We start from the raw sequence: 56,727 nt of genomic DNA on the forward strand, positions 1-56,727 counted from the left end.
CTTGGCACCATTACCGACGCGAGTTCTGCGGGGGATTTCAATGCGGCGCAGATCACCCCGATCAGTTGGGACAACAGCAACCTCAAGCTGACCCTGGTCACCGCCGATGTTGGCGGCAATGGCGGCACACCAACGTGGACGGTGGTCTCCGATTGCCGTAACAGCGCCACGGCCTATACCGGGCTGCGGGCCGCAGCGAGCGGGCAGGTCGCCTTTCCAATCCGCCGTTTGATCTACAGCTTCAGCAACAACCAGATCCTCATGGGCACCGGCAGCGGCACCCCGGCCCAACAAGTGTTGGTGAACAACGTCAGTACGTTCACCGTCATGTTCGGTCTGGCCACGTCCGCCACCGATGTCGCGGCGTCCTCTTACAGCAGCAACCCCAGCGATCCGGCGCGTATCCGCAGTGTGCGTTTGAGCCTGACCCTCACCGACCCGAACAACCGGGTGGCCAATCAAACCTTCAACGTGGTTGCCGCTTTGCGCAACCGCTTGCAGTGAGGGCCGAGACGATGAGGATTTCTTTGCACCAGAGGCAAGCGCAACGCGGCATGGTGCTGCTGGTCAGTCTGGTGTTCCTGTTATTGCTGACACTGGTCGGGCTGTCTTCGATGCAGAGCGCCAACCTGCAGGAAAAAATGGCCGGCAGTGTCAGTTTGCGCAATCAGTCGTTCCAGACTGCCGAGGCCGCGCTGCGTATCGGGGAAAGTGCGGTGCAGCTCGACAGTTATTCGCTGGCGGTGTGCGCCAACGCCACACAGTGTGCGCCGCCGGCCGAGTCTTCGCTGGTCAGCGCAGCAGGGCTGAACTCGACCTCGGGGGTGACGTGGATCGCCGCCGGCAACGGCTTCTACGGTGTACAGAACATCGGCACTACCCTGACGGCGGTGAACGTGCCGAGCAACACCTCGGCCACGCTGTATCGGGTCACCGCGGTCGGTATCGCCGGCACTTCGCGCAGTGTGGTGGAGAGTGTCTATGCGAAGTATTGAGCGCTGCTGGACTCTGTTGACGGGCCTGCTGCTGGGGTTGTATCTGGCGGCGCCGGCGTATGCGTTCACCCCGTCTGATTCGCCACTCCTGAGTGCGGCGGCGGTTCCGCCCAACGTGATGTTGTTGATTGATGATTCCGGCAGTATGAACAGCATCATTTACGCGACGGGATTCGATCCGAACGTCACTCGCACACCAGCCCGGCAATGTAACGCCTTGCTCGGGCTGTGCCTGAGTTCGACGGCCATCACCGGGGACCCGGTGTTTCTCTCGAATCTGCCGACCGCTGGTTGCTCCGGCGGCGCCTTTGCCTTCTACAACAACAGCCTGGTGCCGCAGTGCCTGAAGCTGCCGGACCCGGTCGGCAGCGGCAACACGCGCTACACCGGGGACTACATCGCCTATCTGGTCGGGTTGGCGAATGGCAGCAACCGCGACTTCACCACGGGCTCGATCCCCAATGACTACCGGATCAACGTCGCGCGCAATGTGTCCAACGCCCTGGTCGCCAGTAACCGTACCTTGCGCATCGGTCTGTCGACCTTCAATCCGGTGACCAGCAACAACCCCGGCAATGGCGGTTATATCGCCCGTGCCATCAGCGACCTGTCGCCGGTCTCCGGCAGCGTGACCCAGGCGCAGGCCGACGCCAACTACAACGCACTGATTTCTTCGATCAACGCGCTGGGTGCCGTGGCCAACACGCCGCTGGCGGAAACCTATTATGAAATCACCCGCTACATGCGCGGCATGGCGCCCTACTACAACAGCACACCAACCACTTACACCAGTCCGATCCAGTACCGCTGCCAGAAAAACTACGGCGTGGTGATCACCGATGGCCTGCCGACCTACGACCGCACCTTTCCGAGTAACGACCCGCTGGGCGGCAGTCGTCTGCCGAACTGGGATGGCATCAACAATGACGGCAACAACCTCAATGGCGACAACGAAGGGGACACGTTGTACCTGGATGACATCGCCAAGTTCGCGTTCGACATCGACATGCGTTCGACAGGCACTGACCTCGCCGGCAAGAGCTGGAGCTCGGCGGATTTTCCCAAACAGAACATGAACACCTACACCGTCGGGTTCACGGCCGACAACGACATGCTCTCGGATGCCGCCAGCTATGGGCAAGGCAAGTATTACCAGGCGACCGACAGCACTGGCCTCAATACCGCACTGTCCTCGGCGCTGAGCGACATCACCTCCAAGGCCGGCTCAGGTGGTAGTGGCGTTACCAGCGGCACCACGCTGGCCAGTGGCACCAGTTATTTCCAGACCAGCTACGACCCCAAGGACTGGCGTGGCACGATCAAATCCTTCGGTTTCACCGCGGCCGGCGTGGTGAATACTTCGGTAGCCTTGTGGACCACCGACACCACCATCGTTCCGGGCGCCACTGCGCCGATCTATCAAGCGTGGAACACCACCACCAACACCGCCATAACCCTGGCCTACGGCAATTTTTCTGCTGCCCAGCAGACCTCGCTCAGTCAGAGCCTGCCCACCGGCATCAGCGGCAGTGATCTGGTGGAGTGGAGCAAGGGCACCAACAAGAGCGGCCTGAGGGTGCGCAGCGTATTGCTCGGAGACATCATCAACTCGCCGCTGGTGCTGGCTTCGCCCAGCGACAAAACCGCTTCCGACCTGTCGGGTGACACCACCTACACCACTTACCTGACCACCAAAGCGGCAAACATGAACCCCAGCCTGGTGGTGAATGCCAATGACGGCTTCGTCAACGTGATCAACTCGGCCAACGGCACCCGGCGCTATGCCTACATGCCTTCCAGTGTGCTGCCGTCGCTGCGGCTGATTGCCGACCCTGCTTACATCAACGGCGTCAGCCACAAGTTTCTGGTGGACGGTCAGGTCGCTGTGTATGACGCGCAACTCAATAACGCTTGGAAAACCCTGGCCATTGGTGGCTCCGGTGCCGGCGGCAAGACCTTCTATGCATTGCAGCTGTTCGACGCCTCGGCCGGCAATGTGCTCAGTGCCCTGTGGGAGGTCAGCGCACCCGCCACCGCCAACATTGCCAATGCCTTTAATGATCTGGGTTACGCCTATGCACGGCCGGAAGTGGCACGCTTGGCCGACGGCCGCTGGGCAGCGTTCATCGCCAATGGTTATGGCAGCAACTCGGGTGTGGCGGCGTTGTATGTGCTGGATGTGCGTGACGGTTCGCTGATCAAGAAAATCGTGATCGACAGCACCGAAACCACCAATGGCCTGTCGTCGGTCAAGCTCAAGGTCAACTCCTCGAACGTGGTGCAGGCTGCCTACGGTGGAGATTTGAAAGGGCGCTTGTGGAAATTCGACCTCAGCGCGACCACGACCGACAGCTGGGGTGTGGCATTTTCCGGCAAGCCGTTGTTCACCACGGCCGGCGGGGCGACTCAGCCGATCACGGCGCAGCCGCTGTTGGCGGACAATGCGCTGGGGGGCAAACAGGTATTCGTCGGCACCGGAAAATTCAACGAAACAGCCGATAAGACCAACAAGGATCTGCAGGCGTTTTATTCGGTGTGGGACGCCGACGGCGGTTCCGGCCAACTGACCGTCAGCAGTCTGCAGGCGCAGGCGGTGACCGGGGTGTTCACCGGTAGTTCAGGACAATATGCCACGACCACTCAGAACGACACGACCTATCCGGCAGAGAAGGGGTGGTATCTGCCGCTCGTGTATAACAACGCGTTGGTCGGTGAGCGGGTGATCAATCAGGCCAGCCTGGTGCTCGGACGCATTTTGTTTACGACTGCGGGAGTTGACACCACCGACCCGTGTGCCAGTTTCGGTACGGGCAAACTGGTCGAACTCGATGCGTTCGGCGGTAAGATGCTCAACTACGCGGTGCTCGATACTAACGGGGATGGTGTGGTCGACAGTAACGACACGATTTCCAGTGGTGTGATATTTACGGGCGGCATTCCAACCCTGAATGCCATCGTCAATGGCGCGACGCGCAAGATAGTCAACGATTCCAGCGGCAACATCACCACTCTGGTGGAAAAGGGTGGCGGTGGCAGCCGTCGTATCATGTGGCGACAAATACAGTAAGTGAGAGTTTGAGGCATGCGCAGATTCAACCGAGGCTTCACCTTGATCGAAATCATGATCGTGATTGCGATCATCGGGATCATCATCACCATCGCTGCACCGAGCTACACCGAGTACCTGAAAAAGGGCCGTCGCGCCGAGGTGGTCTCGCTGCTCTCGGAGCAGGCGCAGATCCTTGAACGCTTCTATACCAAGAGCAACGTCTACACCGGCATTACCGGTTTGAGCACGGGCAATGACTTCTACACCATCACCCCGACGATCGCTGACCAGACCTTCCTGCTGACCGCCACCCGCAAGGCTGGCACGACCATGGCGACCGACAAGTGTGGGGACTTCACCCTGACCAACACCGGCGTCAGAAGCATGAACAACGCTACCACCGGGCTGACCACCAAGGATTGCTGGGGCCGCTGAGGTACTTTCTTTCAGGCGCCTTTTGCGCCCACTGTCTTTTTTACGGTTGGATCAAACATGACCAGGCAACAGCAAGTGGTGATTGTCGGTGGCGGGGTGATTGGCCTGCTGACCGCCTACAACCTCGCCTCCGAAGTGCGCAGCGTGGTGCTGCTGGATCGCTCGAGCGTCGGCCAGGAATCGTCCTGGGCCGGAGGTGGCATCGTTTCCCCGCTGTACCCGTGGCGCTACAGCCCGGCGGTCACCGCGCTGGCGCATTGGTCTCAGGACTTTTATCCACAGCTCGGCGAGCGATTGTTTGCTGATACCGGCGTTGATCCTGAAGTGCACACCACGGGCCTGTACTGGCTGGACCTGGACGATGAAGCCGACGCACTGGCCTGGGCCGAACGGGAGCAGCGTCCGCTGCGGGCTGTGGATATCTCGGCGGCACATGACGCCGTCCCGGTGCTGGGCGGCGGGTTCTCACGGGCGATCTACATGGCTGATGTGGCCAACGTCAGAAACCCACGGCTGGTGAAGTCGCTGAAAGCGGCATTGCAGGCACTGCCTAACGTGACCCTTCACGAGCAATGCGAGGTCAGCGGGTTTGTCCGTGAAGGCGGGCGCGTGGTTGGCGTTGAGACGTCCAAGGGCCTGATCAACGGCGATCAGGTTGTACTGACTGCTGGTGCGTGGAGCGGCGATCTGCTCAAGACGCTCGGCCTGACGCTGCCGGTCGAACCGGTCAAAGGCCAGATGATTCTCTACAAATGTGCGGCGGATTTTCTGCCGAGCATGGTTCTGGCCAAGGGGCGTTATGCAATTCCGCGCCGAGACGGGCACATCCTGATCGGCAGTACGCTGGAGCATGAAGGCTTCGACAAGACGCCGACCGATGTGGCGCTGGAGAGTCTCAAGGCTTCGGCGGTCGAGTTGCTGCCAGCGCTGGCGGATGCCGAGGTGGTGGGGCATTGGGCCGGTTTGCGCCCGGGTTCGCCGGAGGGGATTCCTTACATCGGGCGAGTGCCGGGCTTTGATGGCCTGTGGCTGAACTGCGGGCATTACCGCAACGGGCTGGTGCTGGCGCCGGCGTCGTGCCAGTTGTTCGCCGATGTGATGCTGGGGCGCGCGCCGATTATTGATCCTGCGCCGTATGCGCCAGAGGGCCGCATGTAGTCAGGTATTTCTGTTGAGCCTGGCAGACCGCTTTCGCGAGCAGGCTCGCTCCCACATTGGATTTTGTGAACGACAAAGATCAAATGTGGGAGCGGGCTTGCTCGCGAAGGGGCCCTCAATCCAGACCGAGTTTCTTCAGCCGATAACGCATCGACCGAAATGAAAGACTCAACCGCTGCGCCGCCGCCGTGCGGTTCCAGCGAGTCTCCTCCAGCGCCTGCAGAATCAGCTTGCGCTCGACGTTCTCCAGATAATCCTCAAGGTTGTCGATCTGTGTCAGGTCGGCAATGCCGCCCTCTACCGCGCAACTGCCTTCGCTCAGGCGCAAGTCTTCGGCCTCGATTATTTGGTTTTCGCACAGCGTGTGCGCACGTTCGAGGACGTTCTCCAGTTCCCGCACATTCCCCGGAAAGCGGTAACTCTTTAGCGCTTCAAGTGCTTGTGGGTGCAGGCGTGCTGCCAGTTGGCCGCTACCGCTGGCCAGACGCTGGAGCATATGCGCGGCCAGTACCTCGATGTCGTCGCGCCGTTCGCGCAAGGAAGGCACGCGCAGTTCGATCACGTTCAACCGGTAGTACAGGTCCTGGCGAAAGCGTTCGGCGGCGACTTCCGCGTCCAGATCCTTGTGGGTTGCGCAAAGAATGCGCACATCGACCACTATTTCCTGCTGGCCGCCAACGCTGCGCACGGCTTTTTCCTGAATCGCCCGCAGCAGTTTGACTTGCATCGACAGCGGCAGATCCGCCACTTCGTCGAGAAACAGGGTGCCGCCCTGTGCGGCTTGAAACAGGCCCGGTTTGTCTTCCATGGCGCCGGTGAAGCTGCCTTTGCGATGGCCGAAAAACTCGCTTTCCATCAGCTCCGACGGAATCGCCCCACAGTTGACCGGCACGAACGGCTGATTGTTGCGCGGTCCCTGTTCGTGGATCAGCCGCGCGACCAGCTCTTTGCCGCTGCCGGATTCGCCGCTGATGTACACCGGTGCCTGGCTACGGGCGAGCTTGTCGATCTGTTTACGCAGGTTGCGCATCGGTTGCGAGTCACCCAGCAGCCGTCGGTCGATCGAGGTGACATTGCCGCCGGCGACAGGCATGCGCAGCGCGGTGTTGACCAACTCGCGCAGGCGGGTGAGATCAACCGGTTTGGTGAGGAAGTCGAAGGCTCCGGCCTTCAAGGCGTTGATCGCGGTTTCCAGGCTGCCGTATGCAGTGATCATCGCCACCGGCACTTGCGGATAGCGTTGCTGGATGTGCTGCACCAGTTCCAGCCCCGTGCCGTCCGGCAGGCGCATGTCGGTCAGGCACAGGTCAAACGCATTGCGCTGCAACAGCGCCTGCGCTTCGCCGAGATTGCGTGCACTGAAGGTGTCGAGTTTCATCCGTCCCAGGGTGATTTCCAGGAGTTCGCGGATATCCGGCTCGTCGTCGACGATAAGGATTTTTTGCCGTGGGCTCGTGTTCAACTTTGTTTCCGTCCGTGAGCAAAGGTGATGCGAAAGCAGCCGCCGCCTTGGCGTGGTTTGAAGTCTAGGCGCGCCTGGTTGCTTTCGCACAGCTCACGGGACAGATAAAGCCCAAGGCCGGTGCCTTGGCTGCTGGTGGTGAAGAACGGTTCGAACAGATGCGGTTGCTGATCCAATGGTACGCCGGGGCCATTGTCCTGGACTTCGAGCACTGCCAGCTGGCTGTCAGGATCGATGAACAGCGCCAGCCAGACTTCGGCCGGATCGTGCAGCAGGGCGCTGTGGCGCCAGCCATTGCGTAACAGATTGTCGAGAATTTGCGTGAGCTGGCCAGGGTCCATCAGCGTGACGAAGTCCCCGGAATTGATCCGCAAATGAATCAACTGCCGATCAGTCGCCTGTTCGTGGCTCTCGGCGACGAACTGTTCCAGCCACGGCTTGAGATCCAGCCGTTGCGGGGCACTCTGCTGGCGACGTGACAGTTGCAGAACGTTTTCGATGACTCGGTTCATGCGCTGGGAGTGGTCTTGAATGATCTGCGTCAGACGCCGATCCGCGCTGTCGAGTTCCTCGGACTCAGCCAATAGCTGCGCGGCGTGGCTGATAGCGCCCAGCGGATTGCGGATTTCATGGGAGATGCCGGCGGTCAGGCGCCCGAGGGCGGCGAGCTTGAGCTGCTGGGCTTGCTGCGCGACCTGCGCCAGATCTTCGAGGAACACCAGGGTTTGCTGGTTGGGGCTCTGGTCGAGGGCGATGAAGTTCGGTTGCAGCTCCAGGCCGTTGCCGGGAATTTTCAGGCTCTGTGGGCGCAGGGTCGGATTGTTCATCCACAACTGCAGGCGATCGACCAGCGCGCTGGAGTAGTCGTCGATCAGATGGCCTTCAAGGTGCGACTGGGACAGCAGGCTTTTGGCGCTGTGGTTGGCCAGTTGCACCCGGCGTTGTTCGTCGAGCACCAGAATGCCGGTGCGCATGCGTTGCAGGATCAGGGCGTTGAGGGCTTCGAGGCTGATGACTTCGCTGGCGCGCTGTTCGGCGAGGTGCTCGCTGACTTCCAGACGCCGAACCAGGCCCTGGACCAGCAACGACGCCGCAAAGCACAAGGCACCAAGAGTGCCGGCTTGCAGGTAGTCATTGGCGCTCAGGGGATGGCTGAAACTCAGCAGGAAGCTTGAACCGACAATTCCGAGCGCGCCGATGGCGGCAATCAACAGGCCGATGCGCCGGCGTAGCAGGGTGTTGGCAATCGCTACCGAAACAATCAGCAGGTTGCCGATCGCGCTGGCCACCCCACCCGCCGCGTAGAACAAGCCGCACAGCAGCAGGACATCCACCAGCGCCAGGCTGAACAGTTGCGCCGGACGCCGGGTGTTCTCCAGAAACACTACCAGCAGGATGTTCAACACCAGATACAACCAGCTGCCGCTGCGCAGCAGATCGTCGTCGGCCGACGTCAGCAGGCGGTTGTCCATATTGCTGGAGATCAGCAGCACCAGTGTGATGCCGACGCTTAAACGGTAGAGATGATAAAGGCGCAGCAGGCGCTGGGCCTGTTTGCTGTCGGCGTTGGCGGCCTCAGCGATCACTGGCACCCGGGCCTTGCTCAAGGTGAGCCTGGCTGCAATACCACTGTTGCTGAAGGTTCAGGGCGCGGTCGCGGGGCAGGTGCACGCCGCAATGAGCGCAACGCACCATCGGCGCCGCGTCTTGCTCGCGCGGCGGTTGTGCAGACGAGGCGGGCGCCTTGAATTTGCGCCACAGCCAGACCGCAGCGAAAATCAGGACAATCCAGAACAGTAAACGAAGCATGATGAGCGGCTTTTCGGCTAATGATTCGGCAGTTTAGCCAAGGAGCCGGCAGGCGCACAGACTATTAACGCGCAGCCATAAAAAAGGGAGATCCGCAGATCTCCCTTTTTGTGCTGCCGGTGTGATCAGTCGAACACGCCGAAGGTCATGTAGCTGAACCACGAACGGTCGTCGTTGTTGCCGGCCGCTTGGTGTTCTTCTTCGATCACTTCGCCATTGTCGTCTTTAGGCTTGAGCTCGTTCGGGATCGCGTCTTTGGCGTCCTGGAACTGCTTCTGCACGTCCTGGTTGGCGCGGGTTTCGCCCGGCGGCAGCGGTGGACGCGATTCGATCAGGCCCAGAGTGGCCTTGCTCAGCCACGAGCGGTTGTCGGCTTCGGCAACCGAAGGCACGAACTGACCGTCTTTCAGGCTTGGATGGTTCGGGTAGTTGAGCTTCAGGGTTTCCAGACTGGTGGCAGCCAGTTCGTCCAGGTGCAGACGCTGATAAGCCTCGGTCATTACTGCCAGGCCGTCGCCGACCGATGGCGTTTCCTGGAAGTTTTCTACTACGTAACGGCCACGGTTGGCGGCAGCCACGTACGCCTGACGGGTCAGGTAGTAGTCCGCTACGTGGATTTCGTAGGCCGCCAGCAGGTTGCGCAGGTAAATCATGCGCTGCTTGGCGTCCGGCGCGTAGCGGCTGTTCGGGTAGCGGCTGGTCAGCTGGGCGAACTCGTTGTACGAGTCGCGAGCGGCGCCCGGGTCACGCTTGGTCATGTCCAGCGGCAGGAAGCGCGCCAGCAGGCCGACGTCCTGGTCGAACGAGGTCAGGCCCTTGAGGTAGTAGGCGTAGTCCACGTTCGGGTGCTGTGGGTGCAAACGGATAAAACGCTCGGCGGCGGACTTGGCAGCTTCCGGCTCGGAGTTTTTATAGTTGGCATAAATCAGTTCAAGCTGTGCCTGATCCGCGTAGCGACCGAACGGATAGCGCGACTCCAGAGCCTTCAGCTTGGCTGTGGCGCTGGTATAGCTGTTGTTGTCCAGATCGGTCTGAGCCTGCTGGTACAGCTCGGCTTCGCTCAGGTTTTCGTCTACGACTTCCTTCGATGAGCAAGCAGCGGTCAATGCGAGGATGGCGATCAGCAGCAGGTGTTTCACTTGCATGGCGGCTTGCGTCCCTATGACGGCCGCTGTCTTGGGCGGGGCCGTCCTGTTATGATGAGCGCCCCGTTGAAAAGCCTCGGGGCAAAAGACGCCGTATTTAACCACAAGCGCGCAGCCGAAACCAAAGGCTGTGCCGACGCCCAGTCAGAGCATGTCCGATAAAATTGAACTTCGCGCAGAGGTGCCGTCCGATTTGGGCGGCCAACGCCTCGATCAAGTCGCCGCCCAACTCTTCGCTGAGCACTCACGCTCGCGCCTTTCCGCCTGGATCAAAGAAGGTCGCCTGACTGTGGACGGGGCGGTCATCCGCCCGCGCGACATTGTGCATGGCGGTGCCATCCTTGAGCTGACTGCCGAGCAGGAAGCCCAGGGCGAGTGGATCGCCCAGGACATCGAACTCGACATCGTCTATGAAGACGTCGACATCCTGGTCATCAACAAGCCTGCGGGCCTGGTGGTGCACCCGGCTGCTGGCCACGCTGATGGCACCTTGCTCAACGCCTTGTTGCACCACGTGCCGGACATTATCAATGTCCCGCGCGCCGGTATCGTGCATCGTCTGGACAAGGACACCACCGGTCTGATGGTGGTAGCCAAGACCATTCAGGCGCAGACCAAGCTGGTTACTCAATTGCAGAGTCGCAGCGTGAGCCGGATCTACGAGTGCATCGTGATCGGTGTGGTGACGGCCGGTGGCAAGATCAACGCCCCGATCGGTCGTCACGGCCAGCAGCGCCAGCGCATGGCGGTGATGGAAGGCGGCAAGCCTGCCGTCAGCCACTACCGCGTGCTGGAGCGTTTCCGTTCGCACACCCATGTGCGGGTGAAACTGGAAACCGGTCGCACCCACCAGATCCGTGTGCACATGTCGCACATCAACTTCCCGTTGGTCGGCGATCCGGCGTACGGCGGTCGTTTCCGCATTCCGCCGGCGGCGAACCCGACGATGGTCGAATCGCTCAAGCATTTCCCGCGTCAGGCCCTGCACGCGCGCTTCCTCGAACTGGATCATCCGACGACCGGTGAGCGCATGAGCTGGGAATCGCCGCTGCCGGAAGACTTCGTCTGGCTGCTGACCCTGCTCAAGCAGGATCGCGAGGCATTCATCGGATGAACTGGCTGACGCCGGACTGGCCCGCGCCGGCCAGCGTCAAGGCCTGTGTCACCACCCGCGAGGGCGGTGTCAGCGAGGCGCCGTTCGACAGCCTCAATCTGGGCGATCATGTTGATGATCGTCCAGAGGCTGTGGCCGAGAATCGCCGGCGTCTGACCGATTACTTCTCTATACAGCCTGCCTGGTTGCAGCAAGTGCACGGGATTGCCGTGGCCCATGCTGATCCGGGCGTGGTAGCTACCGCCGACGCCAGTTGGACGGACACCCCGGGCGTTGCCTGCGCAGCGATGACGGCAGATTGCTTGCCGGCATTGTTCTGCGATCGTGCAGGCACTCGCGTGGCGGCGGCTCATGCCGGTTGGCGCGGGTTGGCGGCCGGCGTGCTCGAAGCCACGCTCGACACATTGGATGTTCCCGCTGCAGAAGTACTGGTCTGGCTCGGTCCGGCCATCGGCCCGAAAGCCTTTGAAGTCGGCCCGGAAGTACGGGAAGTCTTCGTCAATCAACTCGCTGAAGCGGCATCCGCCTTCGTCCCAAGCCACAATGCTGGCAAGTTCATGGCCGACATCTACCTGCTGGCGCGCCTGCGTCTGGCTGCACGGGGTGTCACTGCTGTTTATGGCGGTGGTTTCTGCACCGTGACCGATCCACGCTTCTTCTCTTATCGCCGTGCGTCGCGCACCGGCCGTTTCGCCTCCCTGATCTGGCTCACCCTCTAGACTTGCCTGACCTGAATCAACTCTCCGACGCTTGAATCTTCCAGAATCGACCGCATCTATAGCGGTATCTGGCAGGTTTCTTTATTCAGGATGGTTTTTTAGGTCCGGCCTGCTCAAAAGGAAGGTGACCCATGCGTATAGACCGTTTAACCAGTAAATTACAGTTAGCCTTGTCCGACGCCCAATCCTTGGCCGTCGGCCACGATCATCCGGCCATCGAGCCGGCGCATTTGATGCAAGCCATGCTTGAACAGCAGGGTGGTTCGATCAAACCCCTGTTGATGCAGGTGGGCTTCGACGTCAACAGCCTGCGCAAAGAGCTGACCAAAGAGCTCGATCAATTACCGAAAATCCAGAACCCGACCGGCGACGTCAACATGTCGCAGGATCTGGCGCGCCTGCTCAATCAGGCCGACCGACTGGCCCAGCAGAAGGGCGACCAGTTCATTTCCAGTGAGCTGGTGTTGCTCGCGGCGATGGACGAGACCAGCAAACTCGGCAAGTTGCTGCTCGGTCAGGGTGTGAGCAAAAAGGCCCTGGAGAACGCGATCAACAATCTGCGTGGCGGCGAAGCGGTTAATGACGCCAACCACGAAGAGTCGCGTCAGGCGCTGGATAAATACACCGTTGACCTGACCAAGCGCGCCGAAGACGGCAAGCTCGATCCGGTGATCGGCCGTGACGACGAAATTCGCCGCACGATTCAGGTTCTGCAACGCCGCACCAAGAACAACCCGGTACTGATTGGCGAGCCTGGCGTGGGTAAAACCGCGATTGCCGAGGGGCTGGCTCAGCGCATCATCAACGGCGAAGTGCCGGACGGCCTCAAGGGCAAGCGTCTGCTGTCGCTGGACATGGGCGCGTTGATTGCCGGTGCCAAGTATCGCGGTGAGTTCGAAGAACGCCTCAAGGCGCTGCTCAACGAGCTGTCGAAGCAGGAAGGGCAGATCATTCTGTTCATCGACGAACTGCACACCATGGTCGGCGCCGGTAAAGGCGAAGGCTCGATGGATGCCGGCAACATGCTCAAACCGGCACTGGCGCGCGGCGAGCTGCACTGTGTCGGCGCGACCACGCTCAACGAGTACCGCCAATATATAGAGAAGGACGCGGCCCTCGAGCGACGCTTCCAGAAAGTCCTGGTGGACGAGCCGAGCGAAGAAGACACCATCGCCATTCTGCGTGGCCTCAAAGAGCGTTACGAGGTTCACCACAAGGTGGCGATCACTGACGGCGCGATCATCGCAGCGGCCAAGCTCAGCCATCGCTACATCACTGACCGGCAGTTGCCGGACAAGGCCATCGACCTGATCGACGAGGCCGCCAGCCGTATCCGCATGGAGATCGACTCCAAGCCGGAAGTGCTGGATCGTCTGGAGCGCCGCCTGATTCAGTTGAAGGTGGAATCCCAGGCGCTGAAGAAAGAAAGCGATGAAGCGGCAATGAAGCGCCTGGAAAAACTTCAGGAAGAAATTGTCCGCCTCGAGCGTGAATACTCGGATCTGGAAGAAATCTGGAACTCGGAAAAAGCCGAGGTGCAGGGTTCTGCACAGATTCAGCAGAAGATCGAACAGTCGCGTCAGGAATTGGAAGCCGCACGCCGTAAAGGTGACCTCAACCGCATGGCTGAATTGCAGTACGGGGTGATCCCGGACCTGGAGCGCAGCCTGCAAATGGTCGACCAGCACGGCAAGAGCGAAAACCAGTTGTTGCGCAGCAAGGTGACCGAAGAGGAAATCGCCGAAGTCGTTTCGAAGTGGACCGGCATTCCGGTATCGAAAATGCTCGAAGGCGAGCGCGACAAGCTGATGAAGATGGAAAGCCTGTTGCACCAGCGCGTGATCGGCCAGGACGAAGCGGTAGTGGCCGTGGCCAACGCCGTACGGCGTTCCCGTGCCGGGTTGGCGGACCCGAATCGTCCGAGCGGTTCGTTCATGTTCCTCGGCCCGACCGGTGTCGGTAAAACCGAGCTGTGCAAGGCGCTGGCCGAATTCCTCTTTGATACTGAAGAGGCGATGGTGCGGATCGACATGTCCGAGTTCATGGAGAAACATTCCGTGGCGCGGCTGATCGGTGCACCACCAGGCTACGTGGGCTACGAGGAGGGTGGTTATCTGACCGAAGCGGTACGCCGCAAGCCGTACTCGGTGATCCTGCTGGACGAGGTCGAGAAGGCGCACCCGGATGTATTCAACATTCTGCTACAAGTGCTCGAGGATGGTCGTCTGACTGACAGTCACGGACGTACGGTGGACTTTCGCAACACCGTGATCGTCATGACCTCGAACCTCGGATCGTCGCAAATCCAGGAATTGGTCGGTGACCGTGAGGCGCAGCGTGCAGCGGTGATGGATGCGCTGACCAGTCACTTCCGCCCCGAGTTCATCAACCGGGTCGACGAGGTGGTGATCTTCGAGCCTTTGGCGCGGGATCAGATCGCAGGCATTACCGAGATCCAGCTGGGCCGTCTGCGCAGCCGTCTGGCCGAGCGCGAGCTGAAGCTGGAGCTGAGCCCGGAAGCGATGGACAAGTTGATTGCTGTGGGTTACGACCCGGTTTATGGCGCACGTCCACTCAAGCGTGCGATCCAGCGCTGGATCGAAAACCCGTTGGCGCAGTTGATCCTGTCAGGGCACTTCATGCCTGGCGACACGGCAACCGGCAAAGTGGTGAACGACGAAATCGTTTTCGGCTGAGCGGCAAAGCCAATGAAATAAGGAAGGCCTCGCTTTGCGAGGCCTTTTTTTCGTTAGGCTGTTGAACTCTAAGGAAAAGGCTTGTAAAGTGCGCCCCGCAGTCAGTCACCGGCAGCGTTTCAACTCACTGGGTTGAAAACTGAAATAAGTTGCAAATCATTAACTTGAAAGCAATTTAGGGGGTTGACAGAGGTGTTCTAGGTTGTAGAATAGCGCGCCTCAGACACACGAACGCAGCGATGCGAACGAGTGGCTAGATGCAGTAAGTTTCACCGTTGTAAATTGAAATATGTAGTTCCGTGATAGCTCAGTCGGTAGAGCAAATGACTGTTAATCATTGGGTCCCAGGTTCGAGTCCTGGTCACGGAGCCAATTTCAAGCCGGGGTATAGCGCAGTCCGGTAGCGCGCCTGCTTTGGGAGCAGGATGTCAGGAGTTCGAATCCCCTTACCCCGACCATTTTTGGGTCGTTAGCTCAGTTGGTAGAGCAGTTGGCTTTTAACCAATTGGTCGTAGGTTCGAATCCCACACGACCCACCATTTTTGAAACCAGTTAGCGCTGGGATCGAATCTTAAGATCAGAGGCCAAAAGCGCTGATCGAAGAAGGCGATCTTTGAAAGGTCGCCTTTTTTTTACCGGGGTATAGCGCAGTCCGGTAGCGCGCCTGCTTTGGGAGCAGGATGTCAGGAGTTCGAATCCCCTTACCCCGACCATATTAAAAATCCTCGTATCGAAAGATACGGGGATTTTTTTTGCCTGCGAAATATTGAACTGCACCGCAGAAACAAATGTGGGAGCGGGCTTGCTCGCGAAAGCGGTGTATCAGTCATGAATGAATTGACTGACCCACCGCAATCGCGAGCAGGCTCACTCCTACAGGGTTTACGCCAATCAGTGCAGCTTCAGGCGTGGCTCGGTCCCGCGACCGATCTTGCTGCCCAGCATCAGCATCGCCGTGCGGAATGGCCCGTACAGCGCCATCTGGTGCATGCGGTACAGCGACACATAGAACATCCGCGCCAGCCAGCCCTCAAGCATCACGCTGCCGGTCAGGTTGCCCATCAAGTTACCCACAGCCGAAAAACGTGACAGCGAAATCAGCGATCCGTAGTCGGTGTACTTGTACTCCGGCAGGGATTTGCCCTCGATGCGCAGTTTCAGCGATTTGGCGAGCAGAGAAGCCTGCTGGTGCGCGGCTTGCGCACGTGGCGGGACGTTTCGGTCCGAATCCGGTTGCGGGCACGCGGCGCAGTCGCCGAAGGCGAAGATGTTTTCGTCGCGGGTGGTCTGCAGCGTCGGCAGCACCTGTAGCTGATTGATGCGGTTGGTTTCCAGGCCGTCGATGTCCTTGAGGAAACCTGGCGCACGAATACCCGCTGCCCAGACTTTCAGGCTGGCCTTGATCTCGTTGCCATCGGCGGTGATCAGGCTGTCGGCGGTGACTTCGCTGACCGACGCGTTGGTCATCACATTGACCCCGAGTTTCTCCAGCGTCTTGTGCACCGGGCCGCTGATGCGCTCCGGCAGGGCTGGCAGCACCCGTGGACCGGCTTCGATCAGGGTGATGTGCATGTTTTCCGGTTTGATTCGGTCCAGACCGTAGGCCGCCAGCTCGTGCGCGGCGTTGTGCAGTTCTGCCGCCAGTTCGACGCCAGTGGCGCCGGCACCGACGATGGCCACGCTGATCTGCTCGACCACATCGGTCTGCCCGGCGTGGGCGCGCAGGTAGTGGTTGAGCAGTTGCTGGTGGAAACGCTCGGCCTGTTTGCGGGTGTCGAGGAACAGGCAGTGTTGCGCTGCACCCTGGGTGCCAAAGTCGTTGGTGGTGCTGCCGACGCTGATGACCAGCGTGTCGTACGGCACTTCACGGGCCGGGACCAGTTCTATGCCGTTCTCGTCGTAGGTGGCCGCCAACTGGATTTTTTTCTGCGCGCGATCAAGCCCGCTCATGCGCCCCAACTGGAACTCGAAGTGGTTCCATTTCGCTTGGGCAACATAGTTGAGTTCGTCTTCGGAAGAGTTCAGCGATCCGGCGGCCACTTCGTGCAGCAGTGGTTTCCAGATGTGCGTCAGGTTCGCGTCAACCAGCATCACACTGGCGGTGCCGCGTTTGCCCAGGGTCTTACCCAGACGGGTAGCCAACTCCAGACCGCCGGCGCCGCCGCCGACAATAACAATACGATGGGACATGGGGATAACTCGCAAGGTTTTTAAAGGAAATCGGTGCGGTTACCCGAGCGAGCGCAAGGCAGCTCATAGCGTCAGGTAACTGATAAGTCGGCTCAGCAGGCCCAGACCAATGGTCACTGCCAGCACCAGCACCAGGAGCATCCACGGCCGGAAAGGCCGGCGCTCGACACGGTGTTGGGACAACTGCAGGTACTCTTCGACATGTTTCTGGTCTTCGGGGTTCAGGCGGCTGGTCATAAAGGCCTCGTCAGGTAGACGTTGCTGAAGGTTGGGAAGCTACAGCGGTTTTTATCCCGGGTTGAACGCAGCATAGCCACTGGTCGGAACCGGTTCGACAGAAACACCGTCGTCGAGGCGAATGATCCCGCTTTGTAACACTCGCGCGGTAATTCCGCCATGCCCGCGCACCGCTTGAAAGGTGCCGGGGCCGAGGTTGTTTTGCAGGCGCGCGCAGGGCTGACACCAGCCGGTAGTCTCGAAAATCGCCTGGCCAATGCGAAAGCGCCGACCCTTGAGACTAAACAGATTGATACCGCTGATGACGAGATTGCGACGCAGATCTTCAGGCCTCACGGGTTGATCTTCAGACCGGCCCAGCAGCGCATTGATGACCGCCAGGTGTTCGAACTGAATCAGTGTCACTTGCCGCGCGTTACGCACCCCCGGGCGGGCGTGATCGCCAGTCAGTCCGGCTTCGAGCCGCGCCTCGACGGCATCGAGTTCGAGCATCGGGCCACGGGACTCCGGGCGTACGCCGATCCAGCGCACACGGCCGGTCTGCGGTACGTCGGCAATCAACTGCTGCAGCGGCGTCACAGGCTGATCCCGACATCGAAGACGATGCTGCGCCCCAGGTTGCTGCGCAGGAAATCCGGCGCATCAGGATGGGCAAACAGCACCCGGGCGAAGGTCGGGCCGACCAGCGACAGCGAACGCCAGCCCTGGCGCAGATATTCGGTTGGCGGCGGGAAATGGCTGTTGAGGTCCAGCACTTCACGCTTGAGGCTGGCGAAGGCAATGATGTCCAGCTCACCCAGGTCCATGCCACGCTCTTTGTAGTTATGCGCCTTTTTGCGCAAGGTCGGGGCCAGTCGCAACAGAAACTCGTTGGCCGGGATCCGCCGTGGCTTGGCTTCACGACGCACCAACTGGCTGAGAGAAAACGCGCTGCGCCGCCGCTGCAGTTCGTCGCGCCATTCGTCGTTGAGCCGCCGCCCCTCATCGAGGACGAAGAACACCTCGAAGTTGGCGTCGCGAAACAGCACGTCCGGCGGCTCGCCAGCGGGCGCGAACTCATCGACGCGGTAGGGAATGTTCAAGCCTTGCAGCAGGCGTTGGCAGACCCAACGCTCACGCTCCCACTTGCGGGCATTGGACAGGAACGCGTTGGCTTGCTCGGCCGCGATGGTCAGCAGGCGTAAATAATCTGAGTCATCCATAAGCCCAAGCTTAGCGTTCAAATGCGACAAACAGTAAGCGTTGCATCGGCTGATGCTCTCAGGGCGGCGGTGTAGACTGCGACGAAGGATATAAACCCACGGAAAAAATGAGGGAAAGATGATCGGTGCCGAACTGTTGTCATCCACGAGCCTGACGCTCGGTTGGCTGATTTACCTGCCAGTGCTGGTCTGGGCGATCTGGCGCGCGCCGTGGGTCGAGTTGTTCAGTGACAGTCGTCGGCAACATTTGCTGTTTGGCACCGTGTTCACGTTGTTCCTGCTATGGATGGTGCGCAGGGATTTCGACACCGGGGTTTCTTACCACTTCATCGGCATGACTGCGGTGACGCTGCTGCTGGACTGGCCGCTGGCGATTGTCGGTGGCCTGGTGGCGCAGCTCGGGCTGGTATTGCTCGGTCGTCAGGATCTGGTGGCGCTCGGGGTCAACGGTACGCTGCTGATCCTGTTGCCGGTGTTGATCACCGAATGCGTGGCGATCGTAGTCGAACGCGCCCAGCCGCGTAATCCGTTTGTGTATATCTTCTGTTCCGGATTCTTTGCGGCGGCGTTGTCGGCATTGTTGTGTCTGGTGCTGAGCCTCGGCCTGCTCTGGTACGACGGCTTGTTCGCCATGCCGGAATGGCTGGAAGACTTCATTGGCTATCTGTGGCTGCTGATCTTTCCCGAGGCGTTTATCAACGGCATGGTGATCAGCGCGCTGGTGGTGTTCAGCCCCGAGTGGCTAGAAACGTTCAACCGCACCCGCTACCTTTCGGCGCCCTGGAAGGACGACGATCCCAAGTCTTGATCCACATCAAATCCGCCCCCCTCGTGGCATTTCATGCTCGGCCAAATCCCTTCAGGAGCAGTGGCATGAGTGTGTATGAGTGGGCGAGGCAGGAAACGCGGCAGAGTCTGGACATGGCACAGGAGGTGGGCTTCGATCCGGGCCTGAGCCTGCGCGCCTTGCTCAGTGCGGTGGTGCAACAGAGCAAGGCCGTGCGCAACGCCGAAGACCTGGCCGACGAGTTGCGTTTTCTCGCGGAAAACCTCGACGACGATCAGGACTACGGCTTCATGCGGCCCTGATTGTGATCAGTGGCGCGGGTCGAAATCGCCGGAGAACATTTCGTCTTCGGCATCCGGGGCCACCGGAATCTTGTGCTCTTCGGACGCCCAGGCGCCGAGGTCGATCAGTTTGCAGCGGTCGGAGCAGAACGGGCGAAACGTGTTCTCGGGGATAAATTCCACGGGAGCGCCACAGGTTGGGCATTCTACGGTCGGGATCGGGCTCATGACTGGCCTCCGGATAAAGTCAGGTAAAAGTGATGCAGACGTTCGACTTCGCTGTGCAGCCAGGCGAGGTCGCGGTCGTTGACCACCACATCGTCGGCACGGCTCACGCGGTCTTCGCGGCTTGACTGGGCCTTGAGGATCGCCTGGACCTGCTGTTCGCTGGTCTGGTCACGCTGCAAGGTGCGTTCGATCTGCAGTTGTTGCGGGGCGTCGATCACCAGGATGCGTTGGGTCATCGCGTATTGCCCGGATTCGATCAACAGTGGCGAAACCAGAATCGCGTAAGGCGATTTTGCCAGCGCCAGGTGATGGGCGATTTCCTCGGCGATCAACGGATGCAGCAAGGCTTCGAGCCAGCGACGTTGCTCCGGTACCTCAAAGATCAGTTGGCGCAGGGCGGCGCGGTTCAGCGTGCCGTCAGCCTGCAACACGTCCTGGCCGAAGTGCTCGGCAATCTTCGCCAGCGCCGGACGCCCCGGCTCGACCACCCAGCGCGCCGCATGGTCGGCATCGACCACATGGATTCCGAGGTCGATGAAATGCTGGGCCGCAGCGCTTTTGCCGCTGCCGATGCCGCCGGTCAGGCCGAGGATCCAGGGTTTTTCCACAGGGGTATTCATTTCAAACCGACAAACTGCCAATAGAAGTCGGTTATTTGACCACCCCAGAGCAAGGCAATCCAGCCGGCAATTGCCAGATAGGGGCCGAAGGGGATCGGCGTCGAGGTTTTCTGCTCGCGCAGACGTAGCAGAATCACCCCGACAACCGCGCCCACGAGCGATGACAGCAGGATTGTCAGCGGCAGGATCTGCCAGCCGCCCCAGGCTCCAAGCAGCGCCAGCAGCTTGAAATCGCCATGGCCGATGCCGTCCTTGCCGGTCAGCAATTTGAACAGCCAGAACACCGACCACAACGCCATATAACCGGCCACTGCGCCCCACAGTGCTGCGTGCAACGAGACGAACAGTCCGAAACTGTTGACGATCAGACCCAGCCATAGCAACGGCAGCACCAGCACATCGGGCAGCAGTTGATGTTCGATGTCGATCAGGCTCATCGCCAGCAGCCCCCAGGTGAGGACGATCAACAGACCGGCCGGCCAGCCGAAACCCAGATGCCAGGCGACAAATGCCGAGAGCAGGCCGCAGGCCAGTTCGGTCAGGGGATAACGTTTGCTGATGGGAGCGCTGCACGCCGAACAGCGCCCGCGCAGGAGCAGATAGCTGAGCAGCGGAATGTTCTCCCTCGCACGAATCCGGTGGCCGCAGTGTGGGCATTCGGAGTGCGGCAGCATCAGGTTGTAGGTCGGCAGCGGCGTATCGCCTGGTAGGCCGAGGACATCCTGTGCCTGCTGGCGCCAATCGCGTTCGAGCATTTTCGGCAGACGCCAGACCAGCACGTTGAGAAAACTGCCGACCACCAGACCCAGCAACAGTGCGGTGGATACAAAGGCCAGCGGATACAGACTGAAAAGTTCGTCGATAGGCATGTCAGATCGCTGAGCCGAGTTGGAAGATCGGCAGATACATGGCCACGACCAGACCGCCGACGATGACACCGAGCACCACCATGATGAACGGCTCCATCAGGCTGGTGAGGTTGTCGACCATGTTATCCACTTCACCCTCATAAAAACCGGCAACTTTGTCGAGCATGTCATCCAGTGCACCCGACTCCTCGCCGATGGCGGTCATCTGCACGGCCATGTTGGGAAACACCCCGGTGCTGCGCATCGAAAAATTCAGCTGCATGCCGGTGGCGACGTCCTGCCGGATGCGCAGCACCGCGCGCTTGAACACCACGTTGCCGGTGGCCCCGGCCACCGAATCCAGCGCCTCCACCAGTGGCACGCCAGCGGCGAAGGTGGTCGACAGGGTGCGGGCGAATCGCGCCACCGCCGACTTGTACATCAGTGTGCCCACCAGCGGCAGTTTCAGTAGCCAGGTGTCTTTGCGGTCGCGCAATGCCTGGGATTTTTTCAGCGCGTGACGTGTACCGAAAAATACGCCAACCAGTGCGCCAAGCACCGCCCACCACCATTGCTGCATGAATTCGGAGATGCTGATCACCATCAGCGTGAAGGCGGGCAGCTCCGCGCCGAAGCCGGAAAACACCGCCTGAAACTGCGGCACCACTTTCACCAGCAAAATCCCGGTGACCACCATCGCCACCAGCACCACGGCGGTGGGGTAGGTCATGGCTTTCTTGATCTTGGCCTTCAGCGCTTCGCTTTTTTCTTTATAGGTCGCGACCCGCTCCAGCAACGTGTCGAGCGCGCCGGACTGCTCGCCGGCATCCACCAGGTTGCAATACAGCTCATCGAAATACTGCGGTTTCTTGCGCAGGGCGGTAGCGAAGCTGTTGCCGGCGGCGACTTCCTGCTTCACCTCGTCCACCAGTTTGCGCATCGCCGGGTTGTCGAAGCCTTCGCCAATGATGTCGAACGACTGCAGTAGCGGCACACCGGCCTTCATCATGGTCGCCATCTGGCGGGTGAACAGCGCGATGTCCTGGGCCTTGATGCGTTTGCCAAAACTCAGCAAGGAGGCAGATTTTTTGCGCACCTTGCCGGGGTTGATCCCTTGCTTGCGTAGCTGGGCCTTGATCAGCGCGGGGTTCTGCCCGCTCAATTCGCCAGTGACCTTGCTGCCTTTGCGGTCTGTGCCTTCCCAGGCGTAGATGCTGATTTTCGCTGCCTTGACCGCCATGTTCAGTCCTTGGTGACCCGGTTGATTTCTTCCAGGCTGGTGATGCCTTGCATGGCCTTGTGCAGGCCTGAGGTGCGCAGGTCGTCGAAACCGTCGCGACGCATCTGGCTGTCGATTTCCAGCGAGTTGCCTTCGGCCATGATCAGCCGTTGCAGCTCGGGGGTGTTTTTCACCACTTCATAAATTCCCACGCGTCCCTTGTAGCCGCCGTTGCAGAGGTCGCAACCGACCGGCTCATAGATCGTGAAACTGCCGATCTGTTCCTCGGGAAAACCTTCCTTGATCAGTGTTTCGCGGGGGATCTCGATCGGTTTCTTGCAGTGACTGCACAGCTTGCGCGCCAGGCGCTGGGCGATGATCAGACTTACCGAGGTGGCGATGTTGAACCCGGGGATGCCCATGTTGTGCAGGCGGGTCAGGGTTTCGGCGGCGCTGTTGGTGTGCAGCGTGGACAACACGAGGTGGCCGGTCTGCGCGGCCTTGATCGCGATCTCGGCGGTTTCCAGGTCGCGGATTTCGCCGACCATGATCACGTCCGGGTCCTGCCGCAGGAACGAACGCAGGGCCTGGGCGAAATCCAGCCCCTGTCTGGGATTGACGTTGACCTGGTTGATGCCTTCCATGTTGATCTCCACCGGGTCTTCGGCGGTGGAAATGTTGATGTCCACGGTATTGAGAATATTGAGCCCGGTGTACAGCGACACGGTTTTCCCCGACCCGGTCGGGCCGGTCACCAGAATCATCCCCTGCGGCTGCTTGAGCGCGGCCATGTACAGGTCTTTCTGTGCCGGCTCGTAACCCAGGGCATCAATGCCGATCTGTGCGCTGGACGGGTCGAGAATCCGGATTACCACTTTTTCGCCCCACAGGGTGGGCAGGGTGTTGACCCGGAAGTCGATCGACTTGCTCTTCGACAGGCGCATCTTGATTCGCCCGTCCTGAGGTTTGCGTCGTTCCGAGATGTCGAGACTGGCCATGACCTTCAGACGTGCAGCGATACGGCCGGCCAGCTGGATCGGCGGCTTTGCGACTTCGCGCAGGATGCCGTCGGTGCGCACCCGCACCCGGTAGTTTTTTTCGTAGGGTTCGAAGTGCAGGTCGGATGAGCCACTCTTGATCGCGTCCAGCAGCATCTTGTGCACGAAACGCACTACCGGGGCGTCATCGGCATCGAGTCCGCCGATCGCATCCTGTCGGTTGTCGTCCATCGACTCGACATCCACGCCGTCGAGGTCGACGTCGGCCATCTCTTCCAGGCCGCTGGTGTGGGTGTCGAAAAATTTCTCGATGGCGTCGGTGAGCTTGTCGTCTTCTACCAGGATGGCTTCGGTGCTCAACCCGGTGCTGAACTGGATGTCATTGATCGCCTGGTGATTGCTCGGGTCGGAAATGCCCACGAACAGCTTGTTGCCGCGCCGCCACAAGGGCAGGGCGTGGTGCTGACGTACCAGCTTCTCACTGACCAGGCCTTTGGGCTGGGTCTCCTTGTCCAGGCCATTGAGGTCCATGAACGCCATGCCGAAATGCTCGGAGGCAATCTCGGCCACCTGTGAGCTCTTCACCAGTTTGTTCTGTACCAGGTAGCTGACCAGCGACAGGCGATTGCGCTGCGCCTGTTGCCAGGCCTGCTGGGCGCTTTTTTCCGTAAGCAGTTCAGCCTGGACCAGTTGCTTGGCCAGTCCGCTCAGAGCGATGTCATTCATGGGGATTCCGCACGCTTGCTGTTCATGACTTATAGCCTAGTCAAGTGACAGCGCCAAACACGTCGGGTGCAGGTGACAAAAAGTGTCAGATAGTGCGGTTAGCGGTTGTAGGAAGCTGCCTTGCACTGCGTTAGTGCCCAGTCTGTGGGGCTGGCAGCGGGTTGGCATGGGCTGTGCTGAGTCCATTGCAGATCATGAGATTCCGACTCATGCATGGAGCGTGTCTATGAAAAAACAACAGGGCTTTACTCTGATCGAGCTGCTGATCGTCGTGGCGATCATCGGCATTCTGGCGACCATCGCCTTGCCGCAATACTCCAAGTACCAGGCACGTTCGAAAGTAACGGCAGGTCTGGCGGAAATCAGCGCGCTCAAGGTGCCGTTCGAAGACACGATCAATCAGGGCACCGACCCAACGCTGACACTCGTGGCCGGTAGTGCTGCCGCCACTACCTCCAACTGCACACTGGCCGCCTCGGGTACCGCATCCACCGGTGCTGGCACGATTACTTGCACGCTGGTGAACGCACCGGGTCCGGTGCTGGGTAAAACCATCACGCTCACCCGTACAGGGGCTGCGACTGGCAACACCTCCGGCACCTGGAGCTGTGCATCGACCGTCAACCCGGACTATGCGCCTAAAGGTTGCCCGGGCAGCGGTGCCTGATTGAGTCAACAAGCGTCATGAAATGCCCCGCCATGCGGGGCATTTTTTTGTTTTCAGGCTTTGCAAAAAGCTTCAGGAATTTCAGCGTGTTAGGAACTTTCCGAAAAGCCGCAACTTGCATGTCGATAATTCACATGTCATGCAAATTGCATGATTCCGAAAATTTGCATAATTCATAACTTATTGATTTATAACGATTTAATGTCTTTCGAAAAGTTGGCACAGCCTTCGCAATATCTCCGGTAACCCTGCTGACACGACAACCAGCAGACTTTCCAGAAAAACAGGAGTTACTCGTATGAAGAAGTTCGCTATCACTGCCGCTGCTGCTACCGCGCTGACCCTGACCATGGCTTCCGGTGCATTTGCACAATCCACTCAGGCTACCCAGGCTCCAATGACTCTGGCTGCCGGTGAAATGACCAAGGCTAAAGAAGCTACTTCCGATACCTGGATCACTACCAAAGTGAAAAGCGACCTGGTAACCGAGAAGGGCATCCCAGGTACTGACATCAAAGTTGAAACCAACAAAGGCGTTGTGTCCCTGTCCTCCACTGTTGCAGTGACCGAGGCTCAGAAAACCACCGCAGTGGCTATTGCCAAGAAAATCAAAGGCGTCAAAGCAGTCTCCGCTGACGGCCTGAAAGCCGAGTAAGGCATGACTTCTCGCCTGGACCGGGAGAAGGCGCGACAGACGGGCCGAGCAATACGTCTGCCGCAACTTTAGAGTTCATGCGAACGGTCACACGGATGTGACCATTACAGGCCCCGGCACTTTTGTCGGGGCCTGTTCTATTTCAGGGACCACACAAAACATCTGTGGGACAGATGTTGTGCTTCAGTTACCGCGCTTGCTGTTGATCTGCCGCAGGCGATTGCCTTCAAAACGCAGGTACTGGTACATGCCGTTGCTCGGGCCGTAGGTCCATTCCTCGACCTGAAACTCTTCACGGCGGTTGGCACTGCGCTTGTAGCCAAGGACATCGCGGCTGACCGGTTCGCCACACTTTTGCAGCACTTCACTGGAGCGGTCACCGAGACTGACCAGTTGGCTGCCACAGCGCAGCGTATCGGAGGCGAGGGCAGGGCTGGCAGCGAGCATCAGTGTCAGCGCAACCAGCCACTTATTGTTCATTACTCGGCGTCCAGGTGCATTTGCGTCACGACCCGGCCATCGCTCTCGGCCTCGCCAAGGTTGGCGTCGATGAAGTACACCCGGTCATCGGCCAGTTGCCCCTTGTCGACCAGATAGTCCTTGATGCTGCTGGCACGTTCCTGACCCAGTTGCCGCAGCAGCACATCGCTGGAACTCCAGAACTTGATCACGCCGTCACGCATTTTCGCCGTGCGTTCTTCCTTGCCCAGGTCCTTCCATTCGGCCGGTGGCTGGGTTTTCAGACGGGTGCGGTAGATGCCTTCGAGCAGCGGGCCTTTCTCGTTTTCCGGCACTTGCAGCAGGGAAGCCTGAGCCGGCACCTTGTCGCCACGGCGCTGCAGCATCTTGTAGTAGTTGTACTGATATTCGCGCTCCAGACGCTGTTCGGCAATCAGCGGGCCGTCGCTGCTTTGCGCGGCGGTGCCTTCGATTTCCAGGCGCAGGGCCGGACGTTCCTTCAGGGCTTGGGACAGTTTGTCGAGGGCCGACTCGGCATCCTTGCTCAGGTCACTCGAGCCTGCTGCGAAGGACACGGTCCCGAGGTCTTCGGATCCGCCACCGTTGATCAGCCCGCCGATCATCTTGAACGGCGCCGCAGCGGCCTTGACGATCAGGTTGCGCAGGGTCTGCCAGACTATCGGCATCACGCTGAACTGCGGGTTGTTCAGGTCACCGGTGACCGGCAGTTCGATGGAAATCTTGCCGTCGACGTCCTTGAGCAGCGCAATCGCCAGTTTCAGTGGCAGGCTCACGGCGTCCGGGCTGTCGACCTTCTCGCCAAGTTGCAGTTGCTCGACCACCACTTTGTTTTCGGCCTTTAGCTGGCCCTTGGTGATCAGATAATGCAGGTCGAGGTTGAGCCGGCCCTTGCGGATGCGGTAACCGGCGAATTTGCCGGAATACGGCGTCAGGGTGGTCAATTCGACCCGTTTGAAACTGGTGGCGATGTCGAGGCTGGCCATCGGGTCGAACGGGTTGACCGCCCCTTTGATCGTCACCGGTGCATAACGGTCGACCTTGCCCTTGATGTCGACGCTGGCCGGTTTCGCCTGACGGCTGTCGATGGTGCCAATCTGCCCGTTGAGCTGTTGGATCGCGGTGGCGAAGTTCGGGGTCAGGCTGAAGTCGGCGAAGTTGGCCGAGCCATCGTTGATCGCAATCGCGCCGATGTGAATACCCAGCGGCTTGTCCTTGCTGGCGGGTTTGGCCGCTGCGGTTTTTGCACCGCTGTCGGCGGGCTGCGGGATCAGCAGGTCGTCAATGTTGGTGGTGCGGTCATCGTTGATCATGAACCGCGCGTACGGCTGGAACAGGTTGACCTTGTCGATCGACAGGCTGTCACCGTGCTGGTAGTTCAGGCCTTCGACCACCACTTGTTGCCACTTGAGGAAGTCGCGGGTTTTCAGGGTGTCGAGGGTGTGCAGTTGATCGATCTGCGCCCGCCCGGTCACGCTGAGTGCCAGTGGTTCGGTGCTCTTGAGGTTGACCTTCAAGTCACTGCCGAGCATGCCGCTGCGCAGTTCCAGGCGAATGAACGGATTGATGTAGGACTGCGCGACCCGCAGGTCGATGTCCTGGGTTTTCACATTGAGCTGAGCCGTGACCGGGGCGAGGTTGACCACGCCGTCGGCGCTGACCTTGCCTTGTTTGCCCAGGCCGGTGTCGAGCCTGACCTTGAAGGGCGAACCGTTGAGGCTGTCGAAATCCTGCAGATCGATGTTCAGCGGTGTGACATCCAGTGCCACCGCGGGTTTTGCCGAACGGTCGGCCAGATGCACCGTGTAATTGCGCAACTGCACGTCCTTGAGCAGCACTTGCCATGGTTTGCTCGGCGCGGGCGGTGCTTTCGGCGAGTCGGCGGCTGCCGGGGCATTGGCAGGTTCCGCTGCAGCCTTGGCGGCCGGTTTGGACGGCTGGCTGGCGAACAGCTTTTGCCAGTCCAGCTGGCCGTCGGCTTCGAGTGCAGCCCAGGTTTCCAGTTTGTTGCTGCGGATCTTGCCAACCACCACTTGCTGCTTGGCCAGGTCCAGTGAAGTCTCGCTCACGTCCAGGCGTTCGAGCTTTGCCAGAGGGCGTCCGTCCGGAGCCTTGATCGCAAACGGCGCAATGCTCACTGCGATGTTGTTCAGCAGCAGTTCGGTTTCTTTCGACAGATTGAGTTTGTATTCGGTGCTGAGGTTGATCACACCGTCTTCGAGAACCAGTGGCACCGCGTCGCGCACGTAGGGCCAGAAGGCTTTCATCTTGCCATCGGTGATTTTCAGCGTGCCTTCGGAGGTGAACGGGATCAGGCTGAAATTGCCCTTCCAGTCGATCTGGCCACCGGCCGGGCCGATGGCCACCAGCGTCATGTCGGCATTGTCTTCGGGCAGGGTGCTGAGGTTTTTCAGCTCGAAGTCGAGTTTGTCGTAGAGGAACTCGATCGGCTCGCTTGGCCGGGCGTCCTCGAAATGCACATTGCCACCGGCCAGTTGAATGCGGTCGATGCGCAGCGGGAACGGCTTGGCATTCGGGTCGGCCGGGGTCGGCTCGCTCGCGGGGAGTTTGAACAGGCCCAGCAGATTGAGCTGGCCGTCCTTGGCGAAGAGGATTTCAGTCTTCGGCTTGTCCAGTTCGATATCGGCCAGGTGCAGCGCTTTGGTCCACAAGCTGTCGATTTGCAGGTTGGCGTACAGTCGATCGAAACCGACCTGCTCCTTGCCCGGCTCGCCAATCACCAGACCCCACAGGGTGACTTCGAGGCTGAACGGATTGAGTTCGATGCGCTGGATATGCGCAGGCACTGTGGCGTAGTTGGCCAACTGCTGGTTGGCAATGCGCAGGGCGATGCCCGGCAAAATCAGAAACCCCAGCAGGCTGTAAAGGGCCAGAGCAGTCAACAAGGCGCCAATCGCGCGAATCAATCCTTTGGTCATGTGCGGCTTCATCTGTCTGAATCGGAGTGCCTTGGAGTATGGCACGCGATTCTGGTTCCGAAGTACATCGCTTGGTGCAGGATTGTTCAGATTGTTCTGTAGGATCGCAAACCTTGTGGGAGCGGGCTTGCTCGCGAATGCGGTTTGTCAGTCAACCTCTTTGTTAGCTGATGCACCGCATTCGCGAGCAAGCCCGCTCCCACATTGGACAGTTGTCAGCCGCAGAGGAGGGGCTACAGCTGCAGGATCAGGGTTTTCAGTGGCGGCTGTTGGTCCATCGACGGGAAGTCGGCGCCCGGGGTCATCACGCTCCATTCGCGTACGGGGCGCCCGGCCTTCTCGGCGCAGCGCAGTACCTGCTCGCGCCAGTCATCCATGCTGACTTTCGCCAGGTTGTTGCAGCAGATCAGCACGCCATTGTCGGCGGTGGTCAGCAGGGCGGGCTTGAGCAGGCTCTGATAGTCGCGCAGCAGGTCAACGGTGCCAAACGCGCTCTTGGCCCAGGCCGGCGGATCGAGCAGCACCAGATCGTACTGGCGCTGTTCGAGGTGCTGATAACTCGGCAGTTTCTGCCCGCGCCGCTGGCTGATGGGCAGGCCGGCGAGTTGGCGGATGGCCGGGAAATAATCGGACTGGATGAACTGCATCTCGGGCAACTGCGGGTTGAGCAGACCGTTTTCGCGGCCAACCGCCAGGTTGCCTTCGGCGAAGTCCAGATTGCACACCTCACGCGCACCACCGGCGGCGGCACTCAGGCCAACGCCACAGGTGTAGGCGAACAGGTTGAGCACACTTTTGCCCTTGGCGTGCTCCTTGACCCAGCCGCGGGTATTGCGCAGGTCGAGGAACAGCAGCGGATCCTGCCCGGCATGACGCCCACGCACGCGGTAGTTCAGGCCCCATTCGTGGCCGATCAGGTCGGCCAAGGCGGCGTCATCGGCCTTGTAGACGCTGTCTTCGCGATCGATGCGCGAGTTGCCGCGAGAGCGGTCGTTGTAGACCAGCAAGGTTTCCAGGCCCAGCGTTTGATTGACCATGGCGTGCAGTTGCAGCAGGTCTTCACGCTCGAGCGTCTGGTGGAAGCTCTGCACCAGCAACTGCGGACCGTAGCGATCGATGGTCAGGCCACCGGCGCCTTCCTGGCTGCCATGGAACAGCCGGTAGCAATCGGTGCCCTGGCTGTGCAGTGCAGCGAGCAGGTCCTGGCGTTGATCGAGGGCGGCGCGCAGCGCCTGATTCAAGGAAGACATGCGGGCGCCTTGCTGGTGAGAATTGGGGCGCGGGAGTTTAGCAGTTTGGCGGGCAACCGAGTTAAGCCCTTCGCGAGCAAGCCCGCTCCCACAAGGGGTCTGATTTACACCATGGATTCCCTGTGGGCTTGATCGCGAAGCTTTTCAGGTCAGCAGTCCCATCCGGCGTTTGGCGCGCTGCACCGAACCGTTACGCATCGCCCAGCGCAGCATCGGCGCACTGCGCTTGACGCTGGCGCGAATCAACTGGCGTTGCAGCGAACTCTGCCGCACATCGAGCATTTCGCTGGCCCAGTCCGGCAGCAGGTCGATGCCGGCCTTCATCATCAGATCACCAAACGGCCGCGCCAGCACACTCGGTGCCGGTGCGTCGAGCAGCAGGCGCAGGACTTCGCGGCTGCGTTCGTCGCACAACAACTGCGGGCGCATGCGTTGCAGATAATCGGCCACCGCTTGCCGTGATTTCGGTACGTCCCGCGCGCCCAGTTGCTCCGCGACCACGGCGATTTCCGTGTAGTAACGATCCTGATCCGCCAGCGACAGCTGTGGATTGCGGTAACGCAAATGCGCAGCGAGGAAGTTACTGACCTCCGCCACATGCACCCAGGTCAGCAGGTCCGGATCGCTGGCCGCATAGGGTCGGCCATCCGGCGCGGTGCCGACTACTTGCAGGTGAATGGTGCGCACCTTTTCGATCAACCATTCAGCGTCGCGGCGCGAGCCGAAGGTAGTGCCGGAAACAAACTGGCTGGTGCGGCGCAAGCGTCCGAGCATGTCCTGACGAAAATTCGAATGGTCCCAGACCCCGGCCAGCGCCAGCGGATGCAGGGCTTGCAGCAACAAGGCGCTGATGCCGCCGATCAGCATGCTGCTGAAGTCGCCATGCACCTGCCAACTGATCGAGTCGGGGCCGAACAGGCCCGGATCGCCTTTGGGGTTTTCCAGATCGAGTTGACCGAGGGACAGACCGGTCAGGCTCATGAGTTGGTTTTCGATACGGCTGCGGATGAATTCCATGACAACTCATTGGGGATGGATGGGCGCGGCCGGGTGACCGCGCCGGAGGCATTACTGATTGAGGCGCTTGTCGATCAAACCCTGCACCACGCTCGGGTCGGCCAGGGTCGAGGTGTCGCCCAGGCTGTCGAGTTCGTTGCAGGCGATCTTGCGCAGAATGCGCCGCATGATCTTGCCTGAACGGGTTTTCGGCAAGGCCGGCGCCCATTGGATCAGGTCTGGCTTTGCGAAGCTGCCGATCTCCTTGCTGACGTGGGCCAGCAGTTCTTTCTTCAGCTCGTCACTCGGCTCCGCACCGTTCATGGGCGTGACGAAGGCGTAGATGCCCTGGCCTTTGACGTCGTGCGGATAACCGACCACGGCAGCCTCGGCGATGCTGTCGTGCAGCACCAGCGCGCTTTCCACTTCGGCGGTGCCGATGCGGTGGCCGGAGACGTTGATCACGTCGTCGATGCGCCCGGTGATCCAGTAATCGCCGTCCTCATCGCGGCGTGCGCCGTCGCCGGTGAAGTAGTAACCGGGGTAGGGTTTGAAGTAGGTATCGACCATGCGCTGCGGGTCGCCGTAAACGCTGCGGATCTGTGCCGGCCAGCTGGATTTGATCGCCAGCACGCCGCTGCCGGCGCCTTTGATTTCCTTGCCGTGCTCGTCGAGCAGCACCGGTTGAACGCCGAACATCGGTTGCGTGGCGCAGCCCGGCTTGATCCGTTGCGCGCTGACCAGTGGGCTGAGCATGATGCCGCCGGTTTCGGTCTGCCACCACGTATCGACAATCGGGCAGCGTTGTTCGCCGACCACGTTGAAATACCATTCCCACGCTTCCGGGTTGATTGGCTCACCGACACTGCCGAGCAGTCTGAGGCTATGCCGCGAAGTTTCCTGCAGCGGCCCGGAGCCTTCACGCATCAACGCGCGCAGGGCCGTCGGTGCGGTGTAGAAAATGTTGACGTGGTGTTTGTCGATCACCTGCCAGAAACGCGAAGTGCTCGGGTAGCTCGGCACGCCTTCGAAAATCAGTGTGGTCGCACCATTGGCCAGCGGGCCATAGACAATGTAGCTGTGCCCCGTGACCCAGCCGACGTCAGCGGTGCACCAGAACACTTCGCCATCGCGGTAGTCGAGCACGTATTTGAAGGTCATCGCCGCTTGCAGCAGGTAGCCGCCGGTGGTGTGCAACACGCCTTTGGGTTTGCCGGTGCTGCCGGAGGTGTAGAGGATGAACAGTGGATCTTCGGCGTCCATCGGCTCCGGTGGGCAGTCATCGCTGACATCGCGCACAGCCTGGTGATACCAGAGGTCGCGACCTTCAACCCAGTCGACCTTGCCTTGCGTGCGCTCGACCACCACCACCGTGCTGACGTCCGGGCAACTCTGCAGGGCCTTGTCGACGTTCTGCTTGAGCGGCACGAACTTGCCGCCGCGCACCCCTTCATCGGCGGTGATCACCGTGCGGCAATCGGCGTCGAGTATGCGGTCGCGCAACGAGTCAGGGGAGAAGCCGCCGAACACCACCGAATGAATCGCGCCGATCCTCGCGCAGGCGAGCATGGCGTAAGCGGCTTCGGGGATCATCGGCATGTAGATGCACACCCGGTCGCCCTTTTTAACACCACGGCTTTTCAGCACGTTGGCCAGGCGACAGACATGATGATGGAGTTTTTTGTAGGTGATCTGCGCCGATTCGGCCGGGTCGTCACCTTCCCACAGAATGGCCGTCTGCTCGCCGCGCTGCGCCAGGTGGCGGTCGATGCAGTTGTAGCTGACGTTGAGTTGCGCTCCGGCAAACCAGGAGGCCTCACCGGTTTTCAGGTCGTAGCGCTGGACGGTCTGCCAGGGTGTGCTCCAGTCGAGAAAGCGTGTGGCTTGCTCGGCCCAGAAGGCGCTGGGGTGTTCAATGGATTCGCGGTACAGGCGTTTGTAATCGTCCTGACTCAACTGGGCAGCCCGGCGGACGGCATCGGCTTTGGGGAACGTGCTGATATCGAACATGACGGTTCCTTATTCTTGTTGTGCGACAAGGATAAAGATGCGCCGAGAGCACCACAGGTTCAAGTCATCCCCAAAACAACTGTGGGAGCGAGCCTGCTCGCGAATGCGCAGTGTCAGTCAACAAAGATGCTGAATGACAAACCGCATTCGCGAGCAGGCTCGCTCCCACAGTGGAGAAGTGTTGCCCGCAGGATCTGTGGGCAACCCAGTCAAATCAACCGCGGTGACGACCGCGGAAGTAGTTGATCAGGCCTTGGGTGGAGGCATCGTCAGCGATGGTTTCATCGCTGCCGACCAGACGGTTGTAAACGCCTTTGCCCAGTTCCTTGCCCAGTTCCACGCCCCACTGGTCAAAGGCGTTGATGCCCCAGACCACGCTCTGTACAAAGACTTTGTGTTCGTACATGGCAACCAGTGCGCCGAGACGACGCGGGCTGATGCGTTCGACCACAATGGTGTTGCTCGGACGGTTGCCCGGGATCACCTTGTGCGGTGCGAGTTTGTGCACCTGTTCTTCGCTCATGCCCTTGTCACGCAGTTCAGCCTCTGCTTCCGGCAGCGTCTTGCCGAGCATCAGCGCCTGGCTCTGCGACAGGCAGTTGGCGTACAGCCACTGATGGTGGTCGGATACCGGGTTGAAGCTGACGATCGGCACGATGAAGTCGGCCGGAATCAGTTGGGTGCCCTGGTGCAGCAACTGGTGGTAGGCGTGCTGACCGTTGCAGCCGACGCCACCCCAGATCACCGGGCCGGTATCGGTTGACACCGAGGTGCCGTCCTGACGCACGCTCTTGCCGTTGGATTCCATGTCCAGCTGTTGCAAGTGCTTGGTGATGTTGCGCAGGTAGTGGTCGTACGGCAGGATCGCGTGGCTTTGCGCGCCCCAGAAGTTGCCGTACCAGACGCCGAGCAGGGCCAGCAGCACCGGCATGTTCTGTTCGAACGGCGCGCTCTGGAAGTGCTGGTCCATGGTGTAGGCACCGGACAGCAGTTCCTTGAAGTTGGACATGCCGATGGCCAGGGCAATCGGCAGGCCAATGGCCGACCACAGCGAGTAACGACCGCCGACCCAGTCCCACATCGGGAAGATGTTTTCTTCACGGATGCCGAAGGCCACGGCTGCCGCGTTGTTGCTCGATACGGCGATGAAGTGGCGATACAGCTCGGCTTCCGAGCCACCCTGAGCCAGGTACCAGGCGCGGGCGGCCTGAGCGTTTTTCAGGGTTTCGAGGGTGTTGAACGACTTCGAAGACACGATGAACAGCGTGGTCTCGGCGCGCAGCTTTTGCGTCAGTTCATGGAACTCACTGCCGTCGATGTTCGCCAGGTAGTGGCAGCGCACGCCTTTCTGCGCGTAGGACAGCAGCGCTTCGGAGACCAGTTCCGGGCCGAGGAACGAGCCACCGATGCCGATGTTCACCACGTCGGTGATCGGCTTCTCGGTGTAACCGCGCCACAGGCCATCGTGGATGCGGCCAACCAGATCAGTAATCTGGTTCAGCACCTTGTGCACTTCGGGCATCACGTTGACGCCGTTGACCGACAGCTTGTCGCCCACCGGGCGGCGCAGGGCGGTGTGCAGGGCCGGACGGCCTTCGGAAGCGTTGACGATCTCGCCGTCGAACAGCGCTTTGATCGCGCCTTTCAAATCGACTTCATTGGCCAGACTCACCAGCAGATTGCGGGTCTGGGCGTTGATCAGATTCTTCGAATAATCGAGAAACAGTCCGCAGCTGCTGAGCGTGAATTGATTGAAGCGCTGCGGATCGGCGTTGAAGGCTTCGCGCATGCTGAAATCCTGCATGGCTTGGCGGTGATCTTTCAACGCTTGCCAGGCAGGCAGAGCGGTAACGTCGTGAGGAGTGCGGTAGTACGCCATCGCTGCGGTTTTCCTTTTTACTTGAACGGCCTTTTGAACACAGAACAGACCGATACGCCATGTTTGGGCGAGGGTCAAATGCGTCGACACGATTTTTCGACGCAGGGCGAATACAGTAAACCTCGTGCTGCGATCTGTCTTGACTTCTTCTGACCTGTTCCCTGTACTTTTTTAACATCGATACCGGGAACAAGCCGACCAACGGAGGGGGAGTGACGCGTCGAAGCGGCTCAGGCCACCTGAACCGGAATGGCGTTGCTGGTGTGGCTCAGCTCATTGCCAGGGGCCATGTACAGCATGCGCGGCTTGAAATTCAGCAGTTGTTCTTCGCTGTAATGGGCGTATGCGCAAATGATCACCCGGTCGCCGACCTTGGCCTTGTGCGCGGCTGCGCCGTTGACCGAAATCATCCGCGAACCTTCTTCACCACGAATGGCGTAGGTCGTGAAACGCTCGCCGTTGTCGATGTTGTAAATCTGGATCTGCTCGTATTCACGGATACCGGACAAGTCCAGCCACTCGCCATCGATGGCGCAGGAACCTTCGTAATCGAGTACCGCATGGGTGACTTCGGCGCGGTGCAGCTTGGCCTTGAGCATGATGGCGTGCATGAGGGATTTCCCGGGTTGGAATCGAACGGCGGGCAGTGTGCCCGAAGGCTTTGGGGGCGGCAATATGGTCTGTGTGGACACCAGAAACCAATGTGGGAGCGGGCTTGCTCGCGAAGGTGGTGTGTCAGTCAACGTATCTGCTGAATGACACACCACCTTCGCGAGCAAGCCCGCTCCCACAGGGGGATTGCGGTGTTTTTAAACCGGGGTGTCGAGATTCAGGTGCAGGTTGTCGATCAACCGCGTGGTGCCCAGGAACGCTGCCACCAGAATCACCAGATCGCGGTCTTCAGCCGTCGCCGGACGCAAGGTCAGGGCGTGGCGGATTTCCAGATAATCCGGGCGCAGGCCAGCAGCTTCCAGCTGTTGCACCTGGGCTGCGATCAGCGCCGGGTAATCGCGCTCACCTTGCTTGATCGACTCGGCAATTGTGCTCAGGGTGCGATAGACCACCGGGGCCACGGCACGTTGCTGCTCGCTGAGGAAACCGTTGCGCGACGACAGCGCCAGGCCGTCGGCGGCACGTACGGTCGGCTCACCGATGATCTGGATCGGCATGTTCAGGTCATGCACCAGCGCACGGATGACGGCCAGTTGCTGGAAGTCTTTCTGGCCGAAAATCGCCAGGTCCGGCTGAACCATGTTGAACAGCTTGCTGACCACCGTCGCCACACCCTCGAAGTGCCCCGGACGGCTGGCACCGCACAGGCCTTCGGACAGTTGCGGGACGCTGACTCGGGTCTGCCCGGCCATGCCGTCGGGGTACATCTCTTCAACAGTCGGGGCGAACAGCAAATGGCAGCCGGCCTGCAGCAGCTTTTCCTGATCTGCCGCCAGGGTGCGCGGGTATTTGTCGAGGTCCTCGCCAGCGCCGAACTGCAGCGGGTTGACGAAGATGCTCGCCACCACGAAGTCCACCCGTTGTGTGGCTTTGGCGATCAACGCAATGTGGCCGCTGTGCAGGTTGCCCATGGTCGGCACGAAGCCGATGCGCTTGCCTTCGCTGCGGGCGCGCGCCACGGCGGCACGCAGTTCGCGTACGGTCTTTACGGTGTTCATGCAGAGAATCCGTGTTCGATGCCAGGGAAAGTAACGCCTTTGACTTCGTTGACGTAAGCCTTCAATGCGGACTGGATGCTGTCCTGATCTTGCATGAAGTTCTTGACGAATTTCGGCACGCGGCCAGTGATCGAGAGGCCGAGCATGTCGTGCAATACCAATACCTGGCCGTCGGTATCGCTACCGGCGCCAATACCAATGACCGGAATTTTCACGGCCTGGCTGATTTCGGCGGCGAGTTCGCTCGGCACGCATTCGAGCAGCAACATGGAGGCGCCGGCCTGCTCCAGCGAGATTGCGTCGGCACGCATCTGCCGCGCCTGGTTCTCGTTGCGGCCCTGCACCTTATAGCCACCGAGAATGTTCACCGCTTGCGGAGTCAGGCCCATGTGCGCACAGACCGGCACACCGCGCTCGGCCAGCAGGCGGATCGACTCCGCCAGCCACAACTGACCTTCGACCTTGATCATGTGTGCGCCGGCCTGCATCAGCATGGCGCTGTTGGTCATGGTTTGTTCGAGGGTGGCGTTGGCCATGAATGGCAGGTCGGCCAGGATCAGGGCATCGGTGTTGCCGCGTTTGACGCAGGCGGTGTGGTAGGCCATTTCTGCGATGGTGACCGGCAGGGTGCTGTCGTGACCTTGCAGAACCATGCCGAGGGAGTCGCCCACCAGCAGCACTTCGACACCGGCCTCGTTGCAGGCGTGGGCGAAGGTCGCGTCATAGCAGGTCAGCATGGTGATCTTTTCACCTTTCTGCTTGAGGCTCTGGAGCGTGGTCAGGGTGATGGCTGGCATGTAAAAAATCCTCGTTCAGGCGCTCTGGAAACTACTGCGAGTAACGCGCGTGATTCTTCGTCTACTCAGGCGCACGCTCTTTTGTCGTGCTTATAAGGCCTGGATTGCGCCCGTATGTGCCGGGTTGGCGGCAGCGGGACGCCTATAGTCGTGAGGAGACCTCAGGAAGTCAATTGTGTGTGTTACCGCATTGTTACGAGGAGAGTGTTACCGGCGTTACTGATGCGATTCAGCGGAGCGCCGGGCCTGATTTGGCGATTTTTTGTCCGACAATATTCTGAATGTGGAGCCGCCCCCTGCAGAAGTGAGCCTGCAGGGGGGCGGATTTGCGTCAGGCGTCAGCGAGGCGTTCGAGGCCAACGAACGGGCAGGCGGCGAGCAAGTCAGCGAGCGCGCGGCCATCGGCCAGGCGCAGGTCCTCGGGAGCCAGTTCAGCCAGCGGATAGAGCACGAACGCGCGTTCCTGAATCTGATAGTGCGGGACTTTCAGCCTCGGCACATCGATCAGATGATCACCGAACAGCAGGATATCCAGATCCAGTGTGCGCGGGCCCCAGCGCTCCAGGCGCTCGCGACCCTGATCGTTTTCGATGGCTTGCAGCGCATCGAGCAGGTCCAGCGGCGCGAGGTCGCTGTCGAGGGCCGCGACCGCGTTGGTGTAACGCGGTTGTCCCGGCAGCAGTGAATCGCTCTGATAGAACGCCGAGACTCCGGCGAGGGTGGTCTGCGGCAATTGCCCCAGCGCGTTGAGCGCGCTGCGCAACTGTTCGGCCGGGTCAGCGAGATTGCTGCCCAGGCCAATATAGATGCGTTCCATGCCTTATTCGCCCGATGCGCTCGGAGCCCCGGCGCGTTTGCGCTTGGAGCCGCTGCTGCGGCGACGTTTGCGCGGCGCACCGCTGGCGTCATCACCTTTGCCGCTGAGGTCGCGGATCATATCGCGACGTTCGCTGTCGTTGGCATCCTGATAGTCGGTCCACCATTCGCCCAGGCCATCGGTCTGCTCGCCGGCGCTTTCACGCAACAGCAGGAAATCGTAGCCGGCGCGGAAGCGCGGGTTGTCCAGCAGCAGGTCGGCACGTTTGCCGCTGCGCCGTGGCAGGCGCTCCTGCATGTCCCAGATTTCGCGAATCGGCATGGTGAAACGTTTCGGAATCGCGATGCGCTGGCATTGTTCGGCGATCAACTCGTGGGCGCCTTCCTGCATCGCCGGAATCGGCGGCATGCCGCGCTCTTGCAGACGCAACACACGGGCCGGCAGGGCAGGCCACAGCAGTGCGGCAAACAGGAACGCCGGGGTTACCGGTTTGTTCTGCTTGATCCGCAGGTCGGTGTTGGTGAGCGCTTCGCTGATCAATGTGTGGGTGTATTCCGGGTTGTGTTCCAGCGCATCGGCACTGGCCGGGAACAGCGGGGCGAACAGTTGCAGATCGACCAGCATCTCGAAGGTGATCGCGCCGTGGCCGGAGAGGAACAGCTTGAGCACTTCTTCGAACAGACGGGCCGACGGGATCTCGCGCAGCATCGGCGCCAGTTCGCGGATCGGCTGCACGGTGTGCTTCTCGATGCCGAAATTGAGCTTGGCGGCGAAACGCACGGCACGCAGCATCCGTACCGGGTCTTCCTGGTAACGCTGCTTCGGATCGCCAATCAGGCGGATCAGGTGATTGCGGATGTCGTGTACGCCGTTGGCGTAGTCGAGAATGCGCTCGCTGACCGGATCGTAATACAGGGCGTTGATGGTGAAGTCGCGGCGTTGCGCGTCTTCTTCCAGCGTGCCGTAGACGTTGTCGCGCAGAATCCGTCCGCTCTCGTTGCGTGAAGACTGGTTGCTGTCTTCGTCGTCTTCGTTTTGCGGGTGATTGGCGCGGAAGGTCGCGACCTCGATGATTTCGCGACCAAAATGGATATGCACCAGTTTGAAGCGGCGACCGATGATCCGCGCATTGCGGAATTCGGCCCGGACTTGCTCGGGGGTGGCACTGGTGGCGACGTCGAAATCCTTGGGCGTGATGCCCAGGAGCATGTCTCGCACGCAACCGCCGACCAGATAAGCCTGGTAACCGGCACCTTGCAGGCGTTCGACGATATTCACCGCGTAGCGGCTGAATTGCGTTTTCTGCAGCGAATGTTGACCGCTGTTGAGCACTTCAGGGGTGCTGCGGATGTGTTGCGTACGACGCACGGGAGTTCGGAATGACTGGAACAGCTTCTTCAGCATGGGATGCACTGTTTGAAGGAATGTTCGGCCATACCAAAGAATGACCGCATGATGGGCGCAGATTCTAGCATTTAGTCGGGGGATGGTGTAGGACACAGCCGTTTTACGCTGGAAGCCGCAGGCTACAGGCTTCGAACTCGATAAACGCGGGGGATTTTGCCGGTAGGGAGAAACTACAAGGGGAGCCGAAGCTCCCCAAGAAGTAGTTGCGTGCTCTTTTTATTATTGATTCGGGCTTTTTGTTTTTGTTGAGTGCCCTCGCCACGAAGCGTTTCCTTCGTGACCCTCCCAATCGGGAGCCAAGAGCAAACGGATTGCTTTGGTCGCTGAATTGCAGTGATCTTTCGATCCAACCAGTACAGGCTCTGTCTTAGGACAGTTTTTGTTGTTCTCGGCCTGGTCGTGGGGCTAGCCCCAAATACAACGCCTCTCCAAAAGAATCAGTTAGCTGCGCCTCTCGCCGTCTTGTTTTTATTGTGCGTGAGTCGATTCGTCTTATTTTTATTGTCTTGTGCATTGCTTGTTATTGTTCTTGTACCAAACATATAGCAGGTGCCGTGCCAACTTTTGTGAAGCCCAATAAAACAAGGGGTTAGGTCGGTATAACCGTTTTCCAAGGACGAAAAAAAGCCGGGGTTTCGTTACCGATAACCCCGGCTTTTGTTACGTGAAAGGACTGAGGTAACAGTTTTTTCACATCTTCAAGCGTTACCCGCACACTCGACAGGTAACGTTCAGCTCTCGCTGGTGACTCCGGTCTTGCGCCGCGGAATGCCCAGCCGCTGCCGGCGTTCCCACAGGCATTTACGGCTGACGCCCAGTTTGCGCGCCAGTTCGGTCTCGGTCATGTGGTCCTGGTGCTCAAGGACGAAATGCTGGAAGTAATCCTCCAGCGACAGGTCTTCGGTCGGCTCATGGCTGCTGTTGCTGGTGTTACCTGCGGTTTGCGCCGGCAAGCCGATGAACTCGTCGTCTTCCAGGTCGCTCAGCTCAATATCGATGCCCAGCAGGTCGGCGGAGATTTCCGGGCTTTCGCTCAGGATCACCGCGCGCTCGACCGCGTTTTCCAGCTCGCGCACGTTACCCGGCCAGGAATAGTGCCGGATGGCCTGTTCGGCATCGGCGGCAAATTTCAGGTCGGTACGGTTGATGCGCGCACTCTGTCGGGCGAGGAATGCATTGGCGATTTCGTTGACGTCGGTGCCACGCTCGCGCAGGGCCGGCAGTTTCAGGGCGATCACGTGCAGACGGTAATAAAGGTCTTCACGGAACTGGCCGATTTTCGCCAGACTCTTGAGGTCGCGGTGGGTCGCGGCGATCAAGCGCACATCGACCTTTTGCGACTGCACCGAGCCCACGCGGCGAATTTCGCCCTCCTGCAACACCCGCAGCAGGCGCGCCTGAGCTTCCAGCGGCAGTTCGCCGATCTCGTCGAGGAACAGCGTGCCGCCGTCCGCCGCTTCCACCAGACCGGCACGACCGGCGCTGGCGCCCGTGAACGCGCCTTTTTCGTGGCCGAACAGTTCGGACTCGATCAGGCTTTCCGGGATGGCCGCGCAGTTCACCGAAATCATCGGTGCCTTGGCGCGCTTGGACAGGTTGTGCAGGGCGCGGGCGACCAGCTCTTTACCGGTGCCGGATTCACCCTGGATCAGGACATTGGAGTCGGTGGGCGCCACTTTGCGGATCTTGCTGTACAGATCCTGCATCGGGGGGCACGAGCCAATGATGCCAATCTCGCCGTTGCTGTTGTCGACAGACGATTTGCCGCTGCCATTGGTCGATTTGCCGGCAACCACTTCGCCGGCGGCGGGCGCCGACTGGTGATCACGCAGGATCCGTGCGACGGCCTGAAGCATTTCATCGTGATCGAAAGGCTTGGCGATGTAATCCACCGCGCCCATCTTCATCGAGTCGACCGCCGAACGCAGGCTGGCGTAACTGGTCATGATCAGCACCGGCTTGCCCTGGCCAAGCTTGATCAGCTCGGTACCGGGGGCGCCAGGCAGGCGCAGGTCGCTGACGATCAGATCGAATGTGGGAATACTGAAGCGTTCTTGTGCTTCCTGCACTGAACCGGCTTCGCTGACCTGGTACTGGTTGCGTTCCAGCAGGCGGCGCAAGGCGGAGCGGATAATGGTTTCGTCTTCGACGATCAAAATGTGCGGCATTGATTCGATACTCTCGACGGTCTCAGTTCACAGCGGACGTCGCTTCGACATGGCGCGGTAAGGTCACCCGGATACGGGTGCCGCGCTGGCTTTGTACATCAGCCGGGCTGTCGATGGTGATTTGTCCATAATGCTCTTCAACGATGGAATAGACCAGTGCAAGGCCCAGACCGGTGCCTTCGCCAGGATCCTTGGTGGTGAAGAAAGGTTCGAACAATCGGTCCATGATGTTCTGCGGAATACCACTGCCTTCGTCCTCCACGATCAGATCGACCGTGTGTTCGCCGGCTTCACTCTTGACCCGCACCGCACTGCCCGCAGGCGATGCGTCACGGGCGTTGGAAAGCAGGTTGATCAGTACCTGGGCGAGCCGCTGCGGATCTCCTTCGACCCAGTGATCCGGATCGCACAGGTTATAGAACTGCACTTCGAAGTTGCGTCGGTTCAGGGCCAGCAGGCCAATCGCATCCTGTGCGACCTCGGCCAGACAGACGGGCTCGTCGCTGTGCTGATGACTGCCGGCATGGGCGAAGCTCATCAACGACTGCACGATGCGTGACACCCGCTTGGTCTGTTCGAGGATCTGTCCGCTGATTTCCGTGAGCTCGCCGTCTTCTTCGCGCTCTTCGCGCAGGTTCTGCGCCAGACAGGCGATACCGGTGATCGGGTTGCCGATTTCATGGGCCACGCCGGCCGCCAGGCGACCGATGCTGGCCAGGCGCTCGGAGTGCACCAGTTTGTCTTCGAGCATCTGGGTTTCGGTCAAATCTTCCACCAACAGCACCAGGCCACTGTTGCCCGGTGCCAACGGTTCGTCGATCGCCGCTTTGTGCAGGTTCAGCCAACGGGTCTGGCCGTCGAGTGCCAGGTGCTGTTTGTGCAGGTGTTCGTCGGGCAGGTTGATGAAACCTTGCAGCAGTTGCTTCCACGGATCGGCGATGGTGCTCAGTCGCGAACCGACCACCCGCTGCGCGGCGATCCCGGTGAGTTCTTCCATCGCCTTGTTCCACATCAGGATCTCTTGATCCTTGGCCAGCGAGCAGACGCCCATCGGTAGCTCTTGCAGGGTCTGGCGGTGGTAGCGACGCAATGCGTCGAGTTCGGCGGCCAGCCCGGTGAGGCGTGAGTGGTAATCCTCGAGGCGGCTTTCGATGAAGTGGATGTCTTCAGTGACGTAGTTTTCGCCGCCGGCCTTGTACGGCAGGAAGGTTTCGACCATGTCCTGGGCCACGCTCGGACCCATCAGGCCGGAGAGGTTGGCTTCGATGCGGTCACGCAGTCGGCGCAACGCATAGGGGCGGCGTTCGTCGAACGGCAGATAGAGATCGCGCAGGGCCTGCTCGACTTCCTTCTGTGCGGCCTTGGCGCCCAGGGGTTTGGCCAGTTGTGTGGCGAATTCCTGGGGGGAGGCGGCGTGCAGCTCGCGGCGTTGCGGACGACGCACGTTATCCACCGCGCAGGCTTCGGCGGCGCTGGCTTCTTCGGGGCTGGCGTTGGTGAACAGCGAGATCAGGGTGAACATCAATACGTTGGCCGCCAGCGAGGCGATGGCCGCCATGTGCCAACTGGTGTCGTCCAGCACGTAAATCATGTTCAGCAGGGGGATGTAGAAACCCTGCAGATTGCCGACCAGCGGCAGCAGCATGGTCACCACCCACACCAGAATCCCCGCCAGCAGACCGGCGATAAAGCCGCGACGGTTAGCGGTCGGCCAGTACAGCACCGAGAGCACGCCGGGCAGGAATTGCAGGGTGGCGACGAACGCGACGATGCCGAGGTTGGCCAGGTCTTGCCCGGCACCGAGCATCAGGTAAAAGCCGAAACCGGCCATGATGATCGCGACGATCAAGGCCCGGCGGGTCCACTTCAGCCAGCGATAGATGTTGCCTTCGGCGGGTGGCTGGTAGAGCGGCAGCACCAGGTGGTTCAGCGCCATGCCCGACAGCGCCAGGGTGGTGACGATGATCAGGCCACTGGCGGCCGACAGTCCGCCGACGTAAGCCAGCAATGCCAGCGGCTTGCTGTTGGCGGCGATGCCGATGCCGAGGGTGAAGTATTCCGGGTCGGTGGTGGCACCGAGCTTCAGGCCGGCCCAGAGAATCAGCGGCACCGCCAGGCTCATCAACAGCAGGAACAGCGGCAGGCCCCAGCTGGCGCTGACCAGCGAGCGCGGATTGAGGTTTTCGGTGAAGGTCATGTGATACATGTGCGGCATCACGATCGCCGAGGCGAAGAACACCAGCAACAGCGTGCGCCAAGGGCCTTCCTGGAGTGGCGTGTGCAGGGCGGCGAGGGCGGTCTGGTTCTGCAGAAGCCACAACTCGAGTTGTTGTGGACCGTCGAACACGCCATACAGCGCATAGAGGCCGACGCCGCCGAGGGCGATCAACTTGATCACCGACTCGAAAGCAATCGCGAACACCAGCCCTTCGTGTTTCTCGCGTGTGGCGATATGCCGGGAGCCGAAGAAGATCGTGAACAGAATGATCAGCGCACAGAATGCCAGGGCGACGCGGCTCTGGATCGGCTCGCCGGTGAGAATGCCAATGGAGTCGGCCACCGCCTGAATCTGCAACGCCAGCAGCGGCAGCACGCCGATCAGCATGAAGATCGTGGTCAGTGCGCCGGCCCAGGTGCTGCGAAAACGGAACGCAAACAGGTCTGCCAGCGACGACAGTTGATAGGTGCGGGTGATTTTCAGGATTGGGTAGAGCAACACCGGCGCCAGCAGAAACGCGCCGGACACCCCGAGATAGCTCGACAGAAAGCCGTAGCCGTACTGATAGGCCAGGCCGACCGTGCCATAAAACGCCCACGCACTGGCGTAAACCCCCAGCGACAGGGTGTAGGTCAGCGGGTGGCGAATGATCGCCCGCGGGATCATGCCCCGTTCACTGATCCAGGCAACTCCGAACAGCACCGCCAGGTATGCGGCGCTGATCAGGATCATCTGGGTCAGGCTAAAGCTCATCGGCATCTTTTTGGCTCTGCAGGATGAAGGTCACGACAATCAGGATCAACCAGAGCAGATACGGCCGATACCAGGCGCCCGTGGCGTCGATCCACCAATCCATGATGGCTGGAGAAAACAGATAGATTCCCACGACCAGAAGCAGGACCAAGCGATAGATGTACATCCCGGCCTCTCTTTTTTATGCGCGTGCCCGAAAACGTGCGGCGATGGTAACGGATGGGCGCGCCACTGCAAGTGCCGTCATTGCAGTTGCGCTTCGGGCAGGGTCAGTGTGCGCGGGATCCGGGTCGCATCCCAGTGGTTTGCGCCCCAGTTCAGTAGCTCCTGCGGGGTGGCGTGAGCCAACTCGGCGCCGGGGTTCTGCCCCAGCGCGCGCAGGGCCCGCAGCAGCAAAGGGGTGGCTTGATCGGCCTCCAGTGGCGGCGAGCGGTAGGATTTGCCGAGCTTGTTGCCGTCCGGTTGCGTGATCAATGGCAGGTGCAGGTAGCGTGGCTGACGAAAACCCAGCAGTTCTTGAAGGTAGAGCTGGCGCGGGGTGGAGTCGAGCAGATCGGCGCCGCGCACGATGTCGGTGATGCCTTGCCAGGCGTCATCCAGCACGACTGCCAGTTGATAGGCGTACAAGCCATCGCGGCGGCGAATCACGAAATCGCCGACTTCGCGCCCCAGATGCTGGCGAAACTCGCCCTGCACCCGGTCGATGAAGTGATATTCCAGTTCCGGCACGCGCAGGCGGATCGCCGCGTCTTGCTGCTCATGCCCGGCATTGCGGCACAGCCCCGGATAAATGCCGTGATACGGCTCCAGTTGTTTGCGCGAACAGGTGCAGGCGTAGGCAAGGCCATGGTTGAACAGGCTGTTGAGGATTTGCGCGTAGGCCTCGTGCCGGTCACTCTGGCGCACCATTTCGCCGTCCCATTCGAAACCGTAGCTTTCCAGCGCCTTGAGAATCGCTGCCTGCGCGCCGGGCTCCTCCCGGGGCGGATCAAGATCTTCCATGCGCACCAGCCAGCGCCCGCCCACTGCGCGTGCGTCGAGGTAAGAGGCGAGGGCGGCGACCAGCGAGCCGAAGTGCAGATGGCCACTGGGTGTCGGGGCGAAGCGGCCAATGTAGGCGGGGGAGGTTTTGGCAGTCATGAGGACAATATAATTTTCAGGGTTCGCGCACATTACCCCCTGTGGGAGCGGGCTTGCTCGCGAATGCGTCGGATCAGACACGTTTATGTTGAATGACACATTGTATTCGGGAGCAAGCCCCCTCCCACAAAGGCAAAAGGCAGAAACAAAAACGGAGCGTTCGCACGCTCCGTTTTTCGTTCAAGTCGAGATTACTTGCCGACCTGCTTTTCCTTGATTTCCGCCAGGGTCTTGCAGTCGATGCACAGATCCGCGGTAGGACGGGCTTCGAGGCGCTTGACGCCGATCTCGATGCCGCAGGACTCGCACCAGCCGTATTCTTCGTCCTGAATCAGTTCGAGGGTCTTGTCGATCTTCTTGATCAACTTGCGCTCGCGGTCGCGGGCGCGCAGCTCGAGGGCGAATTCTTCTTCCTGGCTGGCACGGTCGGCCGGGTCAGGGAAGTTGGCTGCTTCGTCTTTCATGTGATCAACAGTGCGATCGACTTCCTGCATCAAGTCCTGTTTCCACTTGTTCAGGATCTTGGTGAAGTGCGCGCGCATCGGGGCGCCCATGTACTCTTCGCCGGCCTTCGGAACATAAGGTTCGAAGCCGCTGATCGTCGCTTGCTGCTGTTGCTTTGCTTGGGTGGGCATGAAATGGACCGCCTCTACTCTTGTAATCCATTGCGCAGGATTGCTCCATCACCGACACCTGCCGGCCCTGCGGCTGCAAGCGGGCGAACTTACCAGATCAATTCGGCCTGCGCTACTCCCGGATGTCGAGGTCCCGGCGGGTGGCGCTTGCAAATGTTTGGCAAGCCGTGTCTGGTGGTGTTGAAGACCTGTTCAATCACTGATTTTAGTCAATCCTGGAGCGTACGCTCATATCGTTACAGTCCAGCGTTCTTGAGGCTGTGACCGCGATGGGTTCTCGCTCGTTCCGGCAGATGGGTAGAATCGTTTCTTTTTCCCGTCGAAGGAAGGCCAATGGCTCAGCCCTACAGTGCGCGCAGTCGTGCGATCGAACCGTTCCATGTGATGGCGCTGCTGGCGCGGGCCAACGAATTGCAGGCTGAAGGCCACGACGTTATCCATCTGGAAATCGGCGAACCAGACTTCACCACGGCTGAGCCGATCATCCGCGCAGGCCAAGCGGCGCTAACGGCGGGCAAGACCCGCTACACCGCCGCGCGCGGCATTCCCGAGCTGCGCGAGGCGATTTCCGGTTTCTATCAACAACGTTATGGCCTGAACATCGACCCGCGACGGATTCTGATCACCCCCGGTGGCTCCGGCGCCCTGTTACTGGCCAGCGCCTTGCTGGTGGACCCTGGCAAACACTGGCTTTTGGCGGACCCCGGTTATCCGTGCAACCGGCACTTCCTGCGTCTGGTCGAAGGCGCGGCGCAGCTGGTTCCGGTCGGGCCGGACGTACGTTATCAACTGACCCCGGATCTGGTGGCGCGGCACTGGGATCACGACAGTGTCGGTGCGTTGGTGGCCTCGCCGGCCAACCCTACCGGGACGATCCTGACCCGTGATGAGCTGGCCGGGTTATCCACAGCGATCAAGGCGCGGCACGGGCATTTGGTGGTGGATGAGATTTATCACGGCCTGACCTATGGCACCGACGCGGCGAGTGTGCTGGAAGTCGATGACAGTGCCTTTGTGCTCAACAGTTTTTCCAAATATTTTGGCATGACCGGTTGGCGTCTCGGCTGGCTGGTGGCGCCTGACGCGGCAGTCGGGGAACTGGAAAAACTCGCGCAGAACCTCTACATCAGCGCGCCGAGCATGGCGCAGTACGCGGCACTGGCGTGCTTCGAACCAGACACCATCGCCATTCTCGAAGAGCGCCGCGCTGAATTCGGTCGCCGCCGGGACTTCCTCCTGCCGGCGTTGCGCGAGTTGGGTTTCAATATCGCCGTCGAGCCGGAAGGGGCGTTCTACTTGTACGCCGATATCAGCCGGTTCGGCGGTGATGCCTTCGCGTTCTGCCGTCATTTCCTCGAAACCGAGCATGTTGCCTTTACCCCGGGACTGGATTTCGGCCGTTATCAAGCCGGCCACCATGTGCGTTTTGCCTACACGCAAAACCTCCCTCGCTTACAGGAAGCGGTGGAACGAATCGCCCGTGGCCTGAAGAGCTGGCAAGGCTGATGCGTTTTTATCCTGCTCTGGAAGAGGCGCGACTGATTCGCCGCTACAAACGGTTTCTCGCCGATGTTGAAACGATCAACGGTGAACTGTTGACCCTGCACTGCCCGAACACCGGTTCGATGCTCAATTGCCAGGTTGAGGGCGGCCAGGTGTGGTTCAGCCGTTCCAACGATCCCAAACGCAAGCTGCCCGGAACCTGGGAAATCGGCGAAACCCCGCAGGGCCGGCTGTTTTGCGTGAACACCGGCCGCGCCAACGCCTTGGTCGAAGAAGCCTTGCAGGCTGGGGTCATCAGCGAGTTGAACGGTTTTACCGCGCTGAAACGCGAAGTGGCGTACGGTCAGGAAAACAGCCGCATCGACTTTCGCCTCGAATACCCAAGCGGCCCAGCCTATGTGGAGGTGAAAAGCGTCACCCTGGGTTTCGACGGGACGAATGTGGCGGCGTTTCCCGATGCGGTCACCCAGCGCGGCGCCAAGCACCTGCGCGAGCTGGCGCATCTGGCCCGGGACGGTATTCGTGCGGTGCAGTTGTATTGCGTCAATCTCAGCGGGATCGAGGCGGTGCGCCCGGCGCAGGAAATCGATTCGGCCTACGCTGACGCACTGCGTGAAGCGGTGGCGTGCGGGGTCGAGGTACTGGCCTACGGCGTGCGCTTAAGCCACGAAGAGATGGTGATCGACCGGCGGCTGAACGTCCTGCTTAACGGTTAAACATCGATCCACAGCCCTTGTGCATCCTCGCGGCAAGGGATGGCGGTCAGGGATTGCCCGGCGCAGGGGCCGGCGACGCATTGGCCGTCCTCGATCAGAAACAGTGCGCCGTGAGTTGCGCACTGAATCAGGCTGTTGCTCGGGTCGAGAAACTGGTCTGGGTGCCATTCCAGCCCGACGCCGCGGTGCGGGCAACGGTTCAGATAGACATACGCCTGCCCCTCGCGGCGCACGGCAAACAGTCTGTTTCCGTCGATGTCGAACCCTCGGCTGCCGGCCTCGGCCAGATCGGCGCCCGCGCACAAAAACTTCATGGCTATCCTCAAGTGTCGGCTCGTCACGGGAGATGTCCGAGCTTGACGTATAAATGCAAACAATTATCAAATGGCCGCCTTCATCCGCCGTGCGGTGACCGATGCCTAGGATACTTGGCCCGTTGTCCCGATGCGCGGAAAAACCTGTTCAAGGAAGCTGTGTATGCGCCTGAAAACCCGCGTTGCTGTGCTGTGTGTCGGACTTTTCGTCAGCCACCAGGCTGCAGCGGCTGATTTGCCGCAACGCTGGGTGAGCGCCGGGGGCGGATTGTCGGAGTGGGTCAGTGCGCTGGGCGGCGAGACGAAACTGGTCGGCGTCGACACCACCAGTCAGCACCCGCAATCGCTGAAGGCACTGCCGAGCATCGGCTATCAGCGCAGTCTGTCTTCGGAAGGCATTCTCAGCCTGCGTCCGGACATTCTGATCGGCACCGAAGAAATGGGCCCGCCGCCGGTTCTGGCGCAAGTGAGGAATGCCAAGGTACAGGTGGAGCTGTTTTCCGCGCAGCCGGATCTGCCAACCCTGCAAAAGAACGTCACGCACCTGGGACAATTGCTCGGCGCCGAGGCGCAAGCGGCTCAACTGCTGCAAAGCTATCAACAGCAACTCGATGCGCTGAAACAGCGAGTCAGTCAATTGCAGGCCAATCACAAGGCGCCGGGCGTTCTGGTGCTGATCGGACATGCAGGTGGCAAGCTGTTGATTGCTGGCAAGGACACGGCTGCCGACTGGATGTTGCAACAGGCCGGCGGGCATAACCTGGCGACGCATACCGGTTACAAACCGTTCTCAGTGGAATCGTTGGCGGGGCTCGATCCTGAAGTCTTGGTGTTCGCTGATCGCGCGTTGAGCGGTGAGGCGGCGAAAACGGCGCTGTTCAAGGAAAACCCTATTCTCGACTCAAGCCGCGCTGTCAAGGCCGGACGGGTGCTGGAGCTGGACCCGACGTTGCTGGTTGGCGGCCTCGGGCCGCGTTTGCCAGCGGCGTTGAGGACCTTGTCTGACGGTTTCTACCCGACCAAGGGCAACCCATGACCACATTGGTCAAACCCCGCAGCCTGTTCGTTGGCCTGACGCTGTTGTGTCTGCTGGCCATCTGGCTGTCGCTGGCGCTGGGACCGGTCAGCCTGCCGCTGTTCGATACCCTGCGCGCAGCGTTGCGCATGCTCGGTGTGCCGCTGGCGCCGGACGGTCTGGAGCAGGCTGAGCTGATTCTCGGGCAGATTCGCTTGCCGCGCACCTTGCTCGGGCTGGCCGTCGGCGGTGTGCTGGCGTTGTCCGGTGTGGCGATGCAGGGCTTGTTTCGCAATCCGTTGGCCGATCCGGGATTGGTCGGGGTGTCCAGCGGTGCTGCGTTGGGCGCAGCGATTGCGATTGTCGGCGGTGCGTTTTTTGGCGGCTTGCCGGAGTGGTTCGGGCCGTATTTGCTGTCGGCGTGTGCGTTTCTCGGTGGGCTGGGGGTGACGGCGCTGGTCTATCGACTCGGCCGCCGCAACGGTCAGACCAACGTGGCGACCATGCTGCTGGCGGGGATTGCCCTGACTGCGCTGGCAAGCTCGGCGGTGGGGCTGTTCACTTATCTGGCGGATGACGCGACCCTGCGTACGCTGACGTTCTGGAATCTGGGCAGCCTCAACGGCGCCAGTTACGCACGGCTCTGGCCGCTGCTGATCATCAGCGCCGGCGTTGCGCTGTGGTTGCCGCGCCGCGCCAAGGCCCTGAATGCCTTGCTGCTCGGTGAGTCCGAGGCAGGGCATCTGGGTATCGATGTCGAGCGGCTCAAGCGCGAATTGGTATTTTGCACCGCGCTGGGTGTCGGTGCGGCAGTGGCGGCGGCGGGGATGATCGGTTTCGTCGGGTTGGTGGTGCCGCATCTGGTGCGCTTGCTGGCCGGGCCGGATCATCGGGTGCTGTTGCCAGCCTCGGTGTTGGCCGGGGCCAGTCTGTTGTTGCTGGCGGATCTGGTGGCGCGGCTGGCGCTGGCGCCGGCGGAGTTGCCGATCGGCATTGTCACCGCGTTTATCGGCGCACCGTTCTTCCTTTATCTGCTGTTGCGAGGGCGTGCCTGATGCTGCGTGCGCACAATCTGCATATCCGCCGCGGCCGCAAGACGGTGCTCAGCGAGGTCAGCCTGCAGCTTGAACCGGGCGAAGTGCTGGGGGTGTTGGGGCCGAATGGCGCGGGTAAAAGCACATTGCTCGGCGCCCTCTGCGGTGAACTGGCGGTCAGCGAGGGCGAGGTTTCGCTGGATGGTCAGGCCTTGAGCCGCTGGACGGGTGCGCAACGCGCGCAACGTCTGGCGGTGTTGCCGCAGGTGTCGACGCTGGACTTTGCCTTTCGCGTTGAGGAGGTGGTTGGCATGGGCCGCTTGCCTTATCAGAGCGGTCGGGTGCGCGATGACGAGATCGTTGCGGCAGCGCTGGACGCTGCGGATGCCGGGCATCTGAGCGGGCGCAGTTATCTGGCGCTGTCGGGTGGCGAACGTCAGCGTGTGCATCTGGCGCGGGTGCTGGCGCAACTGTGGCCGGGGCAGGCCGGGCAAAGCTTGTTGCTCGACGAGCCAACGTCGATGCTCGATCCGCTGCATCAACATACGACGCTGCAAGCGGTGCGCGAATTTGCCGATCGTGGCGCGGCAGTGCTGGTCATCCTGCATGATCTGAATCTGGCGGCGCGCTATTGTGATCGTGTGTTGTTGCTCGAAGGCGGGCGCCCGGTGGCGCTGGATACGCCGCAACAGGTCTTGCGACCGGATACGCTCAAAGCCGTGTTCGGTCTTGAAGTGTTGGTGCAGCCGCACCCGGAACGTGGGCATCCGCTGATCATCGCCCGCTGATTTCTCATCGAGGTGATGGCATGCGCGGGATGTGGTTATTGGCGGTGTTGCTGCTTGCAGGGTGTCAGCATGTTGCCGCGCCGCCGGTCAGTGGCGAGATTCGCGATCTGCACAGCGGCCAGGTGCTGACGGCAGAGGCGTTGCTGAAGCGTTTGGCCAGGCCGCAACACCTGATCATCGGCGAGCAACACGACAATGCCGATCATCACGCTGTGCAGTTGTGGTTGTTGCAGGCGCTCGGTGAGCAGCGTCTCCAAGGCAGTTTGTTGCTGGAAATGCTCACGCCTGATCAACAGCCGAAAGTGGATCAAGTCCGTCACGCAGCAGCGCCGCCCACTGATCTTCCCGGCGCATTGGCCTGGCAGGATGGTTGGGACTGGAGTCTCTATGGTCCGATCGTCCGGTTCGCCCTCACGCAGCCCTATCCGTTATTGGCAGCCAATCTGGATAGCGATGAAATCCGCGCCTTTTATCGACAGCCGTCAGGTTTGAGCGGAGTTCGCAGCAATGCGCCCGCGGTGAAGGCCGCGTTGCTTGAGCAGATCAGCGATTCACACTGCGGCTTGCTGCCCAAATCGCAAATGCCGGCGATGCTCGCGGTTCAGCAGCAACGCGATCGACGCATGGCCGAGCGTTTGCTGGCGGCGCCAACGCCAGCCTTGTTGTTGGCCGGTGCCTGGCACGCGCGCAAGGATGTTGGTGTACCGCTGCATGTTCTGGATCTGGGCGCAGCCCAAGCACCGACGGTGCTGATGATGGCCGAGCAGGGGGCTGAGGTTACCGCAGCGATGGCCGATTATGTCTGGTACACCCAGGCGAAGCCGAAGCAGGATTACTGCGCACAGATGCGCAAACAGTTTGGCCAATGACTTTTCCACAGGCAAAAAAAGACCCGGTAGAACCGGGTCAAATAACCGTGATTAGCCTGATGAGGAGATAATCTGAGAGTCCGAACCAAGGGCTTTTCAGAATATCGACTGATCTCGCGACCAGTTGTGATAATCATAGCGATTCTCATTACCGAGTCAACCACTGTTTTTCCATTTACTTGATTTAGTCGTGAAAATGGCCGTAATGCCCCGGAAATACAGGACTTAACGCGGGCCTTTGCTGGCGATCAGTTGGGTGATCTGCTGGTTGAGCTGGCCGATACGTCGGGCCATGCTCTCAATGAGGCTGTGAGCAATTTTTGGATTGTTGCGGGTCATGTTCAGAAATTGATCGCCGGGAATCAGCATGACGGTGCTCGGCTCGCGAGCAATGACCGTAGCGTTGCGCGGCTCTCCCGTGAACACCGCCATGGCGCCGAAAATTTCGTCCTTGGGTACTTCGCCCACTTTGTGCCCATCAACAAACGCTTCGGCATGCCCATCGATGATCACGAAAACGTGATCGGCCACATCGCCCTGCTGGATCAGCACTTCACCGCTTTCGACCCGTTTGAAGCCGTTGGTGCTGCGAAACTCGCGTGGTTTCAATTCGGCTACAGCGTGGGCCAGCATTGCCATCTGACCCAGCAGATACTCCAGCAATTGCTCGGCCCTGCCAGGTTCGGCAAACAAGTGGTGAAGAAGATCAGTTCGCCGATATGGCAGCAATCGTAAGGCCCCGTCACTGCACAAACGGCAATCAGCCCAGGCCTGGCCCTGCTGCAGACCGATCAAGTCGCCTTCCTGCCAGTAAAAAACCGCCCGACCGCCAATGCAGCCGTTGATCACGCCTTCTGTCAGCAGAAACAACTGATCGTCGGGTAACTGTCGCAGCAGATCGTCAGAGATTTCTGTCTCCAGCGCTGGCCCGCACGGCGCAAGCCCTTCGAGCCAGCGTACAGGCAAGCTCTGCAAGCGATTGATCAGTGCATCGACAGGTGCCGATTGTTCCCCGAGCAGATACATGGCGTCAGCGCCTATTTCAATTCTTGTGTCGAGAGGAAATAGCTTCGAGTTGCTTGTTCAAGGCGTCTTTGCGTTCGGCAGGGATGTCGTTCCAATGCACATCCATCAGCGCCCCTTCGATCGCATACAGCAACACCTTCGATGCGCGAAACCCGCGGGTACGCACGGCCCGGTAGGCGTCTACCGCCCCCAGGCGACGCAAGTCCGAAGCGCTGTGGATGCCCACGGCATGCAGCCACTGCGCCGACGTCTTGCCAAGATTCTTCAGGTGTTGCAGTTCATCATTCATCAAGCCTCCTTGCGACGGCCGAATGGTGCGTGGTCGAGCTTCTCAGGAGTGTAGCCATCAGTAGGAAAAGCGTGGTTGTTTGGTCGGATTCAACGCAAACGCTTCTAAGAAAGGGGCGCTTGAACGGTCTGCGAACGCAGATAAGGAGGGGGGAACAAAAAACAATGCAGGAGTGAGCCTGCTCGCGATAGCGGACTGGCAGGTACACATGTGTTGAATATCAAACCGCTATCGCGAGCAGGCTCACTCCTACAGGGAAGGCGTTGTGTCAGGGATCAGCGTGTGCGATAACGCAAGCGCGTGCCGAAGTTCATCGACATCAGAATCTCGTCCGCACTCAGCTCAACCGGGAAGTACGCGCCGGAAATCTGCGCATGAGCGAGGCTCGCTCCTTCAAGCGAAGCATTACGGAAATCGATGCCACGCAGATCGGCGGAACGGAAGTAGGCGTCCCTGAAATCCACGCCATCAGCATTCAGTTCACGCAGATCAAGACCGCGAAAGTCGCCACCGACCATATCGATCGGGCCGTCTTGCGGGCGCTCTTTGTTGAAACCTGTGATGTCGTCTTTGTGCAGCAAGGCGTACAGCGGGGTGTCGAGAAGTTTCGGCTGGCTCATGTCAGATCACCTGTTGGTTTTATGACGCCAGTATAGTGCCACTATTTGGCGGCCGTGAAGCAAGCGAGGACTTCACGGCCGAAATAGTTTCTTACAGGCCCGGCAGGCGTTGACGGATCTGCGCGACCACGGTGTCCAGCGTGCCGGATTCATTGGTCTGTACGCGCTTGCTGCGCAGGATTTCTTCAGGCGTCAGTGCTTCGCGATTAGCCTGTTGCGCTTCGATCACTGCCAGTGTGGCATCGGACGGATCCTGTTTGTCCGCCTGACGAATTGCCAACCAGCTCTCGATCACCGCTTGTGGTGCGTTGCAGTCGAGGATCAGGAACGGCGTGCCGGTGGCTTCGGCGATCTTTGCCGCGCTGTCGCGTTGCTCACGCTTCAGGTAAGTCGCATCGATGACCACCGGGAAGCCGGCGTGCAGGATCACTTCAGCGATTTCATGCAGGCGTGCGTAAGTCTTGGTGCTGGCGTCGGCGCTATAAATGCCGGCCTGCACATCATTGGCCACAGTTTGCTCGCCGAACAGGCGCTTGCGCTCAACGTCGGAGCGCAGGCGAATCGCCCCCAGTGCTTCGACCAGGCGCATGGCCACATGGCTTTTGCCGACTGCCGATACACCGTGGGTGATGGCCATGAAGCGCGAAGGAATGGTGCTGTAGCTTTCCGCCAGGTTGGCGTAGTTGCGGTACTGGCGCAGGGTGGTGGCGCGCTGCACTGGGGTGGCGTCCGCTGGCATGCTGAACAGGGCAACCTTGGCGCGAACCAGGGCGCGGTAGGCTTTGTAGAAGTTCAGCACTTCCAGGCCTTGATAGTCGCCGGTCAGCTCCAGGTACTGGCTGATGAAGCGACGGGCCAGGGATTTCAGGCCGCGGTCTTCCAGGTCCATGGCCAGGAAGCCGGTGTCGGCCCAGACGTCAGTGAAGCGGAACGGCTCGTTGAACTCGATGCAGTCGAAGATCACCACTTTGCCGTCGATGACGGTGGCGTTGCCCAGGTGGATATCACCGTGGCATTCGCGGGTGAAACCCTCGGCTTTACGCTGAGCGAACAGCGGCTTGAGGCGTTCGAAGCTGCTTTCGGCCCAGGCTTTCAGTGCTTCGAGTTGCAGCAAGTCGTTCTTGTCGCTGAGGAACGGCAGGATCTGTTCGAAGTTTTGCGAGACCGGGGCCATCACGCTGTCCGGTGTGCCGGCGTCATGCTCGGCCGGGACTTTCGGCGCGCTGAGGTGGAATTTGGCGATCTGTTCGGCCATTTCGTCGACGTGCCGAGTGGTCAACTCGCCGTTGGCTTGCAAGGTGCTGAGCAAACCGGTCTGCGGGAACTGACGCATTTTCAGCACATATTCGATTGCCGGGCCATCGCCGCCCAGTTGCGGCGCTTCGACGCTGCCGGTCACCGGCAACACTTCCAGATACAAATCATCGGTCAGGCGCTGGTTCAGGCGCAGTTCTTCGCCGCAGAAGTGCTCGCGCGATTCGAGGCTGGTGAAGTCGAGGAAGCCGAAATTCACCGGCTTCTTCACTTTATAGGCAAAGGGGCCAGTGAGGATCACCCACGAGATGTGGGTTTCGATGACCTGGAACCCTTCGACGGGGTGCGGGTAGAGGGCCGGGTTTTGCAGGGCAGCGATCAGGGACTGGCTCACGGGCGATCCTTCAGAGACTGGGAAATTCGAGGTCGCCATTATGGCCGCTCGCCAGCCCGACGCAAACCTCGGAGCGCTCCTGTTGAGTATGAATAAAGTGCGTATAATCCGCCGCCATGACTCGAACTCGATCCCCTCGTACCAAGAAAAAACCACCTGCCAGGGGCCTGCGCCCGTGGTTGGGTTGGGCCATTAAACTCAGCCTGGTCGGCCTCGTGGTGCTGGCCGGCTTCGCCGTTTACCTCGATGCCGTGGTGCAGGAGAAGTTCTCCGGCAAGCGCTGGACCATCCCGGCCAAGGTCTACGCGCGTCCGCTCGAGCTGTTCGTCGGACAAAAGCTCAGCAAGGATGATTTCCTGACCGAGCTCGACGCGCTCGGCTATCGTCGCGAAGCCGTGAGCAACGGTCCCGGCGCTGCCGCAGTCAACGGCAATACCGTCGATCTGAACACTCGCGGCTTCCAGTTCTATGAAGGTCTGGAAAAAGCCCAGCCGGTGCGCGTGCGCTTC

At 60.3% G+C, this 56,727-nt stretch carries 53 protein-coding genes and 4 tRNA genes (2 of these 57 only partly in view); 23 read left to right on the forward strand and 34 right to left on the reverse strand.

The features are described from left to right. The 5 genes in view from U862_RS0101600 to thiO are tightly spaced (at most 57 nt apart) and all read left to right on the forward strand, a layout consistent with a single transcriptional unit that may run on beyond the window. On the forward strand, positions 1 to 504 hold the 3' portion of the coding sequence (locus U862_RS0101600) for a PilW family protein (protein ID WP_025108792.1). Its footprint begins 210 nt before the window's first position; the window shows 504 of its 714 coding nt (coding positions 211-714); the start codon falls outside the window, past its left edge; the stop codon is at positions 502 to 504. A gap of 11 nt (positions 505 to 515) precedes the next feature. Continuing rightward, positions 516 to 995 (forward strand): PilX N-terminal domain-containing pilus assembly protein, encoded by a 480-nt coding sequence (locus tag U862_RS0101605; RefSeq protein ID WP_025108793.1) that lies wholly within the window; start codon positions 516 to 518, stop codon positions 993 to 995. Then, positions 982 to 4,062, forward strand: a complete 3,081-nt coding sequence (locus U862_RS0101610) for a pilus assembly protein (protein WP_025108794.1) — start codon at positions 982 to 984, stop codon at positions 4,060 to 4,062. Before U862_RS0101605 ends, U862_RS0101610 begins: the two co-directional genes overlap by 14 nt. 15 nt (positions 4,063 to 4,077) lie before the next feature. Continuing rightward, positions 4,078 to 4,479 (forward strand): type IV pilin protein, encoded by a 402-nt coding sequence (locus U862_RS0101615; RefSeq protein WP_025108795.1) that lies wholly within the window; start codon positions 4,078 to 4,080, stop codon positions 4,477 to 4,479. Between the two features lie 57 nt (positions 4,480 to 4,536). After that, positions 4,537 to 5,637, forward strand: a complete 1,101-nt coding sequence (gene thiO / locus U862_RS0101620; protein ID WP_025108796.1) for a glycine oxidase ThiO — start codon at positions 4,537 to 4,539, stop codon at positions 5,635 to 5,637. 115 nt (positions 5,638 to 5,752) lie between these two features. On the opposite strand, the gene U862_RS0101625 is transcribed toward thiO, so the two are convergent. From U862_RS0101625 to U862_RS0101640, 4 genes are all read right to left on the reverse strand, one after another. Beyond that, the gene (locus U862_RS0101625) at positions 5,753 to 7,099 is read right to left on the reverse strand and encodes a sigma-54 dependent transcriptional regulator (RefSeq protein ID WP_025108797.1); all 1,347 of its coding nucleotides are present in this window, start codon (positions 7,097 to 7,099) and stop codon (positions 5,753 to 5,755) included. Further along, positions 7,096 to 8,685 carry a PAS domain-containing sensor histidine kinase gene (locus U862_RS0101630; protein WP_025108798.1) on the reverse strand — a complete coding sequence of 530 codons (1,590 nt, stop codon included), beginning with the start codon at positions 8,683 to 8,685 and terminating at the stop codon, positions 7,096 to 7,098. Before U862_RS0101630 ends, U862_RS0101625 begins: the two co-directional genes overlap by 4 nt. Further along, positions 8,675 to 8,908: a PP0621 family protein gene (locus U862_RS0101635; RefSeq protein ID WP_025108799.1), complete on the reverse strand. Its 234-nt coding sequence runs from the start codon at positions 8,906 to 8,908 to the stop codon at positions 8,675 to 8,677. The genes U862_RS0101630 and U862_RS0101635 overlap by 11 nt, the downstream gene beginning before the upstream one ends. A 125-nt stretch (positions 8,909 to 9,033) precedes the next feature. After that, positions 9,034 to 10,053 carry an outer membrane protein assembly factor BamD gene (locus U862_RS0101640; RefSeq protein ID WP_025108800.1) on the reverse strand — a complete coding sequence of 340 codons (1,020 nt, stop codon included), beginning with the start codon at positions 10,051 to 10,053 and terminating at the stop codon, positions 9,034 to 9,036. A gap of 151 nt (positions 10,054 to 10,204) precedes the next feature. Here U862_RS0101640 and rluD point away from each other — a divergent pair, with 151 nt between their 5' ends. The 7 genes from rluD to U862_RS0101675 all read left to right on the forward strand — a co-directional run bounded on the left by rluD (position 10,205) and on the right by U862_RS0101675 (position 15,295). Then, on the forward strand, positions 10,205 to 11,167 hold the full coding sequence (gene rluD / locus U862_RS0101645) for a 23S rRNA pseudouridine(1911/1915/1917) synthase RluD (RefSeq protein ID WP_025108801.1): 963 nt from the start codon (positions 10,205 to 10,207) through the stop codon (positions 11,165 to 11,167). Beyond that, positions 11,164 to 11,886: a peptidoglycan editing factor PgeF gene (pgeF, locus tag U862_RS0101650; protein WP_025108802.1), complete on the forward strand. Its 723-nt coding sequence runs from the start codon at positions 11,164 to 11,166 to the stop codon at positions 11,884 to 11,886. The genes rluD and pgeF overlap by 4 nt, the downstream gene beginning before the upstream one ends. 131 nt (positions 11,887 to 12,017) lie before the next feature. Then, complete coding sequence (gene clpB, locus U862_RS0101655; protein ID WP_025108803.1) at positions 12,018 to 14,582, forward strand: ATP-dependent chaperone ClpB; 2,565 nt, start codon at positions 12,018 to 12,020, stop codon at positions 14,580 to 14,582. Between the two features lie 296 nt (positions 14,583 to 14,878). Continuing rightward, positions 14,879 to 14,954 (forward strand) — tRNA-Asn (locus tag U862_RS0101660). 9 nt (positions 14,955 to 14,963) lie between these two features. After that, positions 14,964 to 15,040: transfer RNA gene (locus tag U862_RS0101665), tRNA-Pro, on the forward strand. A 5-nt stretch (positions 15,041 to 15,045) separates the two neighbouring features. Further along, a tRNA-Lys gene (locus U862_RS0101670) sits at positions 15,046 to 15,121 on the forward strand. Positions 15,122 to 15,218: 97 nt separating this feature from the next. Beyond that, a tRNA-Pro gene (locus U862_RS0101675) sits at positions 15,219 to 15,295 on the forward strand. Between the two features lie 178 nt (positions 15,296 to 15,473). Here the strand turns inward: U862_RS0101675 and U862_RS0101680 are convergent. The 4 genes from U862_RS0101680 to U862_RS0101695 form a co-directional block, all read right to left on the reverse strand. Then, positions 15,474 to 16,772, reverse strand: a complete 1,299-nt coding sequence (locus U862_RS0101680; RefSeq protein WP_025108804.1) for an NAD(P)/FAD-dependent oxidoreductase — start codon at positions 16,770 to 16,772, stop codon at positions 15,474 to 15,476. 63 nt (positions 16,773 to 16,835) lie between these two features. Continuing rightward, positions 16,836 to 17,009: a DUF3094 family protein gene (locus U862_RS29090; RefSeq protein ID WP_003228304.1), complete on the reverse strand. Its 174-nt coding sequence runs from the start codon at positions 17,007 to 17,009 to the stop codon at positions 16,836 to 16,838. Positions 17,010 to 17,060: 51 nt separating this feature from the next. Next, on the reverse strand, positions 17,061 to 17,588 hold the full coding sequence (locus U862_RS0101690; RefSeq protein ID WP_025108805.1) for an MOSC domain-containing protein: 528 nt from the start codon (positions 17,586 to 17,588) through the stop codon (positions 17,061 to 17,063). Beyond that, on the reverse strand, positions 17,585 to 18,211 hold the full coding sequence (locus U862_RS0101695; protein WP_025108806.1) for a DUF1780 domain-containing protein: 627 nt from the start codon (positions 18,209 to 18,211) through the stop codon (positions 17,585 to 17,587). Before U862_RS0101695 ends, U862_RS0101690 begins: the two co-directional genes overlap by 4 nt. Positions 18,212 to 18,329: 118 nt before the next feature. Between U862_RS0101695 and U862_RS0101700 the strand changes: the two genes are divergently transcribed. Together U862_RS0101700 and U862_RS0101705 are read left to right on the forward strand one after the other, a co-directional pair. Beyond that, on the forward strand, positions 18,330 to 19,019 hold the full coding sequence (locus tag U862_RS0101700; RefSeq protein WP_025108807.1) for an energy-coupling factor ABC transporter permease: 690 nt from the start codon (positions 18,330 to 18,332) through the stop codon (positions 19,017 to 19,019). Between the two features lie 65 nt (positions 19,020 to 19,084). Continuing rightward, a complete protein-coding gene (locus U862_RS0101705; RefSeq protein ID WP_007909901.1) occupies positions 19,085 to 19,300 on the forward strand; it encodes a hypothetical protein in 216 nt (71 codons plus the stop codon). Between the two features lie 6 nt (positions 19,301 to 19,306). Here U862_RS0101705 and yacG read toward each other — a convergent pair whose 3' ends face one another. Genes yacG through pilB form a run of 5 tightly spaced genes read right to left on the reverse strand, consistent with a single transcriptional unit; the run spans position 19,307 to position 23,918 of the window. Next, positions 19,307 to 19,507 (reverse strand): DNA gyrase inhibitor YacG, encoded by a 201-nt coding sequence (gene yacG / locus U862_RS0101710; protein ID WP_025108808.1) that lies wholly within the window; start codon positions 19,505 to 19,507, stop codon positions 19,307 to 19,309. Next, positions 19,504 to 20,127, reverse strand: a complete 624-nt coding sequence (gene coaE, locus U862_RS0101715; protein ID WP_025108809.1) for a dephospho-CoA kinase — start codon at positions 20,125 to 20,127, stop codon at positions 19,504 to 19,506. Before coaE ends, yacG begins: the two co-directional genes overlap by 4 nt. Continuing rightward, complete coding sequence (locus U862_RS0101720) at positions 20,124 to 20,996, reverse strand: A24 family peptidase (protein WP_025108810.1); 873 nt, start codon at positions 20,994 to 20,996, stop codon at positions 20,124 to 20,126. The genes coaE and U862_RS0101720 overlap by 4 nt, the downstream gene beginning before the upstream one ends. 1 nt (position 20,997) lies before the next feature. Continuing rightward, entirely contained in the window at positions 20,998 to 22,215 is a 1,218-nt protein-coding gene (locus tag U862_RS0101725; RefSeq protein WP_025108811.1) for a type II secretion system F family protein, read from the reverse strand. A 2-nt stretch (positions 22,216 to 22,217) separates the two neighbouring features. After that, positions 22,218 to 23,918: a type IV-A pilus assembly ATPase PilB gene (gene pilB, locus U862_RS0101730; protein ID WP_025108812.1), complete on the reverse strand. Its 1,701-nt coding sequence runs from the start codon at positions 23,916 to 23,918 to the stop codon at positions 22,218 to 22,220. Positions 23,919 to 24,144: 226 nt separating this feature from the next. Between pilB and U862_RS0101735 the strand changes: the two genes are divergently transcribed. Beyond that, a complete protein-coding gene (locus tag U862_RS0101735) occupies positions 24,145 to 24,585 on the forward strand; it encodes a pilin (protein WP_025108813.1) in 441 nt (146 codons plus the stop codon). Positions 24,586 to 24,883: 298 nt separating this feature from the next. Further along, positions 24,884 to 25,240 carry a BON domain-containing protein gene (locus tag U862_RS0101740; RefSeq protein WP_025108814.1) on the forward strand — a complete coding sequence of 119 codons (357 nt, stop codon included), beginning with the start codon at positions 24,884 to 24,886 and terminating at the stop codon, positions 25,238 to 25,240. A gap of 183 nt (positions 25,241 to 25,423) precedes the next feature. Here U862_RS0101740 and U862_RS0101745 read toward each other — a convergent pair whose 3' ends face one another. From U862_RS0101745 to dksA, 16 genes are all read right to left on the reverse strand, one after another. Next, positions 25,424 to 25,720 (reverse strand): DUF2845 domain-containing protein, encoded by a 297-nt coding sequence (locus U862_RS0101745; RefSeq protein ID WP_025108815.1) that lies wholly within the window; start codon positions 25,718 to 25,720, stop codon positions 25,424 to 25,426. Next, on the reverse strand, positions 25,720 to 28,668 hold the full coding sequence (locus U862_RS0101750) for a DUF748 domain-containing protein (RefSeq protein WP_025108816.1): 2,949 nt from the start codon (positions 28,666 to 28,668) through the stop codon (positions 25,720 to 25,722). The genes U862_RS0101745 and U862_RS0101750 overlap by 1 nt, the downstream gene beginning before the upstream one ends. Positions 28,669 to 28,889: 221 nt before the next feature. Beyond that, on the reverse strand, positions 28,890 to 29,906 hold the full coding sequence (locus U862_RS0101755; protein ID WP_025108817.1) for a class I SAM-dependent rRNA methyltransferase: 1,017 nt from the start codon (positions 29,904 to 29,906) through the stop codon (positions 28,890 to 28,892). Between the two features lie 144 nt (positions 29,907 to 30,050). Continuing rightward, positions 30,051 to 30,923, reverse strand: coding sequence for an oxygenase MpaB family protein (locus tag U862_RS0101760; RefSeq protein ID WP_025108818.1), 873 nt, complete (start codon positions 30,921 to 30,923; stop codon positions 30,051 to 30,053). A 51-nt stretch (positions 30,924 to 30,974) separates the two neighbouring features. Beyond that, positions 30,975 to 32,912 carry an acetate--CoA ligase gene (gene acs, locus U862_RS0101765; RefSeq protein WP_025108819.1) on the reverse strand — a complete coding sequence of 646 codons (1,938 nt, stop codon included), beginning with the start codon at positions 32,910 to 32,912 and terminating at the stop codon, positions 30,975 to 30,977. 214 nt (positions 32,913 to 33,126) lie between these two features. Beyond that, complete coding sequence (gene pgi, locus U862_RS0101770) at positions 33,127 to 34,791, reverse strand: glucose-6-phosphate isomerase (RefSeq protein ID WP_025108820.1); 1,665 nt, start codon at positions 34,789 to 34,791, stop codon at positions 33,127 to 33,129. Positions 34,792 to 35,021: 230 nt separating this feature from the next. Next, a complete protein-coding gene (gene panD, locus U862_RS0101775; RefSeq protein WP_025108821.1) occupies positions 35,022 to 35,402 on the reverse strand; it encodes an aspartate 1-decarboxylase in 381 nt (126 codons plus the stop codon). 198 nt (positions 35,403 to 35,600) lie between these two features. After that, positions 35,601 to 36,461, reverse strand: coding sequence for a pantoate--beta-alanine ligase (panC, locus tag U862_RS0101780; protein WP_025108822.1), 861 nt, complete (start codon positions 36,459 to 36,461; stop codon positions 35,601 to 35,603). After that, positions 36,458 to 37,258: a 3-methyl-2-oxobutanoate hydroxymethyltransferase gene (panB, locus tag U862_RS0101785; RefSeq protein ID WP_025108823.1), complete on the reverse strand. Its 801-nt coding sequence runs from the start codon at positions 37,256 to 37,258 to the stop codon at positions 36,458 to 36,460. The genes panC and panB overlap by 4 nt, the downstream gene beginning before the upstream one ends. A gap of 331 nt (positions 37,259 to 37,589) precedes the next feature. Beyond that, entirely contained in the window at positions 37,590 to 38,075 is a 486-nt protein-coding gene (gene folK / locus U862_RS0101790; RefSeq protein WP_025108824.1) for a 2-amino-4-hydroxy-6-hydroxymethyldihydropteridine diphosphokinase, read from the reverse strand. Positions 38,076 to 38,078: 3 nt separating this feature from the next. Next, entirely contained in the window at positions 38,079 to 39,479 is a 1,401-nt protein-coding gene (locus U862_RS0101795) for a polynucleotide adenylyltransferase PcnB (protein ID WP_025108825.1), read from the reverse strand. A 734-nt stretch (positions 39,480 to 40,213) separates the two neighbouring features. Beyond that, positions 40,214 to 41,650, reverse strand: coding sequence for a sigma-54 dependent transcriptional regulator (locus tag U862_RS0101800; protein ID WP_025108826.1), 1,437 nt, complete (start codon positions 41,648 to 41,650; stop codon positions 40,214 to 40,216). A 22-nt stretch (positions 41,651 to 41,672) separates the two neighbouring features. Then, entirely contained in the window at positions 41,673 to 44,627 is a 2,955-nt protein-coding gene (locus U862_RS0101805) for a sensor histidine kinase (protein WP_025108827.1), read from the reverse strand. Next, on the reverse strand, positions 44,611 to 44,787 hold the full coding sequence (locus tag U862_RS29960) for a hypothetical protein (RefSeq protein WP_003176118.1): 177 nt from the start codon (positions 44,785 to 44,787) through the stop codon (positions 44,611 to 44,613). Before U862_RS29960 ends, U862_RS0101805 begins: the two co-directional genes overlap by 17 nt. 77 nt (positions 44,788 to 44,864) lie before the next feature. Continuing rightward, positions 44,865 to 45,761 (reverse strand): tRNA glutamyl-Q(34) synthetase GluQRS, encoded by an 897-nt coding sequence (gluQRS, locus tag U862_RS0101815; RefSeq protein WP_025108828.1) that lies wholly within the window; start codon positions 45,759 to 45,761, stop codon positions 44,865 to 44,867. 191 nt (positions 45,762 to 45,952) lie between these two features. Next, complete coding sequence (dksA, locus tag U862_RS0101820; protein WP_003228250.1) at positions 45,953 to 46,396, reverse strand: RNA polymerase-binding protein DksA; 444 nt, start codon at positions 46,394 to 46,396, stop codon at positions 45,953 to 45,955. 333 nt (positions 46,397 to 46,729) lie between these two features. Between dksA and U862_RS0101825 the strand changes: the two genes are divergently transcribed. Further along, positions 46,730 to 47,902, forward strand: coding sequence for a pyridoxal phosphate-dependent aminotransferase (locus tag U862_RS0101825; RefSeq protein WP_025108829.1), 1,173 nt, complete (start codon positions 46,730 to 46,732; stop codon positions 47,900 to 47,902). Then, a complete protein-coding gene (sfsA, locus tag U862_RS0101830; RefSeq protein WP_025108830.1) occupies positions 47,902 to 48,615 on the forward strand; it encodes a DNA/RNA nuclease SfsA in 714 nt (237 codons plus the stop codon). Before U862_RS0101825 ends, sfsA begins: the two co-directional genes overlap by 1 nt. Here the strand turns inward: sfsA and U862_RS0101835 are convergent. Further along, the gene (locus U862_RS0101835) at positions 48,612 to 48,929 is read right to left on the reverse strand and encodes a Rieske (2Fe-2S) protein (RefSeq protein WP_025108831.1); all 318 of its coding nucleotides are present in this window, start codon (positions 48,927 to 48,929) and stop codon (positions 48,612 to 48,614) included. The genes sfsA and U862_RS0101835 overlap by 4 nt on opposite strands. A 163-nt stretch (positions 48,930 to 49,092) precedes the next feature. On the opposite strand from U862_RS0101835, the gene U862_RS0101840 reads away from it, so the two are divergent. From U862_RS0101840 to U862_RS0101855, 4 genes are read left to right on the forward strand one after another with little or no spacing between them, the layout of a single operon-like run. Next, positions 49,093 to 49,965, forward strand: a complete 873-nt coding sequence (locus tag U862_RS0101840) for a hemin ABC transporter substrate-binding protein (protein ID WP_025108832.1) — start codon at positions 49,093 to 49,095, stop codon at positions 49,963 to 49,965. 50 nt (positions 49,966 to 50,015) lie between these two features. Next, complete coding sequence (locus U862_RS0101845; protein WP_177327303.1) at positions 50,016 to 50,999, forward strand: iron ABC transporter permease; 984 nt, start codon at positions 50,016 to 50,018, stop codon at positions 50,997 to 50,999. Further along, positions 50,999 to 51,766, forward strand: a complete 768-nt coding sequence (locus U862_RS0101850) for a heme ABC transporter ATP-binding protein (protein ID WP_025108834.1) — start codon at positions 50,999 to 51,001, stop codon at positions 51,764 to 51,766. Before U862_RS0101845 ends, U862_RS0101850 begins: the two co-directional genes overlap by 1 nt. 20 nt (positions 51,767 to 51,786) lie before the next feature. Beyond that, positions 51,787 to 52,635, forward strand: coding sequence for a ChaN family lipoprotein (locus tag U862_RS0101855; RefSeq protein ID WP_025108835.1), 849 nt, complete (start codon positions 51,787 to 51,789; stop codon positions 52,633 to 52,635). Positions 52,636 to 52,860: 225 nt separating this feature from the next. Here U862_RS0101855 and U862_RS0101860 read toward each other — a convergent pair whose 3' ends face one another. The 4 genes from U862_RS0101860 to U862_RS0101875 form a co-directional block, all read right to left on the reverse strand. After that, the gene (locus tag U862_RS0101860; protein ID WP_025108836.1) at positions 52,861 to 53,661 is read right to left on the reverse strand and encodes a Crp/Fnr family transcriptional regulator; all 801 of its coding nucleotides are present in this window, start codon (positions 53,659 to 53,661) and stop codon (positions 52,861 to 52,863) included. 16 nt (positions 53,662 to 53,677) lie between these two features. Then, positions 53,678 to 53,950, reverse strand: coding sequence for a TfoX/Sxy family protein (locus U862_RS0101865; protein WP_003228231.1), 273 nt, complete (start codon positions 53,948 to 53,950; stop codon positions 53,678 to 53,680). 275 nt (positions 53,951 to 54,225) lie between these two features. Beyond that, positions 54,226 to 54,570: a pentapeptide repeat-containing protein gene (locus U862_RS0101870; RefSeq protein ID WP_025108837.1), complete on the reverse strand. Its 345-nt coding sequence runs from the start codon at positions 54,568 to 54,570 to the stop codon at positions 54,226 to 54,228. Between the two features lie 91 nt (positions 54,571 to 54,661). After that, positions 54,662 to 56,218 carry a bifunctional aminoglycoside phosphotransferase/ATP-binding protein gene (locus tag U862_RS0101875; protein WP_025108838.1) on the reverse strand — a complete coding sequence of 519 codons (1,557 nt, stop codon included), beginning with the start codon at positions 56,216 to 56,218 and terminating at the stop codon, positions 54,662 to 54,664. 116 nt (positions 56,219 to 56,334) lie between these two features. Between U862_RS0101875 and mrcB the strand changes: the two genes are divergently transcribed. Beyond that, positions 56,335 to 56,727, forward strand: the 5' portion of a protein-coding gene (mrcB, locus tag U862_RS0101885) for a penicillin-binding protein 1B (RefSeq protein WP_025108839.1). 1,932 nt of this gene lie beyond the right edge of the window; the window shows 393 of its 2,325 coding nt (coding positions 1-393); its start codon is at positions 56,335 to 56,337; its stop codon lies off the right edge, out of view.

It is taken from the genome of Pseudomonas sp. H1h (assembly GCF_000633255.1).
Classification (GTDB): Bacteria; Pseudomonadota; Gammaproteobacteria; order Pseudomonadales; family Pseudomonadaceae; genus Aquipseudomonas.

Coding starts and splice junctions, on each gene's coding strand:
- U862_RS0101605 (WP_025108793.1), top strand. CDS start 516: ATGAGGATTTCTTTGCACCAGAGGCAAGCGCAACGCGGCATGGTGCTG.
- U862_RS0101610 (WP_025108794.1), top strand. CDS start 982: ATGCGAAGTATTGAGCGCTGCTGGACTCTGTTGACGGGCCTGCTGCTG.
- U862_RS0101615 (WP_025108795.1), top strand. CDS start 4,078: ATGCGCAGATTCAACCGAGGCTTCACCTTGATCGAAATCATGATCGTG.
- thiO (WP_025108796.1), top strand. CDS start 4,537: ATGACCAGGCAACAGCAAGTGGTGATTGTCGGTGGCGGGGTGATTGGC.
- U862_RS0101635 (WP_025108799.1), bottom strand. CDS start 8,908: ATGCTTCGTTTACTGTTCTGGATTGTCCTGATTTTCGCTGCGGTCTGG.
- U862_RS0101640 (WP_025108800.1), bottom strand. CDS start 10,053: ATGCAAGTGAAACACCTGCTGCTGATCGCCATCCTCGCATTGACCGCT.
- rluD (WP_025108801.1), top strand. CDS start 10,205: ATGTCCGATAAAATTGAACTTCGCGCAGAGGTGCCGTCCGATTTGGGC.
- pgeF (WP_025108802.1), top strand. CDS start 11,164: ATGAACTGGCTGACGCCGGACTGGCCCGCGCCGGCCAGCGTCAAGGCC.
- clpB (WP_025108803.1), top strand. CDS start 12,018: ATGCGTATAGACCGTTTAACCAGTAAATTACAGTTAGCCTTGTCCGAC.
- U862_RS0101680 (WP_025108804.1), bottom strand. CDS start 16,772: ATGTCCCATCGTATTGTTATTGTCGGCGGCGGCGCCGGCGGTCTGGAG.
- U862_RS29090 (WP_003228304.1), bottom strand. CDS start 17,009: ATGACCAGCCGCCTGAACCCCGAAGACCAGAAACATGTCGAAGAGTAC.
- U862_RS0101695 (WP_025108806.1), bottom strand. CDS start 18,211: ATGGATGACTCAGATTATTTACGCCTGCTGACCATCGCGGCCGAGCAA.
- U862_RS0101700 (WP_025108807.1), top strand. CDS start 18,330: ATGATCGGTGCCGAACTGTTGTCATCCACGAGCCTGACGCTCGGTTGG.
- U862_RS0101705 (WP_007909901.1), top strand. CDS start 19,085: ATGAGTGTGTATGAGTGGGCGAGGCAGGAAACGCGGCAGAGTCTGGAC.
- yacG (WP_025108808.1), bottom strand. CDS start 19,507: ATGAGCCCGATCCCGACCGTAGAATGCCCAACCTGTGGCGCTCCCGTG.
- coaE (WP_025108809.1), bottom strand. CDS start 20,127: ATGAATACCCCTGTGGAAAAACCCTGGATCCTCGGCCTGACCGGCGGC.
- U862_RS0101720 (WP_025108810.1), bottom strand. CDS start 20,996: ATGCCTATCGACGAACTTTTCAGTCTGTATCCGCTGGCCTTTGTATCC.
- U862_RS0101725 (WP_025108811.1), bottom strand. CDS start 22,215: ATGGCGGTCAAGGCAGCGAAAATCAGCATCTACGCCTGGGAAGGCACA.
- pilB (WP_025108812.1), bottom strand. CDS start 23,918: ATGAATGACATCGCTCTGAGCGGACTGGCCAAGCAACTGGTCCAGGCT.
- U862_RS0101735 (WP_025108813.1), top strand. CDS start 24,145: ATGAAAAAACAACAGGGCTTTACTCTGATCGAGCTGCTGATCGTCGTG.
- U862_RS0101740 (WP_025108814.1), top strand. CDS start 24,884: ATGAAGAAGTTCGCTATCACTGCCGCTGCTGCTACCGCGCTGACCCTG.
- U862_RS0101745 (WP_025108815.1), bottom strand. CDS start 25,720: ATGAACAATAAGTGGCTGGTTGCGCTGACACTGATGCTCGCTGCCAGC.
- U862_RS0101750 (WP_025108816.1), bottom strand. CDS start 28,668: ATGAAGCCGCACATGACCAAAGGATTGATTCGCGCGATTGGCGCCTTG.
- U862_RS0101755 (WP_025108817.1), bottom strand. CDS start 29,906: ATGTCTTCCTTGAATCAGGCGCTGCGCGCCGCCCTCGATCAACGCCAG.
- U862_RS0101760 (WP_025108818.1), bottom strand. CDS start 30,923: ATGGAATTCATCCGCAGCCGTATCGAAAACCAACTCATGAGCCTGACC.
- acs (WP_025108819.1), bottom strand. CDS start 32,912: ATGTTCGATATCAGCACGTTCCCCAAAGCCGATGCCGTCCGCCGGGCT.
- pgi (WP_025108820.1), bottom strand. CDS start 34,791: ATGGCGTACTACCGCACTCCTCACGACGTTACCGCTCTGCCTGCCTGG.
- panD (WP_025108821.1), bottom strand. CDS start 35,402: ATGCACGCCATCATGCTCAAGGCCAAGCTGCACCGCGCCGAAGTCACC.
- panC (WP_025108822.1), bottom strand. CDS start 36,461: ATGAACACCGTAAAGACCGTACGCGAACTGCGTGCCGCCGTGGCGCGC.
- panB (WP_025108823.1), bottom strand. CDS start 37,258: ATGCCAGCCATCACCCTGACCACGCTCCAGAGCCTCAAGCAGAAAGGT.
- folK (WP_025108824.1), bottom strand. CDS start 38,075: ATGGAACGCATCTATATTGGCCTGGGCAGCAATCTCGCTGACCCGGCC.
- U862_RS0101795 (WP_025108825.1), bottom strand. CDS start 39,479: ATGCTGAAGAAGCTGTTCCAGTCATTCCGAACTCCCGTGCGTCGTACG.
- U862_RS0101800 (WP_025108826.1), bottom strand. CDS start 41,650: ATGCCGCACATTTTGATCGTCGAAGACGAAACCATTATCCGCTCCGCC.
- U862_RS0101805 (WP_025108827.1), bottom strand. CDS start 44,627: ATGCCGATGAGCTTTAGCCTGACCCAGATGATCCTGATCAGCGCCGCA.
- U862_RS29960 (WP_003176118.1), bottom strand. CDS start 44,787: ATGTACATCTATCGCTTGGTCCTGCTTCTGGTCGTGGGAATCTATCTG.
- gluQRS (WP_025108828.1), bottom strand. CDS start 45,761: ATGACTGCCAAAACCTCCCCCGCCTACATTGGCCGCTTCGCCCCGACA.
- dksA (WP_003228250.1), bottom strand. CDS start 46,396: ATGCCCACCCAAGCAAAGCAACAGCAGCAAGCGACGATCAGCGGCTTC.
- U862_RS0101825 (WP_025108829.1), top strand. CDS start 46,730: ATGGCTCAGCCCTACAGTGCGCGCAGTCGTGCGATCGAACCGTTCCAT.
- sfsA (WP_025108830.1), top strand. CDS start 47,902: ATGCGTTTTTATCCTGCTCTGGAAGAGGCGCGACTGATTCGCCGCTAC.
- U862_RS0101835 (WP_025108831.1), bottom strand. CDS start 48,929: ATGAAGTTTTTGTGCGCGGGCGCCGATCTGGCCGAGGCCGGCAGCCGA.
- U862_RS0101840 (WP_025108832.1), top strand. CDS start 49,093: ATGCGCCTGAAAACCCGCGTTGCTGTGCTGTGTGTCGGACTTTTCGTC.
- U862_RS0101850 (WP_025108834.1), top strand. CDS start 50,999: ATGCTGCGTGCGCACAATCTGCATATCCGCCGCGGCCGCAAGACGGTG.
- U862_RS0101855 (WP_025108835.1), top strand. CDS start 51,787: ATGCGCGGGATGTGGTTATTGGCGGTGTTGCTGCTTGCAGGGTGTCAG.
- U862_RS0101860 (WP_025108836.1), bottom strand. CDS start 53,661: ATGTATCTGCTCGGGGAACAATCGGCACCTGTCGATGCACTGATCAAT.
- U862_RS0101865 (WP_003228231.1), bottom strand. CDS start 53,950: ATGAATGATGAACTGCAACACCTGAAGAATCTTGGCAAGACGTCGGCG.
- U862_RS0101870 (WP_025108837.1), bottom strand. CDS start 54,570: ATGAGCCAGCCGAAACTTCTCGACACCCCGCTGTACGCCTTGCTGCAC.